General features: G+C 54.4%; 48 protein-coding genes and 1 pseudogene (1 of these 49 running past the window's edge). 17 read left to right on the top strand and 32 right to left on the bottom strand.

The features are described 5' to 3' along the window. Positions 1 to 663 carry the 5' portion of a sugar-binding transcriptional regulator gene (locus TRICHSKD4_RS11465; protein ID WP_009467420.1) on the bottom strand. Its footprint begins 312 nt before the window's first position, so 663 of the gene's 975 nt are visible here — the first part of the coding sequence; its start codon is at positions 661 to 663; the stop codon falls past the left edge of the window. Positions 664 to 933: 270 nt separating this feature from the next. Continuing rightward, positions 934 to 1815, bottom strand: a complete 882-nt coding sequence (locus tag TRICHSKD4_RS11460; RefSeq protein WP_009467418.1) for a LysR family transcriptional regulator — start codon at positions 1813 to 1815, stop codon at positions 934 to 936. A 172-nt stretch (positions 1816 to 1987) separates the two neighbouring features. Between TRICHSKD4_RS11460 and TRICHSKD4_RS11455 the strand changes: the two genes are divergently transcribed. From TRICHSKD4_RS11455 to TRICHSKD4_RS11445, 3 genes are read left to right on the top strand one after another with little or no spacing between them, the layout of a single operon-like run. Then, positions 1988 to 3640, top strand: a complete 1653-nt coding sequence (locus TRICHSKD4_RS11455; RefSeq protein WP_009467416.1) for a GMC family oxidoreductase — start codon at positions 1988 to 1990, stop codon at positions 3638 to 3640. Further along, a complete protein-coding gene (locus TRICHSKD4_RS11450) occupies positions 3630 to 4838 on the top strand; it encodes a mandelate racemase/muconate lactonizing enzyme family protein (RefSeq protein ID WP_009467415.1) in 1209 nt (402 codons plus the stop codon). Before TRICHSKD4_RS11455 ends, TRICHSKD4_RS11450 begins: the two co-directional genes overlap by 11 nt. A gap of 41 nt (positions 4839 to 4879) precedes the next feature. Further along, complete coding sequence (locus tag TRICHSKD4_RS11445) at positions 4880 to 6310, top strand: aldehyde dehydrogenase family protein (RefSeq protein ID WP_040616761.1); 1431 nt, start codon at positions 4880 to 4882, stop codon at positions 6308 to 6310. Positions 6311 to 6333: 23 nt separating this feature from the next. Here TRICHSKD4_RS11445 and TRICHSKD4_RS11440 read toward each other — a convergent pair whose 3' ends face one another. Beyond that, complete coding sequence (locus TRICHSKD4_RS11440) at positions 6334 to 7284, bottom strand: NAD(P)-dependent oxidoreductase (RefSeq protein ID WP_009467413.1); 951 nt, start codon at positions 7282 to 7284, stop codon at positions 6334 to 6336. Positions 7285 to 7546: 262 nt separating this feature from the next. Between TRICHSKD4_RS11440 and TRICHSKD4_RS11435 the strand changes: the two genes are divergently transcribed. Together TRICHSKD4_RS11435 and TRICHSKD4_RS11430 are read left to right on the top strand one after the other, a co-directional pair. Further along, complete coding sequence (locus TRICHSKD4_RS11435) at positions 7547 to 9292, top strand: sigma-54-dependent Fis family transcriptional regulator (protein ID WP_208993074.1); 1746 nt, start codon at positions 7547 to 7549, stop codon at positions 9290 to 9292. A 155-nt stretch (positions 9293 to 9447) separates the two neighbouring features. After that, positions 9448 to 11247: an NAD(P)/FAD-dependent oxidoreductase gene (locus TRICHSKD4_RS11430; RefSeq protein ID WP_009467411.1), complete on the top strand. Its 1800-nt coding sequence runs from the start codon at positions 9448 to 9450 to the stop codon at positions 11245 to 11247. Positions 11248 to 11310: 63 nt separating this feature from the next. Here TRICHSKD4_RS11430 and TRICHSKD4_RS11425 read toward each other — a convergent pair whose 3' ends face one another. The 3 genes from TRICHSKD4_RS11425 to TRICHSKD4_RS11415 form a co-directional block, all read right to left on the bottom strand. Next, positions 11311 to 12282, bottom strand: coding sequence for a D-2-hydroxyacid dehydrogenase family protein (locus TRICHSKD4_RS11425; protein ID WP_009467410.1), 972 nt, complete (start codon positions 12280 to 12282; stop codon positions 11311 to 11313). A gap of 46 nt (positions 12283 to 12328) precedes the next feature. Further along, entirely contained in the window at positions 12329 to 13414 is a 1086-nt protein-coding gene (locus TRICHSKD4_RS11420; RefSeq protein ID WP_009467409.1) for a 4-oxalomesaconate tautomerase, read from the bottom strand. A gap of 78 nt (positions 13415 to 13492) precedes the next feature. Beyond that, a complete protein-coding gene (locus TRICHSKD4_RS11415; RefSeq protein ID WP_009467408.1) occupies positions 13493 to 15520 on the bottom strand; it encodes a tripartite tricarboxylate transporter permease in 2028 nt (675 codons plus the stop codon). Positions 15521 to 15728: 208 nt separating this feature from the next. Between TRICHSKD4_RS11415 and TRICHSKD4_RS11410 the strand changes: the two genes are divergently transcribed. After that, on the top strand, positions 15729 to 17078 hold the full coding sequence (locus TRICHSKD4_RS11410; RefSeq protein WP_009465529.1) for an IS5 family transposase: 1350 nt from the start codon (positions 15729 to 15731) through the stop codon (positions 17076 to 17078). Positions 17079 to 17095: 17 nt separating this feature from the next. On the opposite strand, the gene TRICHSKD4_RS11405 is transcribed toward TRICHSKD4_RS11410, so the two are convergent. Continuing rightward, positions 17096 to 18202, bottom strand: a complete 1107-nt coding sequence (locus TRICHSKD4_RS11405) for a tricarboxylate transporter (protein ID WP_009467407.1) — start codon at positions 18200 to 18202, stop codon at positions 17096 to 17098. Between the two features lie 125 nt (positions 18203 to 18327). On the opposite strand from TRICHSKD4_RS11405, the gene TRICHSKD4_RS11400 reads away from it, so the two are divergent. Together TRICHSKD4_RS11400 and TRICHSKD4_RS11395 are read left to right on the top strand one after the other, a co-directional pair. Beyond that, positions 18328 to 18999 carry a response regulator transcription factor gene (locus TRICHSKD4_RS11400; RefSeq protein WP_009467406.1) on the top strand — a complete coding sequence of 224 codons (672 nt, stop codon included), beginning with the start codon at positions 18328 to 18330 and terminating at the stop codon, positions 18997 to 18999. After that, positions 18996 to 20360, top strand: a complete 1365-nt coding sequence (locus tag TRICHSKD4_RS11395) for a sensor histidine kinase (protein WP_009467405.1) — start codon at positions 18996 to 18998, stop codon at positions 20358 to 20360. Before TRICHSKD4_RS11400 ends, TRICHSKD4_RS11395 begins: the two co-directional genes overlap by 4 nt. On the opposite strand, the gene TRICHSKD4_RS30225 is transcribed toward TRICHSKD4_RS11395, so the two are convergent. Together TRICHSKD4_RS30225 and tcuA are read right to left on the bottom strand one after the other, a co-directional pair. Further along, on the bottom strand, positions 20353 to 20646 hold the full coding sequence (locus tag TRICHSKD4_RS30225) for a hypothetical protein (protein ID WP_139052086.1): 294 nt from the start codon (positions 20644 to 20646) through the stop codon (positions 20353 to 20355). The genes TRICHSKD4_RS11395 and TRICHSKD4_RS30225 overlap by 8 nt on opposite strands. A 207-nt stretch (positions 20647 to 20853) precedes the next feature. Beyond that, a pseudogene (gene tcuA, locus TRICHSKD4_RS11385) lies at positions 20854 to 21843 on the bottom strand (FAD-dependent tricarballylate dehydrogenase TcuA); the annotation flags it as partial. A gap of 76 nt (positions 21844 to 21919) precedes the next feature. Here tcuA and TRICHSKD4_RS11380 point away from each other — a divergent pair. Continuing rightward, a complete protein-coding gene (locus tag TRICHSKD4_RS11380) occupies positions 21920 to 22840 on the top strand; it encodes a LysR family transcriptional regulator (RefSeq protein WP_009467402.1) in 921 nt (306 codons plus the stop codon). Here the strand turns inward: TRICHSKD4_RS11380 and ureG are convergent. The 13 genes from ureG to urtA all read right to left on the bottom strand — a co-directional run bounded on the left by ureG (position 22806) and on the right by urtA (position 33725). Further along, positions 22806 to 23417 (bottom strand): urease accessory protein UreG, encoded by a 612-nt coding sequence (ureG, locus tag TRICHSKD4_RS11375; protein ID WP_139052085.1) that lies wholly within the window; start codon positions 23415 to 23417, stop codon positions 22806 to 22808. The two genes, TRICHSKD4_RS11380 and ureG, sit on opposite strands and share 35 nt — an antisense overlap. After that, on the bottom strand, positions 23405 to 24028 hold the full coding sequence (locus TRICHSKD4_RS11370) for an urease accessory protein UreF (RefSeq protein WP_009467400.1): 624 nt from the start codon (positions 24026 to 24028) through the stop codon (positions 23405 to 23407). The genes ureG and TRICHSKD4_RS11370 overlap by 13 nt, the downstream gene beginning before the upstream one ends. 15 nt (positions 24029 to 24043) lie before the next feature. Next, positions 24044 to 24493: an urease accessory protein UreE gene (locus TRICHSKD4_RS11365; protein ID WP_009467399.1), complete on the bottom strand. Its 450-nt coding sequence runs from the start codon at positions 24491 to 24493 to the stop codon at positions 24044 to 24046. After that, on the bottom strand, positions 24493 to 26202 hold the full coding sequence (gene ureC, locus TRICHSKD4_RS11360) for an urease subunit alpha (RefSeq protein WP_009467398.1): 1710 nt from the start codon (positions 26200 to 26202) through the stop codon (positions 24493 to 24495). The genes TRICHSKD4_RS11365 and ureC overlap by 1 nt, the downstream gene beginning before the upstream one ends. Next, positions 26203 to 26508: an urease subunit beta gene (locus TRICHSKD4_RS11355; protein ID WP_009467397.1), complete on the bottom strand. Its 306-nt coding sequence runs from the start codon at positions 26506 to 26508 to the stop codon at positions 26203 to 26205. Further along, on the bottom strand, positions 26505 to 26660 hold the full coding sequence (locus TRICHSKD4_RS11350) for a hypothetical protein (RefSeq protein WP_009467396.1): 156 nt from the start codon (positions 26658 to 26660) through the stop codon (positions 26505 to 26507). The genes TRICHSKD4_RS11355 and TRICHSKD4_RS11350 overlap by 4 nt, the downstream gene beginning before the upstream one ends. A 12-nt stretch (positions 26661 to 26672) precedes the next feature. Next, a complete protein-coding gene (locus tag TRICHSKD4_RS11345) occupies positions 26673 to 26975 on the bottom strand; it encodes an urease subunit gamma (protein WP_009467395.1) in 303 nt (100 codons plus the stop codon). Positions 26976 to 26982: 7 nt separating this feature from the next. Next, positions 26983 to 27801, bottom strand: coding sequence for an urease accessory protein UreD (locus TRICHSKD4_RS11340; RefSeq protein WP_009467394.1), 819 nt, complete (start codon positions 27799 to 27801; stop codon positions 26983 to 26985). A 14-nt stretch (positions 27802 to 27815) separates the two neighbouring features. Then, positions 27816 to 28514 carry an urea ABC transporter ATP-binding subunit UrtE gene (urtE, locus tag TRICHSKD4_RS11335; RefSeq protein WP_009467393.1) on the bottom strand — a complete coding sequence of 233 codons (699 nt, stop codon included), beginning with the start codon at positions 28512 to 28514 and terminating at the stop codon, positions 27816 to 27818. Positions 28515 to 28519: 5 nt separating this feature from the next. After that, entirely contained in the window at positions 28520 to 29269 is a 750-nt protein-coding gene (gene urtD, locus TRICHSKD4_RS11330) for an urea ABC transporter ATP-binding protein UrtD (protein WP_009467392.1), read from the bottom strand. Next, complete coding sequence (gene urtC, locus TRICHSKD4_RS11325; RefSeq protein WP_040616760.1) at positions 29266 to 30435, bottom strand: urea ABC transporter permease subunit UrtC; 1170 nt, start codon at positions 30433 to 30435, stop codon at positions 29266 to 29268. Before urtC ends, urtD begins: the two co-directional genes overlap by 4 nt. A 3-nt stretch (positions 30436 to 30438) precedes the next feature. Beyond that, complete coding sequence (gene urtB / locus TRICHSKD4_RS11320; RefSeq protein WP_009467390.1) at positions 30439 to 32388, bottom strand: urea ABC transporter permease subunit UrtB; 1950 nt, start codon at positions 32386 to 32388, stop codon at positions 30439 to 30441. Between the two features lie 71 nt (positions 32389 to 32459). After that, a complete protein-coding gene (urtA, locus tag TRICHSKD4_RS11315) occupies positions 32460 to 33725 on the bottom strand; it encodes an urea ABC transporter substrate-binding protein (RefSeq protein ID WP_009467389.1) in 1266 nt (421 codons plus the stop codon). A gap of 181 nt (positions 33726 to 33906) precedes the next feature. Between urtA and TRICHSKD4_RS28125 the strand changes: the two genes are divergently transcribed. The 8 genes from TRICHSKD4_RS28125 to TRICHSKD4_RS11270 all read left to right on the top strand — a co-directional run bounded on the left by TRICHSKD4_RS28125 (position 33907) and on the right by TRICHSKD4_RS11270 (position 47302). Next, positions 33907 to 34797 carry a LysR family transcriptional regulator gene (locus tag TRICHSKD4_RS28125; protein ID WP_009467388.1) on the top strand — a complete coding sequence of 297 codons (891 nt, stop codon included), beginning with the start codon at positions 33907 to 33909 and terminating at the stop codon, positions 34795 to 34797. A 94-nt stretch (positions 34798 to 34891) separates the two neighbouring features. Then, positions 34892 to 35952, top strand: a protein-coding gene (locus TRICHSKD4_RS29280; RefSeq protein WP_085979595.1) for an IS630 family transposase whose coding sequence is annotated in 2 segments (ribosomal slippage) — positions 34892 to 35384 and positions 35384 to 35952 — 1062 coding nt in all. Because the reading frame shifts where the segments join, the coding sequence is not laid out codon by codon here. Between the two features lie 372 nt (positions 35953 to 36324). Then, on the top strand, positions 36325 to 38571 hold the full coding sequence (bcsA, locus tag TRICHSKD4_RS11295; protein WP_040616759.1) for a UDP-forming cellulose synthase catalytic subunit: 2247 nt from the start codon (positions 36325 to 36327) through the stop codon (positions 38569 to 38571). Between the two features lies 1 nt (position 38572). After that, a complete protein-coding gene (locus TRICHSKD4_RS11290) occupies positions 38573 to 40975 on the top strand; it encodes a cellulose biosynthesis cyclic di-GMP-binding regulatory protein BcsB (RefSeq protein ID WP_009467386.1) in 2403 nt (800 codons plus the stop codon). 92 nt (positions 40976 to 41067) lie between these two features. Next, positions 41068 to 42165, top strand: coding sequence for a glycosyl hydrolase family 8 (locus TRICHSKD4_RS11285; RefSeq protein ID WP_009467385.1), 1098 nt, complete (start codon positions 41068 to 41070; stop codon positions 42163 to 42165). Then, positions 42162 to 44117 (top strand): tetratricopeptide repeat protein, encoded by a 1956-nt coding sequence (locus tag TRICHSKD4_RS11280; protein WP_168157013.1) that lies wholly within the window; start codon positions 42162 to 42164, stop codon positions 44115 to 44117. Before TRICHSKD4_RS11285 ends, TRICHSKD4_RS11280 begins: the two co-directional genes overlap by 4 nt. Next, positions 44114 to 45130, top strand: a complete 1017-nt coding sequence (gene bcsN, locus TRICHSKD4_RS11275; RefSeq protein WP_009467383.1) for a cellulose biosynthesis protein BcsN — start codon at positions 44114 to 44116, stop codon at positions 45128 to 45130. The genes TRICHSKD4_RS11280 and bcsN overlap by 4 nt, the downstream gene beginning before the upstream one ends. 156 nt (positions 45131 to 45286) lie before the next feature. Continuing rightward, a complete protein-coding gene (locus tag TRICHSKD4_RS11270) occupies positions 45287 to 47302 on the top strand; it encodes an isoleucyl-tRNA synthetase (RefSeq protein ID WP_050763410.1) in 2016 nt (671 codons plus the stop codon). A gap of 8 nt (positions 47303 to 47310) precedes the next feature. On the opposite strand, the gene TRICHSKD4_RS11265 is transcribed toward TRICHSKD4_RS11270, so the two are convergent. From TRICHSKD4_RS11265 to TRICHSKD4_RS11220, 10 genes are all read right to left on the bottom strand, one after another. After that, positions 47311 to 48318, bottom strand: a complete 1008-nt coding sequence (locus TRICHSKD4_RS11265) for a LacI family DNA-binding transcriptional regulator (RefSeq protein WP_009467381.1) — start codon at positions 48316 to 48318, stop codon at positions 47311 to 47313. Positions 48319 to 48322: 4 nt separating this feature from the next. Then, a complete protein-coding gene (locus TRICHSKD4_RS11260; protein WP_009467380.1) occupies positions 48323 to 49486 on the bottom strand; it encodes a dihydrodipicolinate synthase family protein in 1164 nt (387 codons plus the stop codon). Positions 49487 to 49609: 123 nt separating this feature from the next. Beyond that, positions 49610 to 49924, bottom strand: a complete 315-nt coding sequence (locus tag TRICHSKD4_RS11255; protein ID WP_009467379.1) for a Dabb family protein — start codon at positions 49922 to 49924, stop codon at positions 49610 to 49612. After that, positions 49878 to 51527, bottom strand: a complete 1650-nt coding sequence (locus TRICHSKD4_RS11250; RefSeq protein WP_009467378.1) for a GMC family oxidoreductase — start codon at positions 51525 to 51527, stop codon at positions 49878 to 49880. Before TRICHSKD4_RS11250 ends, TRICHSKD4_RS11255 begins: the two co-directional genes overlap by 47 nt. A gap of 9 nt (positions 51528 to 51536) precedes the next feature. Next, positions 51537 to 52295 carry a 3-ketoacyl-ACP reductase gene (locus TRICHSKD4_RS11245; protein ID WP_009467377.1) on the bottom strand — a complete coding sequence of 253 codons (759 nt, stop codon included), beginning with the start codon at positions 52293 to 52295 and terminating at the stop codon, positions 51537 to 51539. Beyond that, positions 52292 to 53770: an FAD-dependent oxidoreductase gene (locus tag TRICHSKD4_RS11240; RefSeq protein ID WP_009467376.1), complete on the bottom strand. Its 1479-nt coding sequence runs from the start codon at positions 53768 to 53770 to the stop codon at positions 52292 to 52294. Before TRICHSKD4_RS11240 ends, TRICHSKD4_RS11245 begins: the two co-directional genes overlap by 4 nt. Positions 53771 to 53865: 95 nt before the next feature. Beyond that, a complete protein-coding gene (locus tag TRICHSKD4_RS11235; protein WP_009467375.1) occupies positions 53866 to 54975 on the bottom strand; it encodes an ABC transporter ATP-binding protein in 1110 nt (369 codons plus the stop codon). Between the two features lie 4 nt (positions 54976 to 54979). After that, positions 54980 to 55855, bottom strand: coding sequence for a carbohydrate ABC transporter permease (locus tag TRICHSKD4_RS11230; protein WP_009467374.1), 876 nt, complete (start codon positions 55853 to 55855; stop codon positions 54980 to 54982). After that, positions 55852 to 56757: a carbohydrate ABC transporter permease gene (locus TRICHSKD4_RS11225; RefSeq protein ID WP_009467373.1), complete on the bottom strand. Its 906-nt coding sequence runs from the start codon at positions 56755 to 56757 to the stop codon at positions 55852 to 55854. The genes TRICHSKD4_RS11230 and TRICHSKD4_RS11225 overlap by 4 nt, the downstream gene beginning before the upstream one ends. A 57-nt stretch (positions 56758 to 56814) precedes the next feature. Then, positions 56815 to 57671, bottom strand: an 857-nt coding sequence (locus TRICHSKD4_RS11220) for an ABC transporter substrate-binding protein (RefSeq protein WP_009467372.1), incomplete at its 5' end; no start/stop codon positions are given.

Below are 57671 nucleotides of genomic sequence, written 5' to 3'. Positions count from 1 at the left end.
TGGTTCCAGACTACCGATCCCCAAGACGACCAATGTTGCCTTGTCGATGAGTGCCATCGTGTCGGCGATGCCGAATTGCTGCATCATCACCGCTTTGTCTTCTGCTGAATTTGCGTAGAGCGGTGCTGGTAAAAGGTGGGCGTCGGCGCCGGTTTTTTGCGCAAGGCGATAGATGACGTCATAAGGATTTGCGGCAAAAGAGCGGGTCAAGCCGCCCAGCATGGATACAAATTGTTTGCCGTCTACCGGGTCACGCCCCATGGCATTGACTGAAGCTGTCAGTGTTCGACCATTTCCAATGCCAATGATTTTGTGGCGCGCACCGCTTGCCGCTTCCATCAGATACTGTGCGCCGACGACCGCTAAGGACCTCAAAGGAAGAGGCCCGGTTTCAGGCACCTCCATGGCAACTCGACAGAAATTCAGTCCGAACCGTTCCATCAGTTGGCGCTCAAGCGCCACACACTCGGTTGCTTCAACATCCACGAAAATTTGCACGAGGCCATCGGCTTGGGCGCGGGCGATCAACCGGTGAGCCCGGGTGTTGGTGACATTCAGGTGCTTTGCAACCTCGCCTTGGGTTAGACCGCCGATAAAGTGAAGCCAAGCTGCGCGCGCAGCTACATCGGTATCTGATTTCGCTTCTGGTTTGATCAAACCCATCTCGGCACTCTGCAAAAAAATTCGATATTGAAAAATATTGCAGACAAAATTACGTAGGGTCAAGAAAATTTTGGGATGCCGGAGGATGAGACGAGCGCACCCAAACACCTGTCCAAAAGACGTTTTTCCTTTAAAGATCTGAAGTATTTGAGATAAATGTGGGATGCTTGGCTTTGAATTAAGACAGGAAGCAATGAGTTTAGAAGCCCGAATGGAGCTTCTCGTCACAGCATATTCTGCTCAATTTGTGGCCCTTGTAGCCGCTGGCTCTCAGCTGAGATGATGTGACAAAAGCCAGTCGCGGAACTCTAAGACTTCGCTTCGCTGATTGGTTGAGCCTCTCAAAACCAAGAAAAAGCTTCTGGTGAGGGGAAGTCGAAGTGGCAGCGGAGAAGCAAGCAGACCTTGCTCGATATAGCGTTTGGAAAATTCCTCAGACACGATGGCTGAACCACTGCCGCCGGACATGATCTGGAGCGCAGTCAGTGATGAATCTGCTTTAATGGTGCCAAGAGTTGAAGGCACTTCTTCGTCTGTAAGGGCAAACATCTGCGACCAATCAGCCTCCGAGCCGATGATCTGGATGGCGTGTTTTGCAAGCTCCGCCAGAGTTGGCGTATTGGAGAATGACTTTAAGAGCTGAGGCGGACAGACGACTTCTCCAAGACGATGCCCAAGATGGTGGATCTCACCATCTGACCAGTCGCCATAGCCGTATCGGATTTCAACATCGACTGCGTCATCATCAATCCGGCCATTCCAGACGGCTGTGGTCATCTGCAGTTCTATATCTGGAAATGCATCGTGAAAGGCTGAGAAATGCGGGGCCAATACCAGCGCGCCATAACTGATTGAAGCGTGCACTCGCACGATTTTTCTACGTTTTGCGGAAAAGAGATTGCTGGTCGCCTGTTGGATTTCTGTGAAAGATCGCCTGATTGGTTGCGCGTAGGCATGGCCGATATCTGTCAGCTCGACACCCCGTGGCAGTCGGGTAAACAATTGTGCGTTCAGATAATTTTCCAACAGCTTGATTTGTTGGCTCACGGCAGCGGGTGTCAGATTCAGCTCTTCTGCTGCAGCTGAAAAACTGCTGTGCCTTGCGGCAGAGTCAAATGCGCGAAGCCAAGTGACATGAGGCAATTGGGACATTAGCTTGCTCTCCAGCCGAAAGGCGCGTGTTTCAAATCGCGGCGTCTTAGGATCCTAGACCTAGTCTGGTTTAAAAAAAATTGGGTGTCAGCAAATAAAACCGTTGTTTGTTTTAAAGCTTCGTGGAGATGCATCGTAGCGGAAGATCGTTCCTTCAGCCGAGATCGCAGCCGTGGGTGCACAAGAGTTCGATTTTATCATTGTAGGAGCTGGTTCTGCCGGATGCATTCTCGCAGATCGGTTGAGCGCGGATGGCCGCTACACTTTACTGGTGCTGGAGGCTGGTGGGTCAGACAATTGCTTCTGGATCAAGCTGCCGCTTGGATATGCATTTACGTTTTATGATCCTGAGGTTAACTGGCGGTACACCGCAGACAAGGATGAAGGGCTGAACGGCCGCGAACTCTATTGGCCCAGAGGGCGTGTCGTGGGCGGGTCCGGCTCAATCAATGCTATGGCCTATGTCCGCGGGCTGGCTCAAGATTTTGAAGATTGGGAAGCTGCCGGAGCAAACGGGTGGAATGCTGCGTCCGTTTTTCCAACCTTTGAGCGGTTGGAAGGCAAGACGCAAGGAACGCTGCATGACCAAAATGGATCCGGCGGAATTGGGTCGTGTTCGGTTGCGGACCTTCGCGCGGAAATGCATCCATTTTCTGATCGGTTTCTGGAAGCTGCCCGGGACTTGGGAGTTCCTGTCCTTGAGACCATGAATGGCGCATGTTCGGAAGGAATGACGAGGTTCCAAAGCACAGTGCGCAGAGGTCGAAGATGGTCGTCTGCTGACGCTTTTCTCCGTCCGGCGCTTGCGCGTGGCCGCGTTCAACTTCGGACCCATGCACTTGTAGAAGGGATTGCCTTTGAAGGCCGTTGCGCTATTGGCGTTCGATATCGTCATAAAGGTCAGGTCCTCAATGCGACTGCCCGCTGTGAGGTGATCTTGAGCGCTGGTGCCGTAAACTCTCCGCAGCTCCTGCAGCTTTCCGGAGTAGGTGCCGGAGCTCATTTAAATTCAGTTGGCGTGGAGGTGGTGCGTGATCTTCCCGAAGTGGGGCAAGGGCTGCAGGATCACCTGACTTTTACCCGTTATTTTGAAGCAAATGTGCCAACGCTCAATTCGCGTCTGTCCGGACGGTTGGGGCAAATGCTTGCTGGTATTCAGTATCTCGCCACACGCCGGGGCCCATTGAGCGTGCCGGTCAATCAAGTGGGTGGTTTTGTGCGGTCTCACACGGATATTGAGACACCGGATTTGCAGGTCTATTGCAACCCGGCTTCCTATTCCGTGCGCTCTGACGGCATGCCAGTTATTGATCAAGCGCCAGGATTTTTGCTGAGCGTTCAGCCATGTCGACCAACCAGTCGTGGCCAGATCAAGATCACTTCTCCAGACCCGACGCATGCGCCCAGTATTCAACCCAATTCACTCTCTACCAACAAAGATCGCGTCGACGCAATCAAAGCGGTTCGGTGGCTTGGGAAACTGGCGTCGACACCAACATTGAAAGCTGTCACCAAGGCGTTGAAGGGGGAAGACATTACACGGATGAGTGATGAAGAACGGCTGGAAGCGTTTCGCAATCATGCCACTACCAATTTTCACCCTACTTGTACCTGCCGGATGGGCCGGGACGCGTCTGCTTCAGTGCTGGATCATCGATTGAGAGTGCATGGAATGTCGCGGCTTCGTGTTGTGGATGCGTCTGCGTTTCCCAACATCACATCCGGGAATACAAATGCGCCAACCCTGATGCTGGCCCTTCGGGCGGCTGATCTCATTCTCGAAGATGCAAAAAATGCCTATGCGGGAGAACACAATGCAGCTTGAAAAGATTGAGACTTTTGTTGTTGCCAACCCTCCTCCCCGTCACGGCGGCCGATACTTCATTTTCCTGCGCCTGACGACCGCCTGCGGCATCAGCGGTGTCGGGGAGATCTACAACGCGACATTCGGACCAAGCCTATGCGCAACGATGGCCGTGGATGTTTTCGAGCGTCATTTCGCAGGAAGTGATCCACATCATATCGAGCGGCTTTGGCGCCGCACCTATGGTGCTGGCTTCACGCAGCGCCCGGATGTGACGGTGATGGGGGTTCTCAGCGGGCTGGAAATGGCGTGTTGGGACATCATCGGCAAAGCGGCGGACAAGCCTGTTTATGAACTTCTGGGCGGCAAAGTTCACGAGCGGCTTCGCACCTATACCTATCTTTATCCGCCTGAAGGAGACGTATATCCGGACCCTGAGACGGCAAATGTCTACAACGATCCATTTCTTGCGGCAGATGTTGCAGTTCAGATGGTCGAGCGCGGCTTCACGGCGGTGAAATTTGACCCGGCAGGGCCTTACACCATTTATGACGGTCACCAACCTCGGCTGGAAGATCTTGAGAGAAGCGAACAGTTCTGCAAGATCATTCGAGAAGCGGTGGGAACGCGGGCGGATCTATTATTCGGAACGCACGGTCAATTTACAGTCTCCGGTGCCAAGCGTATGGCGCGGCGTTTGGAGAAATATGATCCGCTTTGGTTTGAAGAGCCGACAACGCCCGAAAACCCCAGTGATATGGCAGAAATTGCGAGATCAACGACCATTCCGGTTGCAACAGGTGAACGGCTCTGTAGCAAGCATGAGTTTGCCAGAGTTCTGGAAACAGGAGCAGCTTCCATTCTGCAGATGGATCTGGGCCGGGTCGGTGGGCTTTTGGAGGCGAAGAAAATTGCCGGGATGGCAGAGACGCGTCAGGCGCAGATCGCACCCCATCTGTATTGCGGACCTGTCGTGGCCGCAGCCAATATCCAGATCGCGACCTGCAGCCCTAATTTCCTGATTTTAGAGAGCATTGGCACGTTCGATGGACCCTACATGTCTCCAGTTTCCAAGAGGTTTGACTGGCAAAATGGATATATCATTCCGCCGCAGGAGCCCGGACTTGGCGTTACATTGAATGACGCCTTTATCGCCGAGAACCCCTACACGGGCCCTGAGCTCCACTTGGATATGGCTTACGAGCCTGTTGTCCCTTGAACCTACCCAACCCTGTTGGAAAAACACGAGACTTGAATGAGATGAAGACACTCGACGCGTTTTATATTGACGGGCAATGGGTCAACTCCCTTTCCGAAAAAACAATGCCGATTATGAACCCGGCCAAGAACCAGCAGATCGGGATTGTGTCGCTTGGAAACAGCCAAGATGTCGATCGAGCCGTCGCAGCAGCCAAGACAGCCTTCGCGACCTATTCAAAAACCTCAAAAGCGGAACGCCTTAAGCGACTTCATACTCTGCTGGATATCACCAAAAAGCGGCTGGAAGATTTGGCTCAGGCGATCTCGATGGAAATGGGCGCGCCAATTACCATGTCGCGGGAGGCGCAGGCCGACAGTGGGGTGGGGCATCTTGAATGGTTCATCAAGGCAATGGAGCAACAGGACGAGCGTGAGACACTTCCAAACGGTGATATCCTGACACGAGAACCGATTGGCGTGTGCGGCCTCATCACGCCCTGGAACTGGCCCATCAACCAGATTGCACTCAAGGTGGTGCCAGCACTGGCGAGTGGCTCAACATGCGTTTTGAAACCGTCAGAGCACACGCCACTCTCAGCCCAGATTTATGCGGAGATTGTTCACGAGGCAGGCTATCCCGCGGGTGTTTTCAATCTCGTCTACGGTGACGGTCCAACGGTGGGCGCGGCACTGTCTCGCCACCCGGATGTGGCGATGATGTCGTTCACCGGATCAACGCGTGCGGGCATCGCGGTGACAAAGGATGCTGCCGATACGGTCAAACGCGTTGCACTGGAGCTGGGGGGGAAGTCGCCTAATCTCGTTTTTGCAGATTGTGATCTTGAGGCGCGGATCGCAGAAGGAGTTGCAGGCTGTTTTTACAACACTGGCCAGTCCTGCGATGCGCCGACGCGCATGCTGGTAGAGCGCAGTTGCTATGAACGGGCATTGGACCTTGCTGAGCAGGCAGGAGGCGCTCAAAAAGTCGGCCTCCCATCTGAGGAAGGTGAACATATCGGTCCGCTTTTTGATGAAATCCAATTTTCCCGGGTTCAAAAGCTAATTCAGGCCGGAATTGATGAAGGTGCCCGGCTTTTGGTTGGCGGACTTGGCAAGCCGGAGGGCTTTGAAGAAGGTTGGTACGTGAAGCCAACCATCTTTGCGGATGTTACGCCGGACATGCATATTGCGAGGCAGGAGATTTTTGGTCCCGTTCTTGTGATGATGCCGTTTGACAGTGAAGAGGAAGCAATCCAGCTGGCAAACGACACGGAATATGGGTTGGCCGCATATATCCAAACAGGTGATGAGGTGCGGGCAGAACGGGTCGCAGGCCAGCTGCGCGCCGGTGGAATTCACATCAACGGCTGTGATGCGGGGTATGGCTCACCCTTCGGAGGTTTTAAGCAATCCGGCAACGGGCGCGAAGGCGGTATGTTTGGGCTTGAGGACTTTCAGGAGATGAAGGTCCGTCCGCCGTTCAAAAGATGAGGGGTGTTCCCTCCTGCTACAGTCTAGTTTCGTCCGGGTGGAACAACTTCGTAGCCGGGTTCTTCGGGTTCATCGTCGGTCATTTCGGCTGGAAAACCGGGAGCGCGAATGTCGAGGCCAGTGGCATCTTCCAGCCGCCTGATAATGTTAGGTGAGAGTTCTCGCTCACCATAGCGCTGGATTGCGTCATCAAAAATCTGGATCATCAACGGGTTCATCTCAAGTGGCACACCGGCACGATCGGCAACCGCCTGAAAAAGGCCAATGTCTTTCTTCACCAAATCCATCGTGAAGGAGATGTCACGCGAGCCATTCAGGATGACTTGGCTTTCGGTTTCATGAACGAAACTGGTGCCTGAACTGATCTTGATGGCTTCATAGGCGGTGTTCAGATCCATTCCGGCAGCTTTCGCAGTCACCAGAGCTTCTGAACAGGAAATCAGATTTGCGGTCGCCAAATAATTCGTGATGACTTTCAGAACCGAGGCTGTTCCCAAGTCCCCAGTATGCAAAATTCGTCTTCCCATCTTGGTCAAGAGGGGTAAGACACGGTCGAATGTATCGCGTTTGCACCCGGCAAAAATGGCGATATTACCGGTTGCAGCCCTGTGGCATCCGCCAGATACCGGGCAATCGACAGCATCGCCGCCACTGTCAATCACCAAATGACCAAGTCGTTTGACCTCGGCCTCGTCCGTGGTGGACATTTCGAGCCAGATTTTGCCTTCTTGCACTTCCGGCAGCATCTCCTGCATGACGGCATCAGAGGCAGAGGGAGAAGGCAGGCAGGTAATCACGACATCACAAATGCGCATCATGTGTGCGAGGCTCTCACCAGCCTGAGCGCCGTTGTTTGAAAGCCCTGCCACCAGATCCGGGTTGAGATCGTACACCATGAGGTCAACGCCGTTGCGCAGCAACGAGCCAGACAGCTTGCCGCCGACATTGCCCAATCCGATAAATCCGACCTTCATCCCTGTGTCCTTCTCTGTCCAAGTGCAAATCACCCGATGGAGGTATGATTTCAACAAACTGAACGCAGAGGAAACAACGGATTTTGCGTCTTTGGCAGCATTTTATTTGAGGCTCGTTCGAGCGGTGGCAGGCAACTCGATTGTGAGAGGCGCGGGGAGCTGACCTTGGCTGGGTGCAGGTTCAACGCGGGGCTAAAAACTGGCGTAAAGTCCTACTTTTATCATGGATGACGTTACGTATACTCTTCGGTCGGGGGAGAGTATGATGCGCGATAGGGATCATGTTACCGAGATCGACCGTGTTTTGAACGGAGAAGAAACGGGCCGTGATATGCTCGTTGCGGAAAGTTGGCGTCGGTGCGTGGAAAACTACGGCATGGACCCAACACGACCCGAGCCCGCTCACATCGTGTCAGAGACACGGCTGCGCGAACACAGGGAGCAGTCTGAACGGCTTATCGCTATTGCCCGGTCCGGTCTTCAGAGCCTCTTCCGGCAGGTGGCTGGTCAAAATTATGTGCTGCTCCTGGCTGACGCCAAGGGCGTCTGTGTGGACTTTTTTGGTGACACGAGTTTTGAGGATGAGCTTCGCCGAGCAGGACTTTATCTTGGGTCGGACTGGTCTGAAAATTTAGCTGGGACTTGCGGTGTTGGATCGTGTCTGGTTACCGGGCAAGCCTTGACGATCCATCAGGCGGATCATTTCGGTCTGGCTCATACGCCCTTGTCCTGCACATCGGCGCCAATCTATGACACGTGCGGACAATTGGCGGCTGTGTTGGACATTTCGCTGCTTCGCTCGCCAAGCCCCAAGACAAGCCAAAACCTTGCTTTGTCGCTTGTCTCCGCATCAGCTCGGCGGGTTGAAATGGCGAACCTCATGGCCTCTAGCCGCCGTGATTGGGTGTTGAGGTTTTCAACGTCTCCGGAGTTTCTTGATGTTGATCCTGAAGCTGCTATCACACTGGATAGCTCCGGACGCATCATCGGCATGACGAAGGGAGCTGAGAATTTGGCTCCAAATCGAGAAGGCCCGCTCATTGGTTATCATATTGAAGATCTGCTTGAATTTTCTTTGGATGACCTTCCGGAGTTGACGCGCGGCAGGCCGACAGAAGAACGTGTCCTTCGATTGAAAGATGGCCGTGCGCTGTTCGGTCACGCGATTGCGCCGCAAGCTGCGCCAATCTCACCACGAGCACCTCTCAAGGCCCGCTTGGGCGCATTGGCAAACATTGGCGGTCCAGATCCTGAAATGGAGCGATTGGCGCACCGTGCATGGAAACTTGCGCGGACGAATGTGCCAATCGCAATTTCCGGAGAAACGGGAACAGGCAAGGAATATCTGGCGCGTGCCATTCATGTGTCTGGGGGCGAGCGCGGCAGTTTTAATGCCATTCGGTGTGCCGGGTTAAACGCCAGCACGGTCAAGTCGCTTTTGGAGGTGAAGCCGGGAACCGTCTTCCTGCGTGGGATGGAGGACCTGAACCGGGAGGCTCAAGACGCGCTCTTGTGGTTGCTTGATGTTCGAAAGGATCTCCGGTTCATCTCGTCAATCGGACCACATTTTGATGGAAGCAAAAAGGCTCTTCGCAGCGATCTGATTTACCGACTTCTCGGCGCAAGGCTTGATGTGCCCTCCTTGCGTTTACGCAGAGACTTCGAGTGGCTGCTGGACCGCTTGAACCGCTGGCACGCGCCAGAAGACGTGCGCCTTTCACCTGCAGCCCGAATTGAGCTGGCCGGGCGACCCTGGCCCGGGAATATTCGAGAACTTGTTCATACACTTGAAGCTGCCGTTGCCATGGCGGAAGGGCGGGTCATCGATGTGCCCGATCTGCCGAATTCTGCGGACAAGCAGGCGGAGGGGCTAGGGCCGAAACAAGACCTTGAAGAGTTGCTGCTGGCCTGCCAATGGAATATGTCGCAAGTCGCCCGCAGACTCGGCGTTAATCGTTCAACTGTGCTGCGCTGGGTGCGAAAAAGCGGTCTGGTTCCCCCCGGCTAATCCGTTGAGCAGCTGTTGCGCCTTGTTGCGTGTGCAACACCGACCTGAGTAATTTTCCCAGTTTAGGCTTAAACTCACATATTCATTGGCGCCCGCCTGAAACTCCCCGGAATATCGTCTTGCGATCTAGCGAGAATTTTCATTGGGAGGAATACATGCTGGACACAACATTGACTGGTCAGGTTCAGGGTTTTCTGGACAAGTTTGGTCAGGCTCTTGAAACTGGCGACATCGACGCGGCCAGCAATCTGTTTCTGGACGATTGTTACTGGCGTGACCTGGTGACCTTCACCTGGAACCTCAAAACCGTTGAGGGTAAAGAGCAAGTCGCGGGCATGCTCAAGCACCAACTTGCCACCATAAAGCCGGAAAACTGGACAGTTGCCGATGGCGAAGAGCCAACGGAAGAGGGGGGCGTCACGACAGCCTGGATCCAGTTTGAGACCAAAGTGGCGCGAGGCTACGGATTGATCCGTCTGAAAGAGGGCAAAATCTGGACCTTGCTGACCACGATGGTTGAGTTGAAAGGTCATGAAGAACCGAAGGGATCGGCTCGACCGCTTGGAGCGAAACACGGCGCGGGTAAAAAGCGAACCACATGGCTCGAAGAGCGACAGCGGGAAGAGGCCGAGCTTGGATACACTACTCAGCCTTACTGCGTCATTATCGGTGGTGGACAAGGCGGTATCGCTTTGGGCGCACGTCTGCGTCAATTGGATGTGCCAACGATTATTGTCGAAAGGAACGACCGGCCCGGCGACAGTTGGCGCAAGCGTTACAAGTCACTCTGCCTGCATGACCCTGTCTGGTACGACCACCTGCCCTACATCAAGTTTCCGGAGAATTGGCCGGTATTCAGTCCCAAGGACAAGATTGGCGACTGGCTGGAAATGTACACGAAGGTGATGGAACTGAACTACTGGTCAAAAACCACGGCAAAGTCAGCAAGCTACGACGAAGCCAGCGGTGAATGGACCATTGTGGTCGACCGGGACGGCGAAGAGGTTGTTCTGAAGCCAAAGCAACTTGTCATGGCAACGGGCATGTCCGGCAAGGCTCGGATGCCTGAGTTTCCGGGTATGGAGAAATTCAAAGGTGACCAGCATCACTCTTCCAAACACCCTGGGCCGGACGCTTATCGCGGCAAAAAAGCAGTTGTCGTTGGTTCGAACAATTCGGCCCACGATATCTGTGCGGCGCTTTGGGAACATGATGTCGATGTGACGATGGTTCAGCGGTCTTCCACGCATATCGTGCGGTCGGACACATTAATGGAGGTGGGCCTTGGGGCGCTTTATTCGGAAGAAGCAGTTGCCAATGGTGTGACCACCGAAAAGGCAGATCTCATCTTCGCTTCCTTGCCGTATGCGATCCTGCATGAATTCCAAATCCCGGCTTACACAGAAATGAAAAAACGGGATGCTGAGTTCTATGAGGGGCTTGAAAAGGCTGGCTTTTGGCTGGATTGGGGCGATGATGACTCCGGCCTCTTCATGAAATATCTCCGGCGTGGGTCTGGATATTACATCGATATCGGAGCAAGCCAGCTGATAATCGATGGGGAAATCAAGCTGAAGCGTGGACAGGTTGTCGAGCTTGACGAAACCGGAGTGGTTCTTGATGACGGAACTCATCTGGACGCTGACGTGATTGTCTATGCCACTGGCTACAATTCCATGAACGGATGGGTAGCCGATCTTATGGGGCAGGAGAACGCCGATAAATTGGGTAAGGTGTGGGGGCTTGGCTCCGACACAACCAAGGATCCGGGCCCCTGGGAAGGTGAACAGCGCAACATGTGGAAGCCGACGCAGGTTCCAGCTCTCTGGATGCATGGCGGTAACTTGCATCAGTCGCGGCATTACTCCCAGTTCTTGAGCTTGCAGATCAAGGCGCGCATGGAAGGCATTCCAACACCGGTCTATGGCCTGCAAGAAGTTCACCACTTGTCATGATGCATCTGCGCGCGTGTGCTGAACACGCGCGCCTTTCCCGCGAACGGGACAACCTTCTAAATTTTACGTCCAGACTTCCGGATTGATAATGTTAATTGGCGCGCCTTTTTCAAAGGCGACGACCTGATCAAAAATGTCGGCAAACTGCAGATCAAATTCGTCTTCGGTGACAAAGCCGATATGCGGTGTGGCTACAACATTCGGATGGTTGACCAGCGGATCGTTGGGGTTCGTGAGGGGTTCATTGTCGAAGACATCAATGGCCGCGGCTCCAGGACGTCCTTCATTCAAAGCCGACAGAAGAGCTCCGGATTCAATCAGGCCTGCCCGAGATGTGTTGACGAAAATCGAGGTCGGTTTCATCAACGCCAGGTCTTCCGCCTTGATCAGTCCGCGGGTTGTTGGATGGAGCCGGACATGAAGTGTCACGACATCGTTTTCACCGAAAAACGCTTCCCGGCTTGCGGCGACCTTTTCGCCATCGGCAACCGCACGTTCGCGTGACGCACTTGAGGCCCAGAAGGAAACGTCCATTCCGAAGGCTTTGCCGTAGTTGGTGATCGCTTTCCCGATCCGGCCATATCCGTAAATACCCAGCTTGCGACCACTCAGCGTTTTGCCGACCCCCATTTGCCAATTGCCGGACTGTAGCGAGGCCATTTGCGCAGGGATTTGGCGTGCACTTGCTAATATAAGGGCCCAAGTATGTTCCGCTGCTGCAAAAGAGGGTGTTCCCGCATGCATGTTGGAGCACAAGAGAATGCCATTGCGCGTGCAGCATTCAACGTCAACATGCGGATATCCGCTGCGTTGACTGATCAGCTTGAGATTGGGCAATCTATCCAGCAATTCACCTGAAATTTTTGTGCGTTCGCGAAACAGAACCACGCCTTCGAATGGCAAGAGCCGCTCAACAAGGGCATTTGTCTCCTGAACATGATCGGTGAAGACTGTGACGTCGTGAGCATGAAGCTTTTCAAAACACGGCAGGGTTCTGAGCGTGTCGAAATAGTCGTCCAGAATTGCCAGTTTCATGAGGCACCTTTCAGAGCAGCGTCGTACATTCTGCGTGGGGCAGTGGTTAGGTCAGTGCTTTTGCTGGAACCATCAAATCGCCGGAGGCAAGAAGGCGGGCCGTGCGCAGAAGGCCAGCAGACTTGATGTCAAACCCATTCGCTCCGTTTTCATAGTCGACTGTCACGCCGATTTCGCCGGAGGGGTGTTCGATCAGCATTTGGGCCGGGATATCTTCAGGGAGTGCTGCCATGCCTTCTGCTATCGTTCCGGGGCACAAGGTACAGGACGATATGCATTGCGCACCAGACACAGCCATGGTCGGATGGCATTGCCAAGGCATGAAATACCGCGCCGAAATCGTTCCTCCGGAGCGAGCAGGGGCAAGCAAGGCAAATTTTGGTGTCACGGACTTGGAAACGTCACCCATGCCCATCTTTTCGCCGGCTGCAATTCGGGCTTTCTCTATTCGAGCCATGAGCTCTGAATTGGCATCGAGCTCCTCGCGGGTCTCGTAGCCGGATATGCCGAAATCTTCTGCTTTGCCAATCACCATGGGCATAGCAACATCTATGCAGGTAACAACGTGACCTTCGATCATATCTGAGGGCGAGCCCGTCGGAAACAGCTTGCCTGTGGCCGAGCCCACCACATCCATGAAATTCAATAGGATCGGGGCAGCTGTCCCTGGGACCCCATCAATTCTGGCTTCCCCTTCATAGGTCAGGACACCGCCAGGTGTCTGCAAAATGGCTTCCACCCGTGCGCCGGTATTCACGGCATGAATGCGGACGCGCGTTTCGTCACCTTGCGGTTCGACCAGTCCCATTTCAATTGCCGCAGGACCAACACCATACAGGATATTTCCGCAGGTCGGTTTGAAATCGACCTCTTCTTCATCAACCTTCACCTGAGCAAAGAAGTAGTCGACATCAGCCCAGTTGTCTTGTGACTTGGACAGCATCGCAACCTTTGTGGTGACGGCTGCTCCTCCACCGATACCATCGATATTGAGGGAATGCCCGGCACCCACAACTGCGGTCAAAACCTTTGAAAGGTCTTCCAGATCTTCTGGCAGGTCTGCGCGTTGGAAATATGGTCCGCGAGACGTGCCGCCACGCATGAACAGGAACGGGACTGATGACTGGCTCATGAGGTGGCCTCGCTTGTTACGATCAACGCCATTGATCGATACCTGTTTGGATATGAAACGTTTGCAAGCATCTCGCCCTCACTTGAATGGCCATGGGAGGTCGATGGCGGACTGCAACAGTCCTGGAGGGAAGTCGCGGTTCAAGAGCCATGCCATGGTCAGCATGAAGGTGATGCCTGCCGCGCCATAAAGAGCCGAGAAACCCCAGGTGCGACCCGCCCGGAAATGCAGGAATGCGACGAGGAAGACAGCGAGCGCCAGAATGAAACCAACCAATGACGTCAGGATGAGAAGACCTGCGAACCACGCCAATGTGTTCCAAAGCCCGTGCCGGTTGTTCTCAGAGTTTCCAGCTTCACGATCTGCAAAGATCGCATCGGTCTCCGGCTTGAGCCGCATTTGCACGAAGAGAATGAGACATCCAACCAGAGAGACAAAGCCGACAAATTGCGGGAAGACACGGTCCGCTGAGGAGTAGTCCGGGATGAGGGACGCATTGATGAAGGCTGTCAGCAGGTAGGCGAAGATGAACAGCAGAAAGACCAGTGGCGCGCGCTTGTTGCCAATTGGCACATCGCCTTCCGCCTGAATGTTCTTGGCCTGACGCAGTCCGACAAAGATGGAGACCACCGTGATGATCAAAAGCACGATGACGATTGGCGAGAAGATATAATCGATACCTTCCTCAAATCCCTTCCGGAACCGGGAATTGGCGATCTGAACCGCTTGGTTTGTGTAGGTTTCGGCAGGGTTGGAAAGAACAAATCCGATCAGGAATGCCGGGCGGGACCAGTCAAAGCGGCGCATCAAGATGCCGAGCAGTCCTATGCCGAATAGAGCGACCAGATCCATCAGGTTTTGACCAGATTGGAAGGCCGCAAAGGAAATGATCATGAACAGGAACGGCGCGAGCAAACCGAAAGGTATTGTTGTCAGACGCGCGATCCCTCCAGAGCCTGCAATGCAGATCAAGGTGCCGACGACGTTGGCAAGTGCGAGCAGCCAGACAATCGCGTAGGTGATGTCGAGATTGTTCTTGAGCATCGATGGCCCAACTTCGATCTGTCCAGAGCCCAACAGCGCAACGGCGCCGATGAAAACAGCCATCGAGCCAGAGCCCGGAATGCCGAATAGGAGCGTCGGAACAAGGCCGCCGCCTTCTTTGGCATTGTTGGAGCTTTCCGGGCCAATGACACCGCGGACATCACCGCTACCGAAGTTTGACTTGTCCTTGGAGGTCTGAACCGTGTGCCCGTAGGCAATCCAGTCGACAACTGAGCCGCCAAGACCCGGAATGACACCGACAGTGACGCCGATAATGGAACAGCGGACCGATAGCCAAATATTGGCAAACCAATCCTTGACGCCCTTCAGCCACCCGCCACCAAGGACAGCACCTTCGGAAATGGCTCGGTCTTGCCGAAGCAAGGCAACAATTTCGGGAATGGCGAAGATGCCGAGGCCCACGATGACCAGTTTCAGTCCATCGGTAAGGTAGGGCATGTCATAGGTCGCCATGCGGAGAGCACCGGCGCTATCACCTTCGCCGATCGTCCCGATCATCATGCCAAGACCAGCTGCGACTAGACCTTTGATCGCTACGCGCCCTGCGAGAATGCCAACCATCGACAGGCCAAACAGAGTGATCATTAGGAGTTCCGGAGTGCGGAACTCCAAAACGATGGGTCTGGCGACCAAAATGAAAACTGTCAGAAATGCAGCGCCAACAAGGCCACCAAACAAAGAGGACGAAAATGCAGCCGAAAGCGCGCGTGCAGCTTCCCCACGTTTTGCCATTGGAAAGCCGTCAAGCACCGTGGCTTGTGAGGCCGAGGATCCGGGAATGCCCATCAAAACTGAGGCGAAAGTATCGGAGGTTGGAACAACGGCCACCATGCCGATCATCAGCGCGAGGCCGAGGATCGGGTCCATGCCGAACATGAACGGCAGAAGTAGTGAAAGGGCGGCAATGCCGCCAAGACCTGGGAAGACCCCGACGCAGAGGCCCATAACTACACCCAGCACCAGATAAAACATCACAGCTGGTTGAAAGATAAGCGCGGCCGCGTCCGCGAGCGCAGGCAAAGCGGTACTGAGAATGTCCACGGGATCAATCCGACTAAATTTTATAGATAAAAGTTGCGGCTCGCTTTGCCCGCTCAAGGTATGACCTGAGCGGACAAGCTGGGAGACCCTATTTCGTTCGCGCTGAAAAACCCCTTAACTGATTGAAGAGTATGGATACCCATTGGGTTTTGGATGTGTGAATATGCCGGTTAGTTGATCCGAAGCACGCATTTTCTGGCATATTCTCATGAGACCTTCAAAACGCAACAAACGGTGTGGCGATCTGTTCAAGGAACGCCTGGCCGCAATCATCGATATGAACCATTCGTTGGTGCGGCTGTCTGGTCTGATGCCTTGGGATGAATTTGATGCGGAGTTCGGCAGGCATTATCGCCCCTTGGGACGACCGGCCAAACCAACGCGTCTGATGGCCGGGCTGCACTTTCTCAAGCACATGTACGATCTTTCCGATGAAGAGACGGTTGAGCGTTGGGTTGAAAACCCCTACTGGCAGTCTTTCTGCGGTTTTGAGTTTTTCCAGCACCAATTCCCCATTGATCCCTCAACCATGACCCGCTGGCGCAAACGGATTGGTCCTGAGGGAATGGAAAAGCTTCTTTCTGCTACGGTAGGTGTTGCGATTGAGAGCGGGACGATCAAGAAGAGCAGCCTTGAGCGGGTCTTGGTTGATACGACCGTTCAACCCAAAGCCATTGCCCATCCCACCGATAGCCGTCTTTATCACAAGGCCTTGCAGCTTCTGGTGCGCCAGGCCAAGAGGGCCGGCATCATCTTGCGTCGCAGCCATACCAGAGTTGCCAAAAAGGCGGCCTTGATGGCGGGCCGTTATGCCCATGCCAAACAGTTCAAGCGGATGCGCCGGGAACTCAAAAAGCTGAAGACCTATCTGGGCCGGGTCTATCGCGACATCTCCCGCAAGATCGCAGGCAACGAAGGTCTTGAGCACCGGTTCTCCCGTCTGCTGGGACTGGTGGAGCGGCTTCTGGCCCAGACCCCCAAGGACAAAAACAAGATTTATTCCATGCATGCGCCGGAAGTGGCCTGTATTGCCAAGGGCAAGGCGCGAACACCTTACGAGTTCGGGGCCAAGGTTGGCATTGCCACGACCAATCGGGAAGGATTGGTTCTTGCGGCGAGGGCTTTTGAGGGCAATCCCTATGATGGGCACACCTTGAATGACACCATCAGTCAGGCTGAGAAAGTCTGCGGCACCAAAGCTGAGCGTGTCTATGTGGACCGTGGCTATCGGGGGCATGATTATGAGGGCGACGCCAAGGTCATGATCTCCGGCCAGAAGCGCGGGCTGACGGCACAGATGAAGCGTGAGCTGAAACGACGATCAGCGATCGAGGCCACCATCGGCCACATGAAAACAGATGGACGACTTGACCGGAACTTCCTCAATGGCAAAAATGGCGATGCCATCAACGCCCTGCTGGCCGCAGCCGGTCATAACCTGCGTCTGATCCTCAATGCACTGATCATTTTGCTGCTCTGGATCACAAACCCCATCCCCAAACCGGTCAAATCGAATATTTGCGTATTGCTTCGGCCACGCGCAACATCAATGGCTTAGACGTTGTTCAGGGCGGACTATTTCAGGGAAACGCCGTAGCGATCTTTTAGCCAGCTAACGACAAAGGCCTTCGCACTGTCTGGGACATTGGTTGCGCTGTTGAGCGCACCGGTTGCCTTGGCACCGGTCATTTGCGGGTATTTGCCAAGACGGCCTGACGAAATGTCCGCAAAGTCACCGCGAGCCTTGACCTTTTCAAAGGCCTTTTCATAGGTCGCAATGGCGTCTTCAGATGCACCGTTTGGCAGGAACACCATTTTTTGCGCCGGGAAACCTGCAATGAAGAAGGCTTTCCATGCATCCCACTTTTCACCGGAGGTTTCGCAGCCATCTGTGGCTTCGCACACTTCCTTGAAAGTCGGCATGTCTGGGAAAGTTGGGTCACGGACAATGTTGCCATCGTCATCCAATGCGCCCCAGCTCATCATCGGAACGGCTGTTCCAGCTTCTACCAGAGGGGTGACGCCTTTCAGATAGGAAGACGATGTCTGGTAATCGATGTTGGCCTCACCACGCTCAAACATCAGGCGGCCGTCACCGCGACCCTTGATGCCAAAGACCGGCTCAACATTCAGGCCGAGCATTTCCCAAGCAAGCAGTGGCACAAGGTCGAGACGGGTTGCGCCTTGTGAACCGTAGATAAAGTCCGTATCCCGCAGTGCGCTTGCGTCATTGCCGTCCATTTTCTCGGCAAGGTCAGGCGGGAGATAGGCTACGCCACCAGTGCCAGAGGCGAGAACCACATTCCAGTCCTTGTACTCATAACGAACGCGCGGATCACCCAAGAGATACGGGAATTGTGTGGACCCGGAAGAGCCGAAAATCAGCGTGCCTTCACTGTCGGAGTAGTTTTGCCCCTGAAACCAGTTGGCGCCTTTTGTGGACCCTGCACCCGGCATGAACTTGACGACGACTGTTGGTTGACCAGGAAGGGCTTCGCTCAGGAGCAGAGCATAGAAGTTGGCCCATTTGGCGGAACCGCCTGTCTCAGAAAAGGGAATAATCCACTCAACGGTTTTGCCTGACAGATCAAGTTCTGCTGCTGAAATTTGAGACGGAGCAAGAGCAAGACACGCACCTGCGACACTGAGCGCCAGATGGCGCGCAAGCTTAGAAACAACCATATTTTCCTCCCAAAGGCATGCGCTTGAACTTACAGCGCACGTATGTTCAGCTCTCTCCCAAGAGCCTTGATGCTAGCAGTCTTCCCTGCGAAGCTTGCATTAAGCTTTCATCGAAAAAGAAAAATATGCGCATAGCTTTAGTAGAAGATAACATCAGTCTTTCCAAAGGGATAGCTTACCAGCTTCGGGATGCAGGGCATTCTGTTGATGTGTTGCATGACGGGGAAGAGGCGGATCTTTTTCTTAAAACAGAAGACGGGGACCTTGTGATCCTCGATATAAATCTACCTGGAAAAAATGGTCTGGAGATCCTTGCCGCACTTCGGGAGCGAGGGGACCCGCGGCCGGTGTTGCTCCTTACTGCCAGAAGCGAGACGCAAGATCGGGTCAAGGGATTGGATGCCGGAGCAGATGATTATCTGGTCAAGCCATTTGAGATGGAAGAACTTGCTGCTCGGGTGCGCGCTCTCGGGCGCCGAAAGGCGACTGCGCCACGTCAACTCATAAAACTTGGCACGCTCAAGCTGGATGTAAATGCGTTGCAGCTTTTGCATGGCGACACGGTCCTTGATGTGCCACGGCGTGAGCTTGTTCTGTTGTCTGCCCTAGCAGAAGCGCAGGGGCGAGCCTTGTCGAAAGGAGCTTTGCTCGATCATCTTTACGGTGCGGGGAGCGAGAGCGACGAAAAGGTCATCGAGGTCTATGTGTCCCGCCTTAGAAAGCGACTGTCCTCGTATGGTGTGAGCATTCAGGTTCAGCGAGGGATTGGCTATTCGATAGGAGCATCCGGCCAATGAAGAGAACCTATTCTCTTCGCCTGCGATTGACGCTCATTATCTTGTTGCCGTTGCTTGGGGTGGCTTTCGGGGCGGGGCTCTGGCAGTTGAACAATGCACGCGTGACGGCGGGAGATGTATTTGACCGCAGCCTTCTGTCGGCAGCGCTTTCCATCTCCAACGATGTTGCTATTTCGGGTGGTGACGCCCTTTCAACCAGCACAAAGGCTATTTTGGCAGATACGTCTGGTGGACGGGTTTTTTATCACGTTTATGCGCCGGATGGCGTGATCGTCGCAGGCTATGCCACGCCACCTGTAGGTATTCCGAAGGCCGGTGATAGAGAGGCCGGATATATCTATTTTAATGCTGAGTATCTTGGCCGTGACGTGCGCGGGTTACGGATGCGGTCCAAGATGCAGGTGGATGGCTTCATCGGCATGTTCACGACAACTGTTTGGCAGGACACCAGGGTGCGCACGGCCTTTGTTCGGGCGCTTATGTTGAGAACGTTCATCGCGATTTCAGCGATTATTGCGTCGCTTGCCCTAATTGTCTGGTTTGGGGTGCGCATCGGTTTGCGGCCGCTTTTAAACCTTCAGGAAGCCATTGATTTGCGCTCCAGTGACGAATTGAAACCAATCCGCCGGGCGGTGCCGTTTGAGGTTGAGGGGATCGTGCGTACCCTTAATCGATTGCTCGGGCAGGTATCGACTACGATGGAAGCGCAAAACGAGTTTATATCGAATGCCGCGCACCAACTTCGAACGCCTGTTGCAGGTGTTCTGGCGCTGGCGGAGGCGGTGCAGTCTGCGCGCGATGAGAAGACCATGCGAGAGCGCAGTGAAGACCTTGTTGTCGCGGCCAAGGAAACAAGCCAGTTGGCGCAACGAATGTTGGCCTATGAACGCATAAAATCAACGTCGCCCAAGGAAACCGGCAATCAGTTCCCTCTGAAGGAAACCATTGAGGAGGTCGTGCGTGACGTGCAACGACGCAGGCCTGCGTCCATCCAGATCAATTGGCAAAGCTCGACAGGCTCGTTTTCGTTCCATGGAGATCAGACGATGATCCGGGAGGCAGTTACCAATCTGATCGACAACGCCCTGCGTCATGGCGGCGACACACTTTCCCAGATCTCTGTTGGTTGCGGTTTGCACGATGGAGCGGTGGTCATCACAGTTCAGGACGATGGGCGTGGTCTAACTGCAGATGAGATCGAGATTGCGCTGAAAAGATTTGGTCAGGTTGAAGAGGGGAGGGGCGGAAGCGGTTTAGGTCTTCCCATTGTGGAAAGTGTCGCCCAACGCCACGGGGGTAAGCTGATCCTCACCTCCGCCAATCCGGGTTTGAAAGCCGAAATCGTTTTGCCGATTAACTGATATCCTTACGCTGGGCATCCCGGATGAGCGCAGCCAATCGGTAAAATCCATGCGCCATTTTTGTGTAGGGCGTTAAGAGAAGGAAACTCAAGACAGAACCCAAATGAATGGCGAGCATTGCTGGCATCGCTGCAGTGTTTCCAAGCACGTAAAGAAGCAATCCGGTCACAGCCACTAGGAAAAGCAGCAGGATGAACGCCATCTCGCCGGTCCAGGCGCGTTCAGCACCCAGATGTCTATCGGCGGCTATTTTCAGTTTCATCAGCCACATGGTTCCTATCACCATTAAGATACCGCCCGGAACGCCTAAGACCTTAGGAGGTGACAACAGTGGGTAGGGAGCTGGCATGTTGAAGACGTAGTGCATAAGCGTTGCGACGGAAGTTTAGGCAAAGCACAACAGAAAACCGTACATGACCGCCTGATGGGCATAGCGCAGCGCATGGCTGAACCGGTCTTCGTCTTCAAAATTGCAACCATCGCCATGACCACCTGCGAGCTCTGCCAGACTATTTGCCTCGATCGGCGGAAAGACGGACGGCATGAATAGGTTGAGCGATTTGGCATCGATGATGACATAGCCAACTTGATCGGGCTGATTGGCAACCAGCCGGCCCCAGATCGCATACCGTTTTGGCCAAACATCTTCACCTTCGTCGTAAAACCGTTCTGCGTTTTTGTTGACGACAATCGAAAATGGCACGCAGTCAAGACGAGTTACGATCCCACCATCGAACTTCGGGGCTCGGCCATCAATGGCAACAGCGTGGCATTGCGTTGGGTCGCCAACCGAATTGACACCTTGCTCCAGCAAGTCAGCTAGGACCACGCCGCGATTGTAGGGCGTTCCGCGAATGAGGAAGTTTTCAGCTGCTGGACCCCAAGCGCGGGTGAGCCAGTCTGTGTCAGCCTGAAAGCCACCAGACGCGACGACGGTGGCCTTTGGTTCGATGCGGTGCGTTACTCTTTCATGAGTGTAATCGAGGAAGGCGACCTGATCCCCGTCCAACTCGAGATGAATGACATTGGCCTCGTAATGGACATCGACACCGAGCTTTTCACCCGTGCGGTAATAGGCGTTTACCAGTGACTTGCCTCCGCCCATGAAAAACGCGTTGGTGCGTGCAAGTGAAAGTGTGCCGGAGAGTGATGGCTGAAACCGAACGCCACGCTCTTCCATCCAGGGCAGGCATTCCTCTGATATTCGGATCGCCAAGCGGGCGAGATGTTCATCCGTTTTGCCGCCGGTGACTTTGATCAGATCATCAAAATACTCGTCTTCACCATAGCTCTCTATGAGAGGACCAAGCGGTGCACCGTGCATGCACCTGAAATTCCGGGTATGCCGAGAGTTGCCACCGCGATAGGCTTTTGGAGCTGTTTCGAGGATCAGCACATGCGCACCTTGTTCGGCTGCGGTTATTGCTGCACAAAGGGCTGCGTTTCCGCCGCCGATGACTGCTATATCGTAGGTCTTGGTCATAAATTCCTCTCGCCCAATAACCTATCCAATGTTCGGTTGATTTGACCAATGAGAAGAAGTGGCTAATTAATGCGTAATGCGCATCAATTATGATTTTGGCGATCTGGAAGCTTTCTTGGTGGTTATGGAAACTCAGTCTTTCCATCTGGCCGGGGACCGTTTGAACCTGTCGCAATCGGCAGTGACCCGGCGTATTCAGAAGCTGGAAGAAGCGCTTGGTTGCGTCTTGTTTGAGCGGTCAACACGACAGGTCAAGCCGACATTGGCAGCAAAACGCTTTCTGGGATCTGCAGAAACGATGCTGGAAAATGCGCGCGAGACACTGCGGGCCATGCGGGATGACAGTGTGGCACACGTTTCTCAGCGCCATATGGTTGTTACGGTGGCGGTTATCCCGACAGTTATGTCTGCTGTTTTGGAACCGCCGCTCAGAAAGGTGCAAGATGACGGGCACCAGTTTCGCCTGAGAATACTAGACCGAGCATCCAATGAGGTGGTTGAAGCAGTATCCAGCGGTGAAGCTGATTTCGGAATTGGATCTATTGGCGCTCTCGACCCGGGCACAGAGTTTGAAACGTTTCTTGAAGATGAACTGGGCGTGTTTCTGCCCTTCTCTCACGCTCTTGCAGAGAAAAATGAGATCGAATGGAAAGAGTTGGAGGATTGCGACCTTATCTTGCCAGCGAGAGGCACTGGCAATCGCCTTTTGATTGACGAGACGTTGGCGCGGGTTGGTTTGTCGGCCTATTGGGCCTTTGAAGTGGAGCGAACGACAACGGCTGTGGAGTTGGTTCGACACGGCAAGGGTGTTGCTGTTCTACCAAAGTCCTCAGCGGATTTGGCGACCGCGAATGACCTTCATTTTGTGCCTTTGGTAAAGCCGATCATCTCGCGGCCAATTGGGCTGTTAAGCCGATCCGGGGCCGCTGATCGGCCACTTGTGTCAGCCTTTAAAGAAGCAATCAGAGGCCGCCTAGTGCGGTCAGCTCCGAAATAATGGCATCAATGCCTTCGCCGGTTTTCATATTGGTGAAGACAGTTTTTCGGGCACCGCGCTGGGTTTTTGCGTCATGTTCCATCACGGACAAGTCTACGTCCACATAAGGCGCAAGGTCTGTCTTGTTGATGATCAAAATGTCAGAGCGGGTGATGCCCAGGCCGCCTTTGCGGGGGATTTCTTCGCCCATGGCGGTGGAAATCACATAAATCGTTAAATCCGCGAGTTCCGGGCTGAAAGTGGCGGCGAGATTGTCTCCTCCCGATTCAATCAGCACCAGATCAAGGTCGGGTATCTTTTGAGTGAGGTCGTCGATGGCAGCCAGATTGATTGAGGCGTCTTCCCGGATCGCGGTGTGCGGACAGCCGCCGGTTTCCACCCCACGAATGCGCTCAGACGGGAGCGCCTGCACACGCATCAGATAGTCTGCATCTTCTCGTGTGTAGATGTCATTGGTTACGACCGCCATGGAAAGGTTGACGGCGAGCCGACGGCATAAAGCTTCTGTGAGCGAGGTCTTGCCTGCACCGACGGGACCACCAATACCAACGCGCAATGGGCCATTCATGATTTGAATATCCGGGTTGTCATGTCTTCGTGTTTCATTGCAGCGAGATCAGCGCCAATGCTGCAAGTGCCAAGATCATCCAGTCCTGCAGCAAGAGCTTCCTCCGCCAATGCGTCCATATGTGCAAATAGATTTTGCAGTACAATCTGACCATCAGTTTGACCAAGTGGGACAAGCCGAATTGCTGCCGAGATCAGATTTGCGATGAAGGCGTGAATATAAAGCGGTAGCAGGTCTTCGACTGGAACGCCCGCCATTGCTGCTGCCTTACCAACGGTTACGGGCAGAGGTGCTGGGGGAATGGGCGTTTCCAAAAGCGCACTTGCGGTTTTTGCAAAGGCCGACCCTTGGGCCATCGTTTCCTTGTGGCGCTCTTTCGAGCCTGCCAATGCTTCGCACAGATCCCGAACATCTTCCCCCTTAAAGGCATGAACCAGCAGGATTGCGTCGTTGCGAATACCTCCTTGACGCAAGAGCACTGATAGCCAGTCCTCCAACGAATTCCTGTCCGAGATCAGATCACAATGGATTGCCTGTTCAAGACCGTGGCTATAGGCAAAGGCTCCGGTTGGAAATGCTGGTGACATCCAGGCCATGATATGATGGGCAGACAGGCTCATGCGGTCGGGGGCGTCCTAATGCTCATGAGAGTGCGTGCGGCCTTGGCCGTAGGCACCACCTTCGGGTTTGAACGGGGCTTTGACGTCTTCAACCTTTCCGCCCAGTTGCTCAATCATGGCGCGGATTACATGGTCCGGCTGAAGCAGCAGGTGACCTTCTGCGATTTCGCAGGGCAGGTGACGGTTGCCGATGTGCCATGTCAGCCGCATGAGATGGAGTGGGCTGCTCGCCGTGATCCGCATCAGACTTTCATCAGCTGCCAGAACCCGGATATGCCGACCGTCTTCCAGCTTCAAGTCGTCGCCTTCACGCAGGTCTGTTACCTTTGGCAGGTCTAGAAGGAAGGCCAACCCGTTGTCGCTGGTCATGGCGATCCGCCGTTTGAAACGGGCCTCATAGTCGAGAGTGACCGTGTCTGCGGGCGCGTCGTGGCCATGGATGACATCTGTGGCTCTGATCATCATCAATACATGAAATAGCGTTGTGCCATAGGAAGCTCTGCTGCCGGCTCACAAGTCAACAGTTCGCCATCTGCGCGGACTTCATAGGTCTCCGGGTCTACGTCAATTGCTGGTTTTGCGTTGTTCAAAACCATGTCGGCTTTGCCGATCGTGCGTGTGGACCGGACCGCGATCAGGTCCTTGTTCAACCCGAATTTGGACTTGATGTCATTGGAGAGCCCAGCTTGCGAAACAAAGATCGCTGCTGATCTTTCGACGGATCGCGCAAGGGCACCGAACATGGGCCTTGTATAAACCGGTTGCGGTGTCGGAATGGAGGCATTTGGATCCCCCATTTGAGCAACGGCGATTGTGCCCCCCAGCAGGACCAGTTGAGGCTTTACGCCAAAAAAGGCGGGGTCCCAGAGCACAAGGTCGGCGCGCTTGCCCGGTTCAATGGAGCCGATCTCATGAGACATGCCGTGGGCGATAGCCGGATTGATCGTGTATTTGGCGATGTATCGACGAACGCGGAAGTTGTCGTTGTTGCTCGTCTCTTCTGCCAAACGTCCGCGCTGAACTTTCATTTTATGGGCGGTTTGCCATGTGCGGATGATAACTTCGCCCACGCGGCCCATGGCCTGACTATCCGACGCGATGATCGAGAAGGCTCCCAGATCATGCAGGATGTCCTCAGCTGCAATTGTTTCCTTGCGAATGCGGCTTTCCGCAAAGGCCACATCTTCGGGAATGGATTTGTCCAGATGATGGCACACCATCAACATATCCAGATGTTCTTCCAGAGTGTTGACGGTGTAGGGCCGTGTCGGATTGGTTGAAGACGGCAGAACGTGGTTTTCGCCGCAGACCTTGATGATATCCGGAGCATGGCCGCCACCTGCACCTTCCGTGTGGAAGGCGTGAATGGTGCGGTCCTTCATGGCGGCGATGGTGTTTTCGACAAAGCCGCTTTCGTTCAAGGTGTCTGTGTGGATCATCACTTGAACATCGTGGTCGTCCGCAACGGACAAACAGCAATCAATGGCCGCAGGTGTTGAGCCCCAATCCTCGTGAAGTTTAAGAGCTGCCGCACCGGCTTCGACTTGCTCGATCAGCGCTGCAGGCAGGGATGCGTTGCCTTTGCCGGATAACGCGACATTCATCGGCAGCCCATCCAATGCCTGAAACATCCGCCCAATGTGCCAGGGGCCGGGCGTGCAGGTTGTGGCCAGAGTGCCATGTGCTGGCCCTGTTCCCCCGCCGAGCATTGTGGTCAGTCCGGAATGAAGTGCATCTTCAACCTGTTGCGGGCAGATCCAGTGGATGTGGCTGTCAAATCCGCCAGCCGTCAGGATCTTGCCTTCCCCGGCAATCGCTTCCGTTCCCGGGCCAACGATAATATCGACATTCGGTTGTGTGTCGGGGTTTCCGGCCTTGCCTATCGCGGCAATGCGTCCATCCTTAAGACCGACATCGGCCTTGTAGATGCCTGTAACATCTACAATCAGTGCGTTGGTGATGATCGTATCAACAGCGCCATCTGCGCGGGTGGTCTGGGCTTGTCCCATGCCATCACGCAGCACCTTGCCGCCGCCGAACTTGACCTCTTCGCCGTAGGTCGTGAGATCTTTCTCAACCTCAATGAATAGTTCAGTATCTGCCAGGCGGACCTTGTCGCCGGTCGTCGGTCCGTACATGTCTGCATAGGCACTGCGGGAGATCCTGGTGGGCATCTAGATATCTCCCATGATTTTCTGATTGAAACCAAAGACTTTCCGGGCACCGGACAAGGGCACAAGCTTTACCTCACGAGTCTGGCCCGGTTCAAATCGGATGGCTGTTCCTGCAGCAATATCGAGACGCATACCTCTCGCCGCGGCGCGGTCAAACTCCAGTGCGGAGTTCGTTTCTTCGAAATGATAGTGGCTGCCCACCTGAATGGGCCTATCTCCCGTGTTGGCCACGCTCAACGTTAGGGTCGACGCACCGGCATTCAGCTCAATGTCGCCGTCCCTACAAATAATCTCGCCCGGTTTCATCGGCGCACCACATATGCTGCCACCACCACGGCAATGGCGGCCAAGAGAATGAAATAGCCGGTCTCAAGCCCGTGTGGGTGGAGATGAGTGCCATCATGTGCGAGTGCAGGACTGGCGAAGAGTGCTGTTGCTGTCAAAATCAGAAGTCTCATGGTCACTCTCCTTTATCGGATCGGGTGGTGAACGGTGACGAGCTTGGTGCCGTCAGGAAATGTGGCTTCGACCTGAACGTCATGGATCATGTCCGCAATGCCGTCCATGCATTGCTCTGCGGTTATGACCTTCCCTCCCTCGTCCATCAGCTGAGCAACACTTCTGCCATCGCGGGCACCTTCCACGACATAGTCTGTGATCAGGGCGATGGCTTCTGGATGATTAAGTTTCACACCGCGCTCCAGCCGGTTGCGCGCCACCATGGCGGCGAGGCTGACAAGAAGTTTGTCCTTTTCCCGGGGCGTCAGTTTCATTTTTTCCTCACATCGTCCACACGCGTGGCATGTCGCGTCCACGCAGATTTGTTGTCACTTTGATGATGGACTTGCGCAGTTGGGCCGCGTCCGGTGCCATCAGTCTGGCCAGCAACAGGCCATTCCATGCGCTGCACCCAGCCTCAATCGGTTCCAAATCCAATAAGTCCCTGAGCTGATCGCGACGGTCTTCGGCCATCGGGTCGATAAACAGGAGAGTTGCGAACGCCAAATTCGAGCCGAGCGCTGCGGGGCTTTTGAGAGCTTCAAAATTGTCCAGTCGCAGGGCATCCGCGTAAACAAGTTTGCCACCCCGGTGAATGCGCCAGTGGTCGTACAAAGCGCCAAACGTGAGCGTCTCCCCCATGGCTATGCGCCCCAAAATGACAGGCTCAACAAAGAGGGCAGATGCGTCCTCGGCCAAATCAGCATTGATTTGACGGTTTACCTGACCACCCTCAAACAGGATTGTTTCCTGCGCGAGCCAGTCAAAGCGTGCTGCTTCACCAATCTCAAACTTCAGCTTAACGCGCGCGTGGTCCCCGGTGCTTCGATAGATCCTCTCAGCGGTCTGGGTTGCCATTCTTAGCTGCGTCCCATTGCCCACTGACACAGAAACATCCAGCTGATCTCCCCCGGTCAAGCCGCCGGCGGTGTTGATCATCACCGCGTCTGGCATTGGCGCATGGTTTTTCGGGATCATGGCTTTCAGGCACCCGGCCTGATGAAGGTCCATAAGAGAGGAGCGCCCATTTTTGGTTTCAAAACCAATGCGAAGCGTGCCTTTGGCGCGCTGCATAACAGGTTTTGAAATCGAATCGAGCATTCGGAAGGACCTCCCTAGACGGCCAGTTTGGCGCGCACATCCTGTTTGCGAAAGGTTGATTTTTCTCCATTCAGGATCATTTTGCCTCGTTCCATCACATAGATGTCGTCGGCAAGCCCGAAGGCGAAGTCAAAATACTGTTCAACCAAAACAATGGCCATGTCGCCTCGATCTTTCAAAAAGGAAATCACCCGCCCGATTTGTTGGATGATGTTGGGCTGTATTCCTTCTGTTGGTTCATCCAGCAGAAGCAGTTTCGGCTTGGTGATCAGGGCGCGTGCAATGGCCAGCTGTTGTTGCTGTCCTCCCGACAAGTCACCACCACGACGGTGCTGCATTTCCTTGAGAACTGGAAACAACTCGAACAGCTCGTCCGGCAAAAAACGCTCAGATTTATCCAGACAGGAAAATCCGATCTCCATGTTTTCCTTCACTGTGAGTAAGGGAAAAATGTCTCTGCCCTGCGGAACGTAACCAACGCCCCGCTTTGCAAGGGCATGGGCGGGGGTGTTGGGCGGGAGTTCCTCTCCGTTCAGGATGTAGGAACCTCCCGAATGGCAGTGTGTGCCGGACAAAACCTTCAAGAGGGATGTTTTTCCAACCCCGTTGACGCCCATCAGGCAAGATATCCGACCGACCTCAGCTGTCATGTCGACCCCGTTGAGGATTTGGCTTTGGCCGTAGTGCAGTGTGATATTCGCGCAATTCAACATGGTGATCACCGCCCTAGATAGACTTCGATGACCTGACGGTCCTGAATGACGTGATCAATCGATCCTTCGGCCAACACTGACCCTTCATGGAGCACAGTGACGCGACAATCGAGCCGCCGGACAAATTCCATGTCATGCTCTACGACAACCACGGCACATGTTTTGGCCGCACGTTTCAACATGTCAGTCGTGTGCTCCCGTTCTTGCGGTGTCATGCCTGCGGCGGGTTCATCGACCAACAAAAGGCGGGGTTCTTGCGCCAAGAGCATGCCGATCTCCAGCCATTGCTTTTGTCCGTGAGACAGTTCACCTGCGGTGCGATGAAGGTGATCCGTCAACCCGACCTCGTCGGCGAGCGTATCGACCCGGCGTCGGTCCATTTCTGTGGTCTTGTTGAAGAGGACTTTCAAAGGAGAGCGGTCATTGTGCAGGGCCAGGGTGAGGTTTTCTAGAACCGTCTGGTTCTCAAAAACGGTTGGCCGTTGGAATTTCCGACCAATCCCCGCCTGCGCGATTGCGCTCTCTGAGAGGTTTTGCAGATCAATGGCATGGTCGCCATATTTTACTTGTCCACTATCGGCCCGCGTTTTACCGGTAATGATATCCATCATGGTTGTCTTGCCGGCACCGTTCGGGCCAATGATGGCCCGCAGCTCCGCTGAGCCGATGGCAAAGGAAAGTTCGTTGATCGCCTTGAAGCCGTCGAAAGATACTGACACCTTGTCCAGTTCCAGAAGTGTCTCGGCTCTGGTCATGCGCTTTTCCTCCGCACAAGTTGATCCACCAGTCCGCCTAGCCCTTTTGGCGCGTAAAGTGTCACAAGGACAAAGCCGAACCCAAGGAGGACAAGCCACCAGTCCACCCATTTGATGGTGTAGAAGCCAAGCGGAATATCGGGTGCTTGACCACCTGTGAACCAGCTTGAAATCAGCGACACAAAGGCGGCTCCAATGACGGCGCCATAAAGTCGCCCACGCCCACCAATGGCGACCCAGACAACCAGATAGATAGAGGCAATTGGAGCAATCTCGGCTGGATTGATAATTCCGGCCTGCGGATAATAAAGCGCTCCGGCAATGGCTGTGATGATGGCAGAGACCACGAAGACCAGCAGCTTGTAACTTTCAACCCAATACCCAAGGTATCGCAGACGGTTCTCATCGTCCCGAATGGCGCGAATCGCGCTGCCAAACTTTCCGGACATGAACCAAGCTGAGGCGATATAAAAGCTCCCGAGCGCTAGCGCTGACCCCCATAAAAACAAGATGGACAGGGTTGCTTGCGACACGTTTTCGGCACCTGGCAAGTTCTGCAAGCCTGAAAGGCCGTTGTTCCCACGCAGACCACTGTCATTTTGAAAGAGATAAAGCGACAGGGCGAGTGTCATGGCTTGTGTCAAGATAGACAGGTAGACGCCGCTGACACGGGACCGAAAGGCCAACCAGCCGAACAGAAAGGCCAGAATGCCTGGAACGAGGACCACCAGCACCAATTGAATGGTTAGGCTATCGGCAAAGCTCCAAATCATCGGTAATTCAGCACCTCCAACTACGCCGAAGATCTGTGTTCCAATCGCGTCGCGGATTTCCTCTGATGTTGGCGGGAGAGGTACATTTGCAAGGGAGGAAACAACGATCTCCTCGGTGCGGGCGTACATCAACCACATGCCGATCATGTAGCCTCCGAGCCCGAAGAATGCGAAGTGCCCGAGGGACAGAATACCGCAGTAACCCCACACCAAATCCAGCGCCAAAGCAGCCAGGCAGAGGCATAGAGTTTTGCCGAGTGTCTTGATGAAACTCGTGGACAGGAAGCCAATGCCTAACCCTTCAGAGAGGATGGTGACCGTCAGAGTGAAGAGTGCCAAGGCTCCAAGGAAAACCAACACCGATGGATTGCGTGCGAGAAATGTCCGTTCCATGGCTCAATCCCCCGCCGCGCGGCCTTTAAGGGCAATGATGCCCTTTGGCCGAAACTGAATGAATATGATGATGAAGATGATCATGTAGGTCTGAGCGGCCAGGGTGTTGGACGGGTTCAACCACTCGATAAATTTCTGCAGGCTTCCGATCATCCCGGCGCCGGCCAAAGTGCCCCAGATGTTGCCAACTCCGCCGACAACAACTGTCATGAAGCTTTGCACGATATAGGCTGACCCGAGCTCGGAGGTGACTTTGGCAAAGAGCCCGATGGCAACACCTGCAATTCCTGCAATGCCTGACCCGAGCCCGAATGTAAGCATGTTGATGCGTTCCGGGTTGATGCCCATGGATGAGGCCATGCGCGGGTTTTGTGTAACGGCGCGAACCTCAAGGCCGAAGCGCGTTTTTGTCAGGATGAAAATCAGGAGGCCAAGGAATGCCAAAGCCAGCGCGAAGATCGCAATACGGATCATACTGATGGAAATGATATCGTTGATGATCCAGGAGCCGTCCAGCCAGGCAGGCGCTGTGAGCGGACGCGCTTGCGTTCCGAAGATGTTTTTGGCCAGCTGCTGAAGGGCTATGGACACGCCAAATGTTGCCAACAAGGTTTCCAATGGACGGTGGCGCAAGTGGCGAATGACACTTCGTTCCAGCGCAACACCGGCTGCAAACGCCAAAATGAAAGCCAGTGGCAGAGCCACAATGATCGAGGTGGTATAGTCCGGGATGACCTGTTGCACGACATACCCGGTATAGGCGCCGATCATGATGAATTCGCCATGAGCCATGTTGATGACGCCCATCACGCCAAAGGTGATGGCCAACCCGATGGCGGCCAGAAAGTAGATTGATGCGAGGGATAGGCCATCCAGCCCAAGGTCAATTGTTGCGTAAAGGTCAACGCGGTTGGAAATGGAGTCCAATGTGGCGAGTGCCGCCGTTGTGATTCCTGGGTCCGGCTCAAGATATTCTTCGTAAAATACATGTTCGTCCAAAGAGGCGCGAACGTCCGCGCGCGTGACCAACGCTGGCGCCTGACCCAGTTGTACAAGCTTCTGATAGGCGCGATCTCGGGCTTCCTCTGTCGAAAGAGTTGAGACCGGCGCGTCTCCCACCCGACCATCTACGATATTCTCAATGAGGATGGCATCTCGGGCTGCAAGGTCTTGCCTTGGTTGGGCGAGACCTTGTTTGACAAGCAAGTCATAGGCTTCGTCTGTCGAGAACTGCTGACCCGGGACAAGGCGGCGTGCAAGGTTGATGGTGTCCGGAAGGGTTGGGGCAGCATTGGTACGTGTTTCCAGCAAGGGGTTCAGAGCACTGCGAACATCAACGCTTGTGTCTGAGGCAAAGGATTTAATCGTTGCAATACGCGCGTCCGTGTCTTTGGAAAAGCGAATGGTCAAGAGGCGCACAAGACGTGACATGCGCAATTTCAGATCGGAGTTGGGTTCTGTTTCCGCTGCTGCTTGGAGAAGCGGCAGGTGCGCTGCATCTGCTCCGCGCTCAATCGCCAACACTGCTTCTGTGCGTGTTTGCAGATCCGGGTCCTTCAACTGAAACTCGACCAAGGCCGAGGCCAGGATAGTGCGCACTCCGCTGTTTGGTTTGAGCTGTTTCATGCCTTTGCGGGCATGTGTTCCAAGAGCCTCACCTGTTTCAATGTCGATGATTTCGACTGGATCGGCCTTCGGATCTGCCAGAAAATAAAATTGCCCATCTTCTTTGCTCATCCAGACGTTTTTGTTTCGCCAGGCATCCAAAAAGCCGGGGACTGCAGGAAGCTTACCGTCGGCCAATGCCTTCAAAAGTGGATCAATTGTTTTGCGGGAGGCTCGCTCCACAGCCTTGTGATGATCTTGAAGAATGTATTGGAGGTTTTGATCCTGAGCCTGTGCCGGACCAAGGGCGCATAGGACCAAAATGAACGTCGCCAGAAACCGCAACATGATAGCTTTCTTGTTTTTGGGAGTAACCGGGGCCTCGCAATTGAGGCCCCGAAGTCGTTTGTCGGGTGAGCTTAGTAATTGGAGGTCAGCTGGATGCAGGAAGCGGTTTCAATGTTGTACATACCGCAACCGAGCTCCTGCCAATCCGACTTCAAGACTGCAGATTCAGGCAGGAAGTCAGTCCATGCGTCACCGGAAACTTCTTCGGTCTGACTGATGATGTCGAACTGGCCGTCTTCCTGAATTTCTCCAATCAAGACCGGTTTTGCCAGGTGGTGGTTTGGCAGCATGATGGAGGTTCCGCCTGTGAGGTTCGGTAACTCCTGACCGTACATCGCGTTTCGAACGGCATCGACATCGGTGGTGCCTGCCTTTTCCACCGCATTCACCCACATGTTGAACCCGATGTAGTGAGCTTCCATCGGGTCGTTAGTGACCCGCTCATCGCCCATACGGGCCTTCCAGGTTTTGACGAATTCGGCATTTGCCTCTGTGTCTGCAGACTGGAAGTAATTCCATGCGGCGAGGTGGCCGACAAGGTTGCTGGTGTCGAGGCCAGACAGCTCTTCTTCACCAACGGAGAAGGCGACGACCGGAATGTCGTTTGCTGAAACGCCGGCCGCTGCAAGTTCCTTGTAAAAGCCGATATTCGCATCGCCGTTGATCGTCGAGATCACGCCGACTTTCTTGCCATCAGCCCCGAGCGCGACCACGTCAGCCACGATCTTAGACCAATCCGAATGCCCGAACGGCGTATAGTTGACGAAGATGTCCTCTGCCGCGATGCCCTTGTCCTTCAGATATTGTTCGAGGATCTTGTTGGTTGTGCGCGGGTAGACATAGTCAGTGCCCAGGAGTGCGAATTTCTCAACGCCCAATTCTTCGAGAAAGTAGTCTGTTGCCGGGATTGCCTGCTGGTTTGGAGCGGCTCCCGTGTAAAAGACGTTCTTGGAGCTTTCCTCACCTTCATATTGAACCGGGTAGAACATCAGGCCGTTCAGCTCTTCGATCACGGGAAGAACGGATTTCCGAGAGACTGAGGTCCATGCTCCAAAAATGACGTCTACGTCCTGAACGGTAAGAAGTTCGCGGGCTTTCTCAGCAAAGAGGGGCCAATCGGAGGCCGGGTCTACAACCACGGGTACGAGTTCCTGATCCAGCAGACCACCCTTTTTGTTCTGCTCTTCAATGAGCATCAGCATGGTGTCTTTCAGCGTGGTTTCGGAAATCGCCATGGTGCCAGACAGTGAGTGAAGCACACCCACCTTGATTTCGGCAGACGCTGACGTGATGCCTGTGGTCACAAGAAGTGCTGTGGCAAGTGCGAGTTTTTTCATGGTTTAACCCTCGGGCTTGAAGTCGCGGAATGGAACGGCGGGGCCGTCCAGTGGCGGTCTTGGGAAGACTGAGGGAGAGGTAATCTGATAAATGCGGTGCAGTCTGCTGCAATGTTATCACCGAACTGTTGCGTTTTTTGCACCGCTTGATAGGTAAGCTTTGAGAAAAGGCGCGAAAACCATGCGGCATCTGCAAAGCTTTCGATATGTAAAGGCAATCGTGGAAACGGGCTCTATTCGGGGGGCAGCCGAAACATTGGCGATTTCCCCGTCCGCCTTGAACCGGCATATCCAGGCGTTGGAGCTGGATCTGGATATTCAGCTTTTTGAGCGTTTGACCCGTGGTGTGCGATTATCCCCGGAAGGCGAGATTTTTTATGCTTATGCTCTCAGTCAGTTGTCCGGGTTTGCAAGAGTTCGAAACCAGATCAACAATATCCGCGGGCTGAGTATCGGGAGTGTGAAGCTGGGCTTGTCGCAGGATATTCATTGTGGCTCGCTCTATCGTTTGATCAGTGAGTTCCAGCGCGACAACAACAATGTTGACGTTGAGATCGAGCATATTCATCAGAGCGTGTTGTTTGAGAAATTGAGGGACGGAAGTCTCGACCTTGCGCTGTTCGTCAATCCGGTTTTGCGGAGAGGAATGAACGTCCTCCACGCACTGGATCTTGAAGTGAGTGCGTTTGTTCCGAACGGAATTGGGCTTGGGCGTTCTGAGGCTCTCAAGGTCTATGAACTACAAAACATGCGGATTGCGCTGCCGCCTGCGGGCACAGAAGTGACCACACGAATATTGGCAGCGTCCGAACGGTTCCGCGTAGATGCGCAGCGAAATTATTGCGGCCCGGATGTCCTGGAGCATCTGGAGCATGCGCATCTGCCGCTTGTAGGGTGTCTCGTCATTGCAGAACAGCGCGACCAACCTTTGCAACTCGCCGGTTATAAGCGGATTTCAATGGACCAGCGTGATGTCGGGACTTGCAGTCTCTGCCTTGTGGCGAGCGAGGATCGGGGGCTCTCTGGCCCAGCATATAAGTTTCAGGAACTATTGAGCGTTCTCTTCCAGTAACCCCTGATACCAAACGTCAGATGAAGTGACTCATATTTGGGCTTCCGGTTTTGTTGCGAATATGATTCCAGATGGCAAACGATGGGAGTTTGCCATGGGAGCCGCGATACCGCTTCGAGATGACTTTGACGGTTGTACCCTTCGCCGGTTGGCGAGGGTGTGCCGGGACGCCAAACAGACCCGTCGCCTTTTGTCATTGGCGGTGATCTATGATGGGGGGAGCCGTTCGGACGCAGCTCATATTGGCGGAGTGACGCTCCAAATCATTCGCGATTGGGTGCTGCGTTTCAATGCTTCTGGTCCCAATGGTCTGAAGGATACGCCCAAGTCAGGTCGCCCCTCAAAACTTGACGAGCAGCAGCGTCGTGCGTTGATCGAGATTGTCGAACGAGGCCCGTATCCATCGGTGGATGCAGTGGTACGTTGGCGCTTGAAGGATCTCGCTGCGTGGATCCTGTCTGAATTTGGCATTGTCGTTGACGAGCGTACCGTATCGCGGGAGCTGAAGAATGCGGGTTATCGGCGTCTGACGGCCCGGCCGCAGCATCCGGCGCAAAACGAGTTTGCCGTCGAGGATTTTAAAAAAGCTTCCCAGCCGAACTGGCGGAAATCGGCAATCAGCTTGAAAGCGGCACCCCGATAGAGGTTTGGTTTCAGGACGAGGCGCGTGTGGGTCAAAAGACCAAGATCACAAGGCGATGGGCAAAACGCGGGACAAGGCCGCGGGCCCCCAAGGATCAGCGGACAAAGTCAGCATGGATATTTGGGGCCATCTGCCCGGAACGGGGTGTCGGTGCTGCGCTCGTCCTTCCCAAGTGCAACATCATGGCCATGCAAATGCATCTTCAGGAAATCTCGTCGCAAGTCGCTCCGGGAGCCCACGCCGTTGTCATCCTTGACCAGGCTGGCTGGCACACATCTGGCAAACTCGACATTCCCAACAACATTACCCTTCTCCCATTGCCACCGAGGTCTCCCGAATTGAACCCGGTCGAGAACCTATGGCAGTTCATCAGGGATAACTGGCTGTCAAACCGGGTCTTCAAATCCTACGAACAAATCATCGATATCTGTTGCCGCGCATGGAACAGGTTAATTGAACAACCATGGACCATCATGTCCATCGGAATGCGAGATTGGGCCCATCGGTTCTGAATTTTGACGGTTGGTATGACCAATCATTTGAGCGCACTTTCCCTGTATGCAAAGAAGCTATTCTTTTTCAATGCCAGAAATTGCGGTGAGAAAAATCTATTTTTTTGAATATACTTTAAAAATAGAAGTAATTTGTAGAATAAGTTGCCTTCGTGTCTGCGAAAAATATGTCGTCAGGTGTTTTAACTCATAAAACCGATATTCATCTGCGGAATGTATAAATAATAAAATACAACTTAAGATTGAATATTAATAAATAAAGGTACTTAAACTACGTAATTTACTTTTTGCTAACCAATAATATTGGGTCAATTTTTAATATTTGTTGCAAGGATGCGTTAACTCAGTTTGCCGATTTCAGGGCGCGTATCCATGGTTCAAGTACTCAAAATCCTCGGTTGGTTACTCTCGGCTGCCATTCTGGTAGCGGTGGTGGCATTACCTGTCGGGACAACATCCCAGCTGGTAATCGGGGTTTGCTTACTTTTTGCGATGGTCGCGATCTGGTGGTTGGCCCCGTCGTCAATCCAACGGCCCTTGATGATGAGTGTCGGGACCATTTTGGTGCTGCGGTATCTATACTGGCGGACCTTCTACACGCTTCCTTCGGTGCACGATTTGGCTGATTTTATTCCTGGAATTGTGTTGCTGAGCGCCGAATTGTTCTGCATCGGCATGCTGTTCATCAGCCTGTTCGTAGTGGTGCGGCCGCTCGAACGTGCGCGTGCCCCGCAATTGAGCGATGAAGAGCTGCCAACAGTCGACATCTTCATTCCGACATATAATGAAGAGATCGGCATTCTCATGTCGACGGTCGCAGCTGCAATCGGTCTCGATTATCCGGAACACAAACGCACGGTTTACCTGCTGGATGATGGCGGGACGGATCAAAAATGCATGGATTCGGATCCTGCAAAGGCTGAAGAGGCTCGTGATCGGAGGCGTAAGCTCCAAAAGCTGTGTGCCGAGATGGGGGCGACTTATCTGACCCGTTCCAGAAACCTATCGGCAAAGGCAGGTAACCTTAACAACGGGCTACAGTATTCATCAGGCGACTTGGTCGTGGTTTTTGATGCGGACCATGCGCCGACACGTGAGTTTTTGAGAGAAACAGTTGGCCACTTTGTTCAAGACCCGAAACTGTTTTTGGTGCAGACACCGCACTTCTTTCTCAATCCGGACCCGATTGAAAAGAACCTTTCTACCTGGCATCGCATGCCCTCGGAAAACGAAATGTTCTATTCTGTCATTCAGCGAGGGTTGGATTACTGGAATGCTGCATTCTTTTGCGGTTCGGCCGCGGTCCTGAGACGCGAAGCGCTTGCGCAAACCGGCGGGTTTTCCGGAGTTTCAATCACGGAGGATTGTGAAACAGCACTGGAACTTCATTCCAGTGGCTGGAACAGTCTCTATGTCGACAAACCCATGATTGCCGGCCTTCAGCCAGAAACCTTCACCAGCTTCATTGGTCAAAGGTCTCGTTGGTGTCAGGGCATGATGCAGATCCTGTTGATGAAAAACCCGCTGTTCAAGCGCGGTTTGAGCTTTGCGCAACGGATTTGCTACCTGTCATCGGCTTTGTTTTGGGCCTTTCCTTTCCCGCGCCTTGTGTTTCTCGTAGCGCCGCTTCTCTACATCTTCTTTGACCTGAAGATCTTCGTGGCAAACGGGCAAGAGTTTCTGGCTTACGCGGTCACCTACCTGTTCGCGAATATGATTATGCAGAACTACCTATTCGGTAAGGTGCGTTGGCCATGGGTTTCGGAACTCTATGAGTACATCCAGTCCTTCTATTTGGCGCCGGCTATCCTTTCCGTGGTGACGAACCCGAAGAAACCGAAGTTTAATGTGACGGAGAAGGGGTTAACGACCGAGCGTGATTTTGTGTCTTCGCTTGCCGGGCCATACTTTGTATTTTTCGGCATCCTTGTTTTGGCGATGTTCTATGGCTGCTGGCGTTACTTTGACCAGACCGTCGACAAGGATCTGCTGATCGTCGTTTTGATCTGGAATTCGGCCAATCTGGTTCTGGCTGCAGGTGCGCTCGGGTGTGTAACGGAAAAGTCCGAACGCCGTAGAACGCAGCGGTTGGAAGTGCGCCGGTCTGGATCTCTGGAGCTGTGTGGGAACCATTATCCCGTCGACATTTTCGATGCGTCGACTGAAGGGGCTGGCCTTGCCTTTAAGGAATCTATTGCCACGCCGCCACGTTTCGAAGGTCAAGCTCTTGGTAATCTGACGATCTATCCGATTGACGATGAAAAGACGCCAGGCAACGTTCCAATCATCGTCAGGCGTTCGATTACGTCAGGCGCTCGGGTCGGGTTTGGCGTGCAGTTCTGTGCCATGTCAGTTGTGCACTACAAGCTGATTGCTGAGCTCATGTATGGCCGGGCCGACCCGCTGTCTACCTTTTGGACCGACCGCCGCTACGGGAAAGGTATTCTTGGAGGGACAGCTCATTTTGCCTCCATGTCCACGCGGCAAATCCGCAGGGCTCTCATGATTGCCTGGAAGGACCGGATGGCGTCTCACGGTACTCCTGCAGCCGATGAAGGCCCTGTGATCGCCTCCAGTGGTGCTCCAGCAGGAGCCATGGTTCAGGTGCTGGAGAAATAAAATGAAAGAACAACAGCATCGCGCTGGCGCACGCGCGCCCGGGAAATTGGTGACCCGATTGAAATATTCACTCGGCGTTTTGATGTGCCTTGGGTGTTTCAGTCAGCCGGTATTAGCGAGCGAAATTTTAACGGTCGCATTGCCTGATGAGAACTTCCGACCCCTTCCTGCTCTGGCGACAGATCTCCGACTGACAGGTGAAGCGGATTTCAGGGAATGGCCGGTTTACTTGACTGCATTTCAATCCGGGCAGAACATCACGTTCGAAGCAGCTCTAACGTCTGCTGTGTCAGTCATGCCCGAAGGCTCTTTGGTGAGCGTTACGGTGAACAACAAGCTTGTTCATGAACAGGCAATCGAAGCGTTCGGTAAACAACAACTGATTGCATTTGATATGCCTGCGGGCGCGTTTAAACCGGGTTACAACGTGGTTCGGCTTCACACGCATCAGCGTCACCGTGTTTCTTGCGAAACTGCCGCGACCTATGAGCTTTGGAGTGAAATCGATTCATCACGAACGGGTCTGCGCTTCGAAAGCGGCGACCTCGGGATCAATTCCTTTCAGGATATTGCTGCTCTTGCTCCCGATCATCGTGGTGCGGTTCGACTGAGGGCTGTGTTGGGCGCTTCTCCGTCCGCGCAGCACCTCTCTGATGCGGTTCGAATCTTGTCGGCTGTTGCAGTGCAGTCTGGGTTCACCTACCCTTTTGTTGAAGTTGTAGGATCTGCGGGAACTGGCAGCGGGCTGGACCTTTTCATTGGCAACCCAGATGAATTGACGGCTCTTGGTGCGCCGCTTCTTCCTGAAGAAGGCACGCTGGCCGTCGCAGAAAATGGGACCAGTGTTTCCCTAGTAGTGCACACCGCTGATAAGGACAGCGTTGAGGCCCTTGTTCGACAGATCCTCCACGGACAAGATGTATTGAATGCCGGTTCGAAAGATGAAGGACAGCAAGCGCTTTCGCGTGCCATTAAGGCACCTGTTAAGTCTGGCGCGGAAATATCTTTGTCTGATCTCGGCGCGGAAACCGTTGAATTTAACGGACGTCTGCTTCAAACCAGTTTTGATTTGCGCCTACCAGAGGACTTCTATCCGGTCGAAACAGGTTCGATTGAACTGAGTTTGGCAGGGGGGTATTCGCCAGAACTTTCAGAAAACAGTCAGATCGTGGTTCGGGTCAATGGCGAAATTGCTGCCGGTATGCCGCTTGCACGTGAAAGCGGCGAGGTGTTTGAGCAGAAAAAAATGCGTCTGTCGCTCGCACAGTTTCGTCCCGGCATGAACTCGATTGAGATCTCGACGCAACTGTTCGACCAACAGGACGAAGATTGCGACACACTCGCGCTGCTGAATGCACCGCCGCGTTTTCTTCTTCTGGACAACACAACGGTAAAGATTCCGGATTTGCCTCGGCTGCGGGCGTTGCCATCACTTAATGCTAGCCTGGCTGGTGGGAAGCTCGGCGCCAACTCGCAAGAAAGCAAGATCTACATTCCGTTTTCGGATCCTGGGTTAATGTCAGCTGCGGCAACCCTTGCCGTGCGTCTGGCGCTGGATACGGAAGGGGAAGTTCCAGCGCGCATCAGCTTCGGCAGGCCCGACAAGAATGAAGATGGTGCAATCATTCTTGGTTCACATGCTGATTTGCCAATCTCCACCATGAAGCGGATCGGGCTTGCTCCTGAGCGTATACGCACGGCTTGGTCTCAGCCGCAGCAACTGCACGACACCACGCAGTATGTGAACATCCATAGCCCGGTTCAAAGGCGAATGGTGTCATTGCAGTCAATCAGTGATCAGGAGCCGATTACCACTGCGTCGATTGGGTCTACACCGTCGGTGAACAACGGTCCCAAGCCGATTGTTATATCGAGTTTGCCAAGATCCTCTGATGATGAATTGGTGGGTCAATGGCAGGAGCGTGTTGATTTCCAATGGAAAATACCAGCGGCTATCACAGATTTCAGTGAAATCTTGACTGGCAGCATTACCGTCGAGCCAGCGCCTGAAGAAGAGGCAGAATTGGGAGCCAATACGGTCCTGGTCGTTGCTCAAGGGAGCACGTCTGATGAAAACAACACCTATTGGACGGTTTTCACCTCTCCAAGTGCGACAATCCTCGCTCTTTCAATGCAGGATATTGTTAGCCCGCATCGCTGGCGACACTTGCGGGGTAAGGAAGCGCGCTACGATATGGTTGCCGATACCATTGAGGTGACTTCGGTTCCACCGAGCCGTTACGTAGTTACACAACCTTATTCGGTAACAAACTGGCGGTTGGTGATTGCCGGTTGGCTTTCGCGAAACCCACTGGTCTATGCCGGTGCTCTCTTGATCGCAGCCGGTTTTGTGGCCTTTTCCACCCGGAGTGTCTTGTCCCTCAATGAACGAGGGCGTCAATGATCCGCGTTTTATGGTTTGCTCCGATTTTATGTCTGGTGCTCATAACGAGCTACGGAATGTGGGGGGATATATATCAGGATGTGGTCCGAACAATGCCATGGAACCAAGAAGATCCAGCGGACATGGTTTCTGTTGAAGTGGTCGATATGGCAGGACCGCAGCGTGCGCAAACTATCCAAGTAGCTCAGCCTCTACGTAGGCAACAGCGCCAACTTGCTGGCGCCCTTCAGGCGCCAAAACTCTGGGCTGACTACAAGCGTAAATTCGTCAGTTCCGACGGTCGGGTGATTGACACAGCAAATGGACGTATCAGCCACTCTGAGGGGCAAGGATATGGGTTGTTGATGGCGTTGGCAGCTGACGACCAGCCGACGTTTGCTCGCATCTGGGGATGGACCCGGCGCAATCTTGATATCCGGGAGGATGCTCTATCAGCTTGGCGGTGGAATCCGGCTGCCACGCCTCATGTTGACGACATGAACAACGCATCTGATGGCGATGTCTTAATCATTTGGGCGCTGGTTGAAGCAGCCAAGTGGTGGGACAAAGAAGAATATCGGCAGGTGGCGCATGAAAAGGCAAGAGACCTTGCCGAGTTGTTGATCCGTAGTCCCAAAGGCGATTTGGCTTTGTTGCCCGGAAAGCATGGCTTTACGGCTGACGATCGCCCGGATGGCCCGATTGTGAATCTCTCCTACTGGGTGTTTCCGGCGTTTGATGCGTTGAAAAACGTCGATCCGGAAAGTGACTGGATTGGGCTAAGAAACAGCGGACTCAAACTCATGTCCACCAGCCGCTTCGGCGCAGGTGACTTGCCCCCGGAATGGTTGGCCTTGGGTGGGAGTTCGCCAAATATCGCGAACGGATTTGATGCCGACTTCGGGTACAACGCCATTCGCATTCCGTTGTACCTTGCCTGGTGGGGTGACGGAGAGCGCCAGCTGTTGGCACCTTTCACCGCTGCTTGGGTGGATGGGGATCCGGCAGTGGTCGATCTGAAGTCAGGTCGTAAGAAAGACGTGCTGAGATCGGATGGGTACAAAGCGGTCGCTGCTCTCGCCTTCTGCGCGATGAATGGTAAGCGCCTTCCCGCATTCAAAGATCAGTTGAATGACGACCACTACTATCCAGCTACATTGAAGGCTCTGGTCCTGATCGCCGCAAACCAGAGGTACCCAGAATGCAAATGAGACCTCTTTCCCGCAGCTTGTTGACTGCCGTCGTTTTGATGACCGTTGGATTGTTCCCGAGTGTTCAATCGATGGGGAATACAAGGACTGGTTTTCCAGTCGATGAAAGTGCTCTGCGCTACTATGCCTCGCAAAACAACCGCGAGCGGGTGGATGCTGAAATTCGGCGTCTCAAGACACTGCATCCGGGCTGGAACCCTCCGCAAAACCTTTACAAGGCTGGAAGTTGGATCAATCCGGAGAAGGATCTTTGGGAGCTGTTTGCGTCTGATCAGCTGGGCGATCTCAGGGCCGAGATTGAAAGACGGCGACAGAGTGATCCCCATTGGCGTCCATCGACTGATCTATTGAACAAGCTTGCCTTGAAAGAGGCGCGGGCCCGTTTGGTAGATGCCTCTGAAGGTGACCGAGATGGTGAGGTCGTTCGGCTGGTTGAAAGCCACCCGTTGCTTTTGAACATCGAAGACCTTGATGTACTCTGGCGGGTTGCGAAAGCCTATTCTGAAACTGGAGCCGTGGCTGATGCGGTTGACCTCTATCTGCTTCCAATGCGCAATGGCTCAGTTTCTCAAGAGCTAAAGCGCGCAACTGCGCAAAAAGCGGTTGCGACTCTGCCGTTGGAAGAAGCGACACAGTTGTTGCGAAAACTCCGTGAACGTGAAGACAGCGGCTTCTCGGACGTGGATATCGTTCCGATAGCACGTCAAATCGCGCGTCGTTGGATTGCCGGCTATTTGGACGGCAATTTTGCCGAAACGCCGCCGGAATATCTCGTAGAGGCCCTTGAAGGGGACAGAACACCGAACGAGGATTTTGTCAGTGAGCGTTTGCTCGCCTGGTATGACCGTAGCCAAGGGCGTCATGTTGGGGCCTTGAAGCGCTTCGATGAGGTGTTGGCCTTTGGGCCGCATGCGGATGCCGCGTTTGGGCGTATTCTTTCGCTGGAGTCTTTGAATAGATACTCGGACGCCTTAGCAGCTGCACGTCAGCTGAAGGTGACCTCATCCCATATTCAGGCCGCGTTTGTGCGATTGACCAGTCATGCGCTGCTGAAAAACGAAAATGTCTCATTGACTGCCGAAGATTTAGGAGTTTTTGCGCATAACGTCCGGAGTTTAAAGGACACGAATGGTGCATTGATCCTCGCTTGGTATGCCTACCGTCACAATCAGATGGAAGCAGCTGCGGGTTGGTTTTCGACTGCTCTTGGCTGGGGTGGTGGTTCCAAGGCCGCGGAAGGACATATTTGGTCTGTAGCAAAACTCACATCCATCAAGGAAGCGGCCAAACTTCAGGCGGTTTATGCACAGCGGTTTCCTGAAGTTGCCGCGATCCGGTTGAAACCAGCTCCAACTGTGGTCCTGAAATCGAAGGGAACGTTGCGTAAGCCTTCTCTCAGCTCAGCATATGCGGCTCGCAAGCGTGGCAATCCTCAGGCTTGTTTGAGCAAATTGGCGTCAGCGCCTGCATCTTCGGAGCGTGCTCTCCTCAAGGGGTGGTGTCTGCTCGATCTGAACCGGCCGGAAGAAGCTGCGCGTTCCTTTGGAAATGCACTTGGTGGCCGTGAGAAAGTTGCTCGGGATGCCGCATATGGTCGCTCCCTCGCCTTATTGCGGGTTGGCCGGACGTTCGATGCGATCGAAGGAGCGCAGGACGTACCGCAACCGACCGTGCGTCGTCATGAGTTGGCCTCCGCTGCGCTTGCCCAAACTGCGACAACGGCTTTTCACAGCCAAAACTATCAAGCCGCGCTTTCAGCACTTGATAAACGCCGGGCGATTACGCGGGAACCGAGAGATCTCATGCTGCTTCGCGGTTGGGCGCTCTATTACACGGGCCATCCGCAAAAGGCCGCAGCCATATTCTCGACCTTGGACCAGCAGCTCTCTACACGAGAGACGCGCTCGGCTCTGGAACAAACCAAACGGTATCGTACAGGAGGTGGCAGATGACACGCAGAAACGAATGGCGTGGAGTTCTGGTGTGTGTGCCTCTGGTCCTGCTGCTTTCTTCATGCAGTCAGGTTCAGACGGAACAGACCTCCTATCATGATGGGGTTTATTCGGAAGTATCGGCCAATGGTGGCGCAGGTGTTCATGGGCGGGCACTTGCCCAATTGCCGCCGTCTGCTGGGCGAATCCTGTCGGTTCAGGAAACCACTAAGGGATCAAATCTGACCCAGCGCATTGTCCTTCAAGGGCTACCTGGGACAATCGGTACAAATTTCATCGAGGTTCGTGTGTCTCGTAGAGCAAAGTATGGTCACGGGGCATCGGAAAAGTCTCTTCTACGAGAGATCAATTCCACGGTCCCGGGGCGCCGCTTCCGTATTGCGAATGTCGTCCCGAGCAATGGGTACGGGCCCTTTGGTGTCGCAAGTGATCAGATTGGGTGTACGTTTCTGTGGCAGACCATTGATACTCCGGCCAAAACGAGGTTTGGTTTTCTTGAGCCCAAAAAGACGCGGACCGTTGATGTGCGGGTCCGGCTGTGTGAGGGGCGTTCGAACGAACGCCGGGCCATTGCGCTCATGCAGCGTTTGAACCTTTATGTTGATGGTGTTTCCCGCAATGATTTTGCGGCATTGGAAAGCGTTGATGAGCTTTTGACCAGTGACGACAGCGTCCTCTATCCACGGCCTGAAAAACGTGTCCCAGTGCGCTCGAAACCAAAAAAAGTCGCTGCAAAACCAGTGCCTCGCGAGTTGGCTAGCCCGGTCTTTGAAGCGCCTGTAACGAACAAGCCTCTAGAGCCTGTCCCGCATTATCTTGTGCCGGTTCCGCCTCCAACCGACGATGTTGAAATGCCCGAAACCCGTGAGCGTTGGGCGCAACCCGTGGTGCCCCTGCCAGCTGTTGAGCCGGTCGTCGTTACCGAACCTGTGACAGCACCAGTCAAGCAAATACAGGAGAAAACGCGGGTTCGGGATGTTACGGCATCAGTTGTGCAGGTGCCGTTGCCGTAAGGATTTTTGGGTCTTGACCCCAGAAACTGGAAAACCTGCCCCTTGTCAAACGGGGGGCGGGTACGCATTTTCAAGCTCATGTTGAATATGCATTTGGCGGCACGAAATACCTTTCTTCGATATACAATCGCCAAGTCAGCCCCATGGACTTGTTGAATGCCAACCGTGACGCCACTGGATGAAACCATTTCGGCTGATGTAGACTTTCCTGCTGTTCTTGCCGGGCCAATTGTGCGTCGTATCCAGTCGGACAGACTCACATTCTGGTTGGCAACGCGTTCTCCTGCTGACGTCAGATTGGAATTGCAGCCGCCCGAGGGGGATGAACAGACTTATCATCTGACACAGGGCAACCCAGCCCTGACGTGTCATAGCGCAGGTGTGCGGCTTCACTATCTTCTGATCGACGTGCCGTTGGAACAGGCCCTCCCGGTTGAAACTCTGGTTTCCTATCGATTGAGCCTGAAGTTCGATGATGATGTCGACAAAGGGTGGCAAGACCATTCGGCATGGGCACCGGACCTTTGTTACAGCGGTAGAGACTTGCCGTTTTTGCGTGTGCCGCAGAAAGTCTCCTCGATCATGCATGGCTCTTGCCGAAAGCCGCACAGCCCGTGTGGAGATGGTTTGATTGCCGCTGATCGGCTGGTTGAAGACGCCCTATCGAACGAGGGTGCTGGAGCTTCAATCCTCCCTGAATTATTGGTCATGAGTGGTGATCAGGTCTATGTCGACGATGTCGCAGGCCCCATGCTTCAAGCAATAACCGCCCTTATTGATGCGCTGGGGCTACCCGATGAAGAGCTGAACGGCATCGATGAAGGGTTGCCGGTGAATGGCGGGGACATCGGGGCCATGCCTGAGCTGCTCTATCATCGAGACAGACTGCTTCCGAAAATTGATCAGAAAGCGTCGGTGTTCGATGTTCTTTTCGGTGGCACAAACAAGCCGGTCTTCACATCGGTTCATGCTCGAAATCACCTGATAACCCTGGCGGAAATGCTGGCGCTTTATCTGCTTGTTTGGTCACCTGCGGCTTGGAGCATGGTCCCGCAGGTTTTTGCGCCTGAAGGATTGTCTGAAATGGATCGGGACCTGTACGATCAAGAGCGAGAGCTTGTTTCTGAATTTGTGCAAGGCTTACCGCGTGTGCGCCGATTGCTGGCGCATTTGCCGAGCGCCATGATCTTTGATGATCACGATGTTACAGACGACTGGAACCTGTCCCTCGCCTGGGAGGATGCAGCTTATGGGCACCCTCTGTCTCGCCGGGTGATCGGAAATGCCTTGATTGCTTACGGTCTTAATCAAGGCTGGGGAAACCGGCCCGAAACCATAGGTACTGATCTTCATGAGGTATTCCAGAATGCGTTGTCGGCTCCGGGAACAGAAACGCACGACAAGGCTATCAATCAAATCCTCGACTATGAGAAATGGGATTTCGATTGGCCGACGGATCCGCCCCTGATCGCGCTGGATACTCGTACAAGGCGCTGGCGTTCAGAGCGGAATAGTCACTATCCATCAGGTCTTCTGGATTGGGAGGCCGTGACGGATCTTCAGGCAAAACTACGCGGCCAAGATGCTGTTCTTCTGGTGTCGGCAGCTCCAATCTTTGGCGTGAAGCTGATTGAGACTGTACAAAGGCTTTTCACCATGATTGGCAAACCGCTGATGGTGGATGCTGAATACTGGATGGCACATCCTGGAACCGCCGAGGCGATCCTGAATGTCTTTCAACACCGAAACACGCCGCAGCACTTTGTCATTCTGTCCGGTGATGTGCACTATTCCTTCGTTTATGATGTGGAACTTCGCAATGGCCTTGCGCGACGGGGCGGGCACCGAGACGCCAACCCACATATCTGCCAGGTCTGTTCCAGCGGGATCAAAAACAAGTGGCCAGATCGTCTGATTGCGCTGCTTGACCACGGGAACCGATTGGCCTTCTCGCCGCGCTCACCGCTGAACTGGTTTACAAAGCGCCGAGGGATGCGGGTGATCCCGAGAAAACCAGTCGGCACCTCTGACGGACGCCGTATCCTCAATGCTTCTGGGATAGGTCTGGTGGAATTGGATGACACCGGGGCCCCAACCCGCATTCAGCAAGTGACGGCTGAGTTCGAGTTTCATCCCTTTGTGCGACGGGAGAAAGAAGCACGGCTGGATTAGAACCTGCTTCAAAATTGTAACGTCGACTGGCGGACGATCAGTTCAACGGGGTAACGTTTGACGGCTTCGGGTTTTGAGCCTTTTTCAAGCCAACCCAACAGGGCATCTGCTGCACTTTTGCCAAAGGATGACACATCGCAGCGAATGGTGCTGAGTCGAGGATAGCAAAGAGAACTCTCTTCAATGTCATCAAACCCGATGATGCGCACGTCCTTACCGGGTTGAATGCCGGTTTCAGCAAATCCGCTGATCATGCCAAGAGCGACAAGGTCGCTGAAACAAATCAAGCCATCCGGTCGATTTTGATCCTTTGCGATCCGCCGGGCAATATTGCGTCCAAAGGCCCGAGATGGGCGGCCATAGAAATAGGTTTTACGCCGTTGTTCCGCCTCCATTAACTCGTCATACCCGGAGACGCGTTCCAGCGTGACGGGGCGGTCTTCCAGCCCTCCGACAAAAGCGATGTTCTCACATCCCATTTCGGCGAGATGTCGGGCAGCAAGCCGACTGCCGGTTTGATAATCCAGCGAGAAGAATGGAAAGACGTCTGTTCGCTCGTCCACCTGACGGAGAACCTGCATGGTTGGTATGCCGGATCGTTCAAGACGATCAAAAACAGTTTTGTCATTCGCATAGGTTGGGGAAATGACGAAGGCATTGACGCCGTGTTCGATCATGGACGCGATCACATTGGCCTGAAGCGTGGGATCTTCGTCAGTGTTGGCAACGACGGTCGCAAATCCCTTTTCCGCGAAGGTCATTTGCACACTTGCGGCGAATTCGGTGAAGAACGGGTTACGTAGATCGTTGATCACAAGGCCTATGAGGCCCGAAGACGCCCCACGCAGGCCAGCTGCCGAGCGATTGTAGACATAGCCGATCTTGGCCATCGCTTCTTCAACAGCGATCCTTGTGCTGTTTTTCACGGACGGCGAGTTTTGCAGAACGAGTGAGACCGTCGACTTTGACACTCCGGCGTGGCGGGCAACATCAAGGATCGTCGGTCTTTTGGTCATTCGGTCAGGTCAATCCGTGCAGCTTGAGAAGGAGCGCCATGCGTTCGCTCGCGATAACCGGTTTGGACAGGATTCCGGCGCGATCTGCAAGGCGGAAAACCTCCGCATAGTGCGTAATCTCACGGGAAGACTGGAATCCGGCGGGCATGATGAAGTGGCTTTGGGCATCGTTCAACCATGCAAGGAACGCAATCCCCGCCTTGTAATACTGCGTCGGAGCCTTGAAGATTTCCCGCGAGAGCGGAACCGTTGGGGCAAAAAGGGCATGATAGGTGACCATGTCTCCTTCGGCCAAGGCCTCCAGAGCCTGACAGGCGGCTGGTGTAATCGCCGCAAAAGCGCCCAGCAGAGCATGACTGTGCCTGCTGCCATCGCCTGCGATCAGATCGGCATAGTTGAAGTCATCGCCGGTGTAGAGCCTTACGCCCTCCGGCAATCTTGCCCTGAAAGCTTCTTCATGTGCCTGATCCAGAAGGGAAATCTTGATACCATCCACCTTTGCCTTGTTGGCGTTGATGATGTCCAGAACCGCATCTGACGCGGCAGGGATGTCAGCGGGCCCCCAATACCCTTTCAGGGCAGGGTCAAACATGTCTCCAAGCCAGTGCAGGATGACCGGCGAAGAAGCCTCGCCCAGGAGCTTTCCATAAACACGGGCATAGGTCTCTGGACCGGCCTTGATGGCCGGAAAGGCACGAGAGGCCATCAGGATGATCTGTCCGCCTGCGTCCTCGATGGCGTCCATCTGCTCCCGGTAGGCTTCGATGATGGCTTCTTCCGTTGTCAGCTCAGAAAGAGGCTTTTGGTCTGTTCCGGCCCCACAGGCAACCCGAGGTTTCATCGGGTGTGCCTTGGCTTCCTTCATGGTGCGCTGGATCAGCTCTTTTGCGGTGGCCCAGTCAACGCCCATCCCGCGCTGGGCGGTGTCCATCGCCTCGGCCAGACCCAGCCCTTGATCCCATAACCAGTGGCGAAACTTGAGTGTGTTTTCCCAATCGACGGCGGGTGAGCCCTGCCACGGCGCGCGTTCTGCACGCGGGTCCGAGACCACATGGGCAGCTGCAAAGGCTGTTCGCGTGAGCGGAATACGCGGGGCTCTGGGTTCAAGCGCTATTCCGCTCAATTGATAGGGTTCCAGCGTGTTGTTGTAGGTCGGCAGATTGAGCATGGGTTTTGTGCCTTGTGGCCTAAGAGCATTTCCAGGCGAAGTGGATACCGGTTCGCCGTCAAGAAATGCTCCAAATCAGATATTTAGAGCACGTCGAGTGATTCAGTGAATGCGAGACGTGCTCTAGTCAGCAACTGGAATATCGAGAACAAGGATGCCGTCGATGCCGCCAACGGCATTGGCGACAAGCTGCGCGCCGACTGCTTTGTGGTCCGGGTGGGCCTGATAGGCGGCAAGCGTGTCCCAATCGGCAAAGTCGGCGACAAAGCCATGCATATAGCCGCGCTCGATCTTTTCCGGGCTTTCGCTTTTTCCAGATGTGATCGACAGAACGCCGGGAAGCTTGTCCTTGATGTCGTGGAGTTCAGAGAAAATTTTGTCGATTGTGCCTTCACTGACATCCGGCTTGAATTTGACGAGAACGATGTGGCGGATCATTTGGCTGTTTTCCTTGGTTCAAACCATTATCTTGCTTGATCATGTCGGCGGCTTTTTCGCCAATCATGATCGCGGCTGCGTTGGTGTTGGATGAAATGACATTCGGCATGATGGAGGCATCGGCGATCCTGAGGCCTGCCATTCCATTGAACCGCAAGCGCGGATCAACCACGGCTTTTGCGTCCACACCCATCCGGCAGGTGCCGGCTGGGTGGTGGGATGTCTTGGAGTGCTGGCAGATGAACTCGAAATAGTCCTGATCGGTTTTGACATCAGGCCCTGGAAGGCGCTCAGCGCGAATGAAGGGCTTGAGCGGCGTTTGCGACATGATCTCCTGGGTGAGCTTCAGGCCGCGGATGGACATTTCCCGATCCTGCGGATCATCGAGATAATTGGGATCAACCAACGGTTCTACTGACGGGTCCGCGCTTTGCAAGCGCACCGATCCTCTGGAGCGCGGACGCAGATAGCACGAATTCAGAGTGACACCGCCATCCGGCATTGAAGCAACGCCGGCTTCGATGCCGGTCCCAAGCCCCAGATGGAACTGCAGGTCTGGAGAGCGGGCTTCGGGGTCGGCATACCAAAAGCCTCCCGTTTCAAAGAGGCTGGAGGAAACAGGGCCCTTGCGGGTGAAGATATACTGAAGACCCGCCAGAACCGACATGTGCGGCTTCGCGAAACGGTCATAGGTGTGCGGTCCGTTGACTTCACAGATGCAGTAAAGATCCAGATGATCTTGCAGGTTTGCTCCGACTTGCGGCTGATCCAGAACGACATCGATGCCAAGGGCCTTAAGCTCGTCTGCCGGACCAATGCCTGAAAGCTGCAGGAGGCGGGGTGCGCCGATCGCCCCGCTGGCGAGGATGACCTCGGTGCTGGCTATCAGTTTTGTCCCGTCAACCAGCTCTACGCCCGTTGCCCGGCCAGCTTCGACACTGATCCGGTGGACATTCGCGCCCAACTGGACGTTAAGGTTCTTGCGACCCCTGTTGGGGGCAAGATAGGCCATGGCAGCGGAGGACCGGCGGGCATTGCGCTGGGTCAGCTGATAATAGGCGGCACCATCCTGCTTTTCGCCGGTGACATCTTCATTGAACGGAATACCAAGTGCCTTGGCCGCTTCGAAATAGGCCTCGCAAATGGGCAGGGGTGCGCAAGGTTTCGAGACGCCGAGCGGACCTCCCTTGCCATGATACTTGTTGTCGAAAGTGTCGTTGTCCTCGGCTTTGCGGAAATAGGGCAAGACGTCGTCATACCCCCAGCCCTCACAGCCCATCTGCCGCCACTCGTCATAGTCGCGCGCATTGCCACGGGTGTAGATCTGGGCGTTGATGGAAGAACCGCCGCCGATCACCTTGGCCTGCGTATAACGAAAGACGCGGTTCAGCATGTTCTTTTGCGGAACCGTGTGCCAGCCCCAGGAGCCAATGCCCTTGGTCATTTTCGCAAAGCCGGCGGGCAGGTGATAAAAGGGGTGCCGGTCGCTTCCGCCTGCTTCCAGAAGCAGGACGTTTACATCCGGGTTTTCGGTCAGCCTTGCGGCAATGACGGACCCTGCGCTGCCGCCGCCAATGATGATGTAGTCATAGCCTTGAGCCATTTTCTTTCCTCAAAGACGCGGAATGGACAGGCCGCCATCAACCGGGATCACGGACCCGGTGGCGAAGGCCATCTGGCCCTCGGCAAGCGACAGGATGATTGAGCCGATATCGGCAGGTTTGCCCCAGCGACAAGCTGGAATGAGCCCGTCTTCAATGCGGGCGGTGTATTTGTCCTTCACCGCCGCCGTCATGCCGGTCTCGATGATGCCGGGCCGCAATTCGAAGACGCCAATGTCATGTGGAGCCAGACGGGCTGCGAACAGGCGGGCCATCATGGAGGAGGCTGCCTTGGAGATGCAGTATTCACCGCGCTCGACCGACACCATTTCAGCGCTCACCGATGTGATGAAAGAAAGGGAGCGATAGTCCGGAGACCGGGTGCTAACAATGCGCCGCGCCACCTCTTGTGCGAGAAAGAACGCCCCGCGCAGGTTGATGTCCATGACGAAGTCGAAACTGTCCGGCGTCATGTCGAGAAGATCACCTCGTACCTTGGCAGGAACTCCGGCATTCGACACAAATGTTGTGACCGGCCCATGCTGCGTCTCGACGGTGTCCAGCAGCGCCGGGATGGCTTTGATTTGGGCGAGGTCATGTTGAAAATAGGCGGCTGGGCTTCCCAATTCTGCGAGGGCGTCTTTGACGACCACATCATCTGATGCGCGTTCGGCAGCAAGAGCGACGCGGTATCCAGCGCCTGCGAGCGCCTTTGCAATGCCAAGCCCAATGCCGGATTGACCTCCGGTGATCAAGGCAACCTTGCTCATGCGCCAAGTTCCTTTTGAATTGTACTTGCTGTTCGCAGCGCGAGGGCAGCTACGGTCAGGGACGGATTGACGGCGGCGGAGGTCGGCAAGGCACCTGCATCCGTCACATAAAGGTTCGGATGGTCCCAGCTTCGACAGTTCGGATCGAGAACCGAGGTCTTTGGATCAAGGCCCATCCGCACGGTTCCGCACTGGTGGGACGGAACCCTTCCGTCAAACAGGCGAGAAAGCACCAACGGAAAACCGGCAGCCTTCAGCGTGGCCTTTGTCTTGGCCAGAAGCTTGTGGTGAGCCGTCATGTTAGATCGCCGCCAGATCAGCTGGATCTGGTCTCCCTTGAGAGCCACCCGGCTCTCTGGGTCTGGCAAATCCTCAGAAATGAGATACATGTCGATGGCGTGGTCTGAAATCCAGCGAGCGGCAAGCATCGGCAGGCTTGGCACCTGTATCTTCAAAATGTCCGGCGTCACGCGGCCAAGAAGCTGGACATTTCCGAGCGGCTTTCCGGTTTCTCCATCATCAAGATACCAATCATTCAGGCCGAAGGTTTTCTGATAGACAGCATTGTTCTGGAAACGCGGGTCTATGCCGATCACCGCCGTTGCATTGTGGTTCATAAAGCAGCGCCCGACATAGTCGGACGAATTGGCGAGACCGGACTTCAACAAGAGGGCTGCAGATTGAACGGCTCCAGCGCAAAGGATGAACGTCCCCGCCTTGAGCGTATGTGCTTCGCCGTCTTTTTCAAACGTGACTTCGGAAATGCCCTGTGTTTCTGGGTCTGCCGACAGGTGTTGAACATGCGCACCCGTGACCAGAGACACATTGTCGTGGTTCAATGCCTCTTTTAGCGCGCAAGTCTCGGCATCCATCTTGCCGCATCTAAGATCTGGATACCCGTCCCAGCCGGTTTTCCCCGCTTTTAGCCAAGTGTCGATGTCGACGCCAAGCGGCAGGGTGAAGGGCGATACACCAGCCTTTTTCAGTCGGGCACGGACGTCTGCAATCGCTGGCTCGTCAGGAACCGGCTGAAACGGATAGCTACCATCGTGAGGAGGTTCGGTCTTGTCGGTTGTGTGGTCTCCACGCACCTGAAACAGCTGTTCAGCCCGTTCATACCATGGGGCCAGTTCTTCATAGGCAATTGGCCAGGCGGGCGAGATGCCGTCAAAGTGCTCAAGGACCCCAAAGTCTTCTTGTCGGTAGCGGATGAGCACTGCGCCGTAGAGCTTCGTGTTGCCACCAACGTTGTAGTAGTTGCCCGGCTCAAAAGATCTGCCGGTTTCATCCAGCCAGGTTTCCTTCGAGCGGAAGGCACTGTTTGTGTAGATCCGCCAAGGGTCACGGGCGGGGGCGGTGTCAGGGATCTGATGTCCACGTTCCAGAATCGTTATGCGGGCACCGGTTGGTGCGAGGCCTGCTGCGACGCTCGCCCCTCCCATTCCACTTCCGATGATCACGATATCCAGTGACATTTTTGGTCCTGACTGATTTGCCGTTATTAGTTTATGGAACGTTCCAATTTTTGTCAAAAGAAAAGCGCGAACAAGTTGCCGCGCTCTTCATTTTGTCAGCGAATACGGTCTTCCGTCTTCGGATCGAAGACGACAGCCTTTTCCATGTTGAAGGCAAACGGGAAGGTTTCGCCCGCCTTGACGTTCACATCGGCACGGAAACGACCCGTTACGTCCTTGCCGCCAATCTGCGTGACAACGAAGGTGTCGGAGCCTGCCGGTTCAGTAACTTCCACCGGACATTCTACGATATGAACGGACTGGGAGTTGCGGTCCGCGCCGTCCTTGTCGGTGATGGCTTCCGGGCGCAGGCCTAGAATGATCTCTCGTCCTTCGTGGGAGGACATCGCGCCGTTGGCAAACGGGATCTGGGCAGTCTGCCCAGCCTGCAGCGTGACCTCTGCCGCAGGACCATTGGCGCCTGCAACGATCTTCGCCGGAAACAAGTTCATGGACGGAGAGCCCATGAAGCCTGCCACGAACATGTTGGCCGGATCGTCGTAGATTTCCTTCGGGGTGCCTAGCTGCTGGACATATCCGCCGAACATCACGGCAATGCGGGTCGACAATGTCAGCGCCTCGATCTGGTCGTGGGTCACATAGACAATCGTCGTGCCGAGCTTCTGGTGCAGTTTCTTGATTTCCGTGCGCATGTCGACGCGCAGCTTGGCATCAAGGTTGGACAGCGGTTCGTCGAACAGGAAAACATCCGGCTCGCGAACTAACGCACGGCCCATGGCAACACGCTGGCGCTGCCCACCGGAAAGCTGCCCCGGCTTGCGGTCCAGCAGATGGCTGATCTGCAGGAGGTCGGCAACCTGCGCAATGCGCGGTTCACGCTGTTCCTTTGGCATGCCATGCATTTCCATGCCGAAGGAGATGTTCCCCTTCACGGTCATGTTCGGGTAAAGCGCGTAGGACTGGAACACCATGGCGATGTTCCGCTCCGCCGGCTTTACACCGTTCATACTGCGGCCCTTGATGGCGATTTCACCGGACGTGATATCCTCAAGGCCCGCGATCATGTTGAGAAGGGTCGACTTTCCGCAGCCGGACGGACCGACGAGCACCAGAAACTCACCTTCCTCGATGGAAATGTTGGTCTCGTGCAGGACCTTGACGGCGCCATAGGACTTGGTCGCGTTCTTGATGTCGAGAAAGCCCATTGTCTTATCCTTTAACCGAGCCGGCCATCAGCCCGCGAACGAAATAGCGGCCTGCGACGATGTAAACGAGGAGGGTGGGAAGCGCGGCCATGATCGCGCCTGCAAAGTGAACGTTGTATTCCTTCACGCCCGTGGAGGACTGCACCAGATTGTTCAGGGCGACCGTCATCGGCTGACTGTCAAAGTCGGAGAAGGATGCGCCAAACAGGAAGTCATTCCAGATGTTGGTGAACTGCCAGATGATGCAGACAACCGCAATTGGCCCGGAGGACGGTAGCAGAATACGCCAGAAGATGGTGAAAAAACCGGCGCCATCGATTTGGGCGGCCCGAACAAGCTCCGTCGGGAAAGCCGCATAGTAGTTGCGGAAATAGAGCGTCGAGAAGCCTATGCCGTAGACTAGGTGGACGAAGATTAGGCCGGGAACGCTGCCTGCAAGGCCCATCAGACCCAACATGCGTGCCATCGGGATCAGGACGATCTGGAACGGGATGAAGCAACCAAAAAGCAGAAGACCGAACAGAATCGTTGATCCGCGGAACTGCCATTTGGTCAGAACGTATCCATTAAGTGCGCCCAGCAGGGTGGAAAGCGCTACGGCCGGTACGACCATCTGGATGGAGTTGATGAAGTAAGGACGGAGTCCCGTCGCTTCTACACCTACTTGCGCTTTGGACCAGGCATTCTGCCAAGGGGCAAAGGTCAGTTCCTGAGGCAAGGACATCATGCCGCCGGAGGTGATTTCCGACAGTGGCTTCAGCGAGTTCACAACCATCACATAGAGTGGCAGCAGGTAGTAAATGCAAAAGAGGGCCAAAAGCGTGTAGAGAATATACCGTCCGAAGTTGATGCCGGATTTTGCACTAGAGGAAGCGCTCATTGCTTTTTCTCCCTCAGTTCGGACCAGAGATAGGGCACGATGATAGCGGCAATCGTCATGAGCATGATCACTGCAGAGGCCGCGCCAATGCCCATCTGGTTCCGTGTGAATGTGTAGGAATACATGAAAGTTGCCGGAACTTCCGTTGCCGTTCCGGGGCCGCCGCCGGTCAGGGCGATCACAAGGTCATAGGACTTGATTGCCATGTGGGCGAGCACCACGAAGGCTGACATGAAGGCCGGGCGCAGCTGAGGGATCACGATTCGGCGATAAAGGGCAAAAGTCGATGCCCCGTCGATCTGGGCGGCTTTCAGCATTTCACTGTCGATGCCGCGCAGGCCAGCCAAGAACATGGCCATCACGAAGCCGGACGTTTGCCAGACGGCTGCGATCACGATCGTGTAGATCGCCATGTCGCGGTCCTTGATCCAGCCGAATTTGAAACTTTCAAATCCCCAGCCTTGGACAACAGCTTCCAGACCGATGCCTGGATCCAGAAACCACTTCCAGGCAATTCCGGTCACAATGAAGCTGAGCGCCATTGGGTAAAGATAGATTGTCCGGATAAAGCCCTCTGCCCGAATGCGCTGGTCCAGAAGGATCGCGAGTAAAAGGCCGAGCGCACAGCAAATGACGATGTAGAGAACGCCAAAAACAAGCAAGTTTGAAACGGCAATGTCCCAAGCGCGGATCTTGAACAGAAGTTCGTAATTTTTCCATCCAACGAGATCAAAGGATGGCAGAATCCGGCTGTTGGTGAAGGACAGATAGACCGTAAAGGCAATGAAGCCATAGACGAAGACCGCGACGATCGCGACTGTCGGGCTTAATACGATTTTGGGTAAAGCTTCGCGTAACCGATCCAGCAGGGCTGGACGGCTTTCCGTCGCTGCATGTGACATGGGGAGTCTCCGGACAGAGAAACAGGGAGCGGAGAAGCCCGCTCCCTGTCCAGTCGGTTACTTGTTGATTTGAACTGCGGTTACGAGTTCATCAACAGCGGCTGCGCTGTCATACTCGCCGTTGAAGTGGGCTGTAACCACGTCATACATGGCGTTCTTGACGGCGGCCTTGTTTGCATGACCGTGAGCAAAAGAACCGTAGAGGTTGCCAGAAGCTGAGGCTGCCTTGAATTCCTCGTAGCCCTGTTGGCCGCAAGCATCCAGTTCAGAGACATCAAGATCTGTACGTGCCGGAACCGAGCCTTTCACCTTGTTGAAAGCGATCTGGAAGGTCGGGGACAGGATCGCGCCCGCAAGAGCAGCTTGCTCATTCGAGACGGAACCATTCTGGTCAAACATGGCGAACTGGTCAGAGTTGAAGGTGACCTGTGCCTGTGTGCCCGGGAAACGGTAGCAGAGGAAGTCCACGTTCGGCGTCTTGCCAGCGTTGAGGAATTCGCCCTTCGCCCAATCGCCCATCAGCTGGAAAGCGGCTTCGTCGTTGATCACCATGGCTGTTGCCAAATTCCAGTCACGGCCGGAGAAGTTGTCGTCCACAAAGCTGCGAAGTGTTGCCATGCGGTCAAAAGCTTCCTTCATGGTATCAGAGCCGAGGGCTTCTTCGTCCAGATCAACAAAAGCTTTTTGATAGAACTCAGGGCCACCGGTGGACATGGCAACAGCATCAAAGATGGTTGCGTCCTGCCAAGCCTGACCGCCATGTGCGAGCGCCACATAGCCAGCGTCTTTTACCTTTTGAAGCGCAGCAACAAACTCATCCCAGTTTTGAGGCTGAGCGATTCCGAGTTCGTCCATGATTTTTTTGTTCGCCCACACCCAGTTGGTGGAGTGAACGTTTACTGGTGCAGACACCC

The sequence above is a fragment of the Roseibium sp. TrichSKD4 genome (assembly GCF_000148725.1).
In the GTDB taxonomy this organism is placed as follows: domain Bacteria; phylum Pseudomonadota; class Alphaproteobacteria; order Rhizobiales; family Stappiaceae; genus Roseibium.
Note: the sequence above shows the minus strand (reverse complement) of the source record. Positions and strands in the feature narration are given on the sequence as shown.

Bases quoted from the DNA above. Each gene is read 5' to 3' on its own strand.
- TRICHSKD4_RS11225 (WP_009467373.1), bottom strand. From the start codon at position 56,757: ATGTCACATGCAGCGACGGAAAGCCGTCCAGCCCTGCTGGATCGGTTA.
- urtC (WP_040616760.1), bottom strand. From the start codon at position 30,435: ATGGAACGGACATTTCTCGCACGCAATCCATCGGTGTTGGTTTTCCTT.
- TRICHSKD4_RS30225 (WP_139052086.1), bottom strand. From the start codon at position 20,646: ATGGTGATAGGAACCATGTGGCTGATGAAACTGAAAATAGCCGCCGAT.
- TRICHSKD4_RS11240 (WP_009467376.1), bottom strand. From the start codon at position 53,770: ATGTCACTGGATATCGTGATCATCGGAAGTGGAATGGGAGGGGCGAGC.
- TRICHSKD4_RS11450 (WP_009467415.1), top strand. From the start codon at position 3,630: ATGCAGCTTGAAAAGATTGAGACTTTTGTTGTTGCCAACCCTCCTCCC.
- TRICHSKD4_RS11340 (WP_009467394.1), bottom strand. From the start codon at position 27,801: ATGCTCGATTCGATTTCAAAACCTGTTATGCAGCGCGCCAAAGGCACG.
- bcsN (WP_009467383.1), top strand. From the start codon at position 44,114: ATGACACGCAGAAACGAATGGCGTGGAGTTCTGGTGTGTGTGCCTCTG.
- TRICHSKD4_RS11420 (WP_009467409.1), bottom strand. From the start codon at position 13,414: ATGAGCCAGTCATCAGTCCCGTTCCTGTTCATGCGTGGCGGCACGTCT.
- TRICHSKD4_RS11290 (WP_009467386.1), top strand. From the start codon at position 38,573: ATGAAAGAACAACAGCATCGCGCTGGCGCACGCGCGCCCGGGAAATTG.
- urtB (WP_009467390.1), bottom strand. From the start codon at position 32,388: ATGTTGCGGTTTCTGGCGACGTTCATTTTGGTCCTATGCGCCCTTGGT.
- TRICHSKD4_RS11350 (WP_009467396.1), bottom strand. From the start codon at position 26,660: ATGAGACTTCTGATTTTGACAGCAACAGCACTCTTCGCCAGTCCTGCA.
- TRICHSKD4_RS11435 (WP_208993074.1), top strand. From the start codon at position 7,547: ATGATGCGCGATAGGGATCATGTTACCGAGATCGACCGTGTTTTGAAC.
- urtA (WP_009467389.1), bottom strand. From the start codon at position 33,725: ATGAAAAAACTCGCACTTGCCACAGCACTTCTTGTGACCACAGGCATC.
- TRICHSKD4_RS11400 (WP_009467406.1), top strand. From the start codon at position 18,328: ATGCGCATAGCTTTAGTAGAAGATAACATCAGTCTTTCCAAAGGGATA.
- TRICHSKD4_RS11445 (WP_040616761.1), top strand. From the start codon at position 4,880: ATGAAGACACTCGACGCGTTTTATATTGACGGGCAATGGGTCAACTCC.
- TRICHSKD4_RS11250 (WP_009467378.1), bottom strand. From the start codon at position 51,527: ATGGCTCAAGGCTATGACTACATCATCATTGGCGGCGGCAGCGCAGGG.
- urtE (WP_009467393.1), bottom strand. From the start codon at position 28,514: ATGTTGAATTGCGCGAATATCACACTGCACTACGGCCAAAGCCAAATC.
- TRICHSKD4_RS11285 (WP_009467385.1), top strand. From the start codon at position 41,068: ATGCCATGGAACCAAGAAGATCCAGCGGACATGGTTTCTGTTGAAGTG.
- TRICHSKD4_RS11255 (WP_009467379.1), bottom strand. From the start codon at position 49,924: ATGATCCGCCACATCGTTCTCGTCAAATTCAAGCCGGATGTCAGTGAA.
- TRICHSKD4_RS11345 (WP_009467395.1), bottom strand. From the start codon at position 26,975: ATGAAACTGACGCCCCGGGAAAAGGACAAACTTCTTGTCAGCCTCGCC.
- TRICHSKD4_RS11440 (WP_009467413.1), bottom strand. From the start codon at position 7,284: ATGAAGGTCGGATTTATCGGATTGGGCAATGTCGGCGGCAAGCTGTCT.
- TRICHSKD4_RS28125 (WP_009467388.1), top strand. From the start codon at position 33,907: ATGCGGCATCTGCAAAGCTTTCGATATGTAAAGGCAATCGTGGAAACG.
- TRICHSKD4_RS11380 (WP_009467402.1), top strand. From the start codon at position 21,920: ATGCGCATCAATTATGATTTTGGCGATCTGGAAGCTTTCTTGGTGGTT.
- TRICHSKD4_RS11245 (WP_009467377.1), bottom strand. From the start codon at position 52,295: ATGAGCAAGGTTGCCTTGATCACCGGAGGTCAATCCGGCATTGGGCTT.
- TRICHSKD4_RS11425 (WP_009467410.1), bottom strand. From the start codon at position 12,282: ATGAAACTGGCAATTCTGGACGACTATTTCGACACGCTCAGAACCCTG.
- urtD (WP_009467392.1), bottom strand. From the start codon at position 29,269: ATGACCAGAGCCGAGACACTTCTGGAACTGGACAAGGTGTCAGTATCT.
- TRICHSKD4_RS11460 (WP_009467418.1), bottom strand. From the start codon at position 1,815: ATGTCCCAATTGCCTCATGTCACTTGGCTTCGCGCATTTGACTCTGCC.
- TRICHSKD4_RS11395 (WP_009467405.1), top strand. From the start codon at position 18,996: ATGAAGAGAACCTATTCTCTTCGCCTGCGATTGACGCTCATTATCTTG.
- TRICHSKD4_RS11230 (WP_009467374.1), bottom strand. From the start codon at position 55,855: ATGAGCGCTTCCTCTAGTGCAAAATCCGGCATCAACTTCGGACGGTAT.
- TRICHSKD4_RS11260 (WP_009467380.1), bottom strand. From the start codon at position 49,486: ATGCTCAATCTGCCGACCTACAACAACACGCTGGAACCCTATCAATTG.
- bcsA (WP_040616759.1), top strand. From the start codon at position 36,325: ATGGTTCAAGTACTCAAAATCCTCGGTTGGTTACTCTCGGCTGCCATT.
- TRICHSKD4_RS11370 (WP_009467400.1), bottom strand. From the start codon at position 24,028: ATGAGCCTGTCTGCCCATCATATCATGGCCTGGATGTCACCAGCATTT.
- TRICHSKD4_RS11365 (WP_009467399.1), bottom strand. From the start codon at position 24,493: ATGATGATCAGAGCCACAGATGTCATCCATGGCCACGACGCGCCCGCA.
- ureC (WP_009467398.1), bottom strand. From the start codon at position 26,202: ATGCCCACCAGGATCTCCCGCAGTGCCTATGCAGACATGTACGGACCG.
- TRICHSKD4_RS11265 (WP_009467381.1), bottom strand. From the start codon at position 48,318: ATGACCAAAAGACCGACGATCCTTGATGTTGCCCGCCACGCCGGAGTG.
- TRICHSKD4_RS11410 (WP_009465529.1), top strand. From the start codon at position 15,729: ATGAGACCTTCAAAACGCAACAAACGGTGTGGCGATCTGTTCAAGGAA.
- TRICHSKD4_RS11405 (WP_009467407.1), bottom strand. From the start codon at position 18,202: ATGGTTGTTTCTAAGCTTGCGCGCCATCTGGCGCTCAGTGTCGCAGGT.
- TRICHSKD4_RS11235 (WP_009467375.1), bottom strand. From the start codon at position 54,975: ATGGGCTTTCTCGACATCAAGAACGCGACCAAGTCCTATGGCGCCGTC.
- TRICHSKD4_RS11430 (WP_009467411.1), top strand. From the start codon at position 9,448: ATGCTGGACACAACATTGACTGGTCAGGTTCAGGGTTTTCTGGACAAG.
- TRICHSKD4_RS11280 (WP_168157013.1), top strand. From the start codon at position 42,162: ATGAGACCTCTTTCCCGCAGCTTGTTGACTGCCGTCGTTTTGATGACC.
- TRICHSKD4_RS11270 (WP_050763410.1), top strand. From the start codon at position 45,287: ATGCCAACCGTGACGCCACTGGATGAAACCATTTCGGCTGATGTAGAC.
- TRICHSKD4_RS11355 (WP_009467397.1), bottom strand. From the start codon at position 26,508: ATGAAACCGGGCGAGATTATTTGTAGGGACGGCGACATTGAGCTGAAT.